This is a genomic window from Kitasatospora kazusensis (assembly GCF_039529945.1).
GTDB classification, from domain to species: Bacteria; Actinomycetota; Actinomycetes; order Streptomycetales; family Streptomycetaceae; genus Kitasatospora; species Kitasatospora kazusensis.
Map to the genome: position 1 here is coordinate 57672 of NZ_BAAANT010000007.1, position 56668 is coordinate 114339.

Annotated in this window: 50 protein-coding genes and 3 tRNA genes (2 of these 53 only partly in view); 20 read left to right on the forward strand and 33 right to left on the reverse strand. The window is 70.8% G+C overall.

Going from position 1 to position 56668, the window contains the following annotated elements; translation table 11 throughout:
* On the reverse strand, window positions 1-1225 hold the 5' portion of the coding sequence (locus tag ABD330_RS08250; protein ID WP_344462420.1) for a hypothetical protein. Its footprint begins 680 nt before the window's first position; the window shows 1225 of its 1905 coding nt (coding positions 1-1225); the start codon lies at window positions 1223-1225; its stop codon lies beyond the left edge, outside the window.
* 217 nt (window positions 1226-1442) lie between these two features.
* On the opposite strand from ABD330_RS08250, the gene ABD330_RS08255 reads away from it, so the two are divergent.
* Window positions 1443-1598 (forward strand): hypothetical protein, encoded by a 156-nt coding sequence (locus tag ABD330_RS08255; RefSeq protein WP_344462422.1) that lies wholly within the window; start codon window positions 1443-1445, stop codon window positions 1596-1598.
* A gap of 223 nt (window positions 1599-1821) precedes the next feature.
* Here the strand turns inward: ABD330_RS08255 and ABD330_RS08260 are convergent, their stop codons facing one another.
* The 3 genes from ABD330_RS08260 to ABD330_RS08270 form a co-directional block, all read right to left on the reverse strand.
* Complete coding sequence (locus tag ABD330_RS08260; protein WP_344462424.1) at window positions 1822-2145, reverse strand: hypothetical protein; 324 nt, start codon at window positions 2143-2145, stop codon at window positions 1822-1824.
* A 93-nt stretch (window positions 2146-2238) separates the two neighbouring features.
* Window positions 2239-3774, reverse strand: a complete 1536-nt coding sequence (locus ABD330_RS08265) for a terminase large subunit domain-containing protein (RefSeq protein WP_344462426.1) — start codon at window positions 3772-3774, stop codon at window positions 2239-2241.
* Window positions 3774-4310, reverse strand: coding sequence for a hypothetical protein (locus ABD330_RS08270; protein ID WP_344462428.1), 537 nt, complete (start codon window positions 4308-4310; stop codon window positions 3774-3776). Before ABD330_RS08270 ends, ABD330_RS08265 begins: the two co-directional genes overlap by 1 nt.
* 107 nt (window positions 4311-4417) lie before the next feature.
* Between ABD330_RS08270 and ABD330_RS08275 the strand changes: the two genes are divergently transcribed.
* Complete coding sequence (locus ABD330_RS08275; RefSeq protein WP_344462430.1) at window positions 4418-5083, forward strand: hypothetical protein; 666 nt, start codon at window positions 4418-4420, stop codon at window positions 5081-5083.
* Window positions 5084-5495: 412 nt separating this feature from the next.
* Here ABD330_RS08275 and ABD330_RS08280 read toward each other — a convergent pair whose 3' ends face one another.
* The 7 genes from ABD330_RS08280 to ABD330_RS08310 all read right to left on the reverse strand — a co-directional run bounded on the left by ABD330_RS08280 (window position 5496) and on the right by ABD330_RS08310 (window position 11630).
* Window positions 5496-6002, reverse strand: a complete 507-nt coding sequence (locus ABD330_RS08280) for a hypothetical protein (RefSeq protein ID WP_344462432.1) — start codon at window positions 6000-6002, stop codon at window positions 5496-5498.
* A gap of 14 nt (window positions 6003-6016) precedes the next feature.
* Entirely contained in the window at window positions 6017-7459 is a 1443-nt protein-coding gene (locus ABD330_RS08285; protein ID WP_344462434.1) for a ParB N-terminal domain-containing protein, read from the reverse strand.
* Entirely contained in the window at window positions 7456-8112 is a 657-nt protein-coding gene (locus ABD330_RS08290) for a ParB N-terminal domain-containing protein (RefSeq protein WP_344462436.1), read from the reverse strand. Before ABD330_RS08290 ends, ABD330_RS08285 begins: the two co-directional genes overlap by 4 nt.
* Before the next feature lie 158 nt (window positions 8113-8270).
* Window positions 8271-8459, reverse strand: a complete 189-nt coding sequence (locus ABD330_RS08295; RefSeq protein WP_344462438.1) for a hypothetical protein — start codon at window positions 8457-8459, stop codon at window positions 8271-8273.
* 337 nt (window positions 8460-8796) lie between these two features.
* Window positions 8797-9033, reverse strand: coding sequence for a hypothetical protein (locus ABD330_RS08300; protein ID WP_344462440.1), 237 nt, complete (start codon window positions 9031-9033; stop codon window positions 8797-8799).
* Window positions 9034-9280: 247 nt separating this feature from the next.
* Entirely contained in the window at window positions 9281-10231 is a 951-nt protein-coding gene (locus ABD330_RS08305; protein WP_344462442.1) for a methyltransferase, read from the reverse strand.
* A gap of 61 nt (window positions 10232-10292) precedes the next feature.
* Entirely contained in the window at window positions 10293-11630 is a 1338-nt protein-coding gene (locus ABD330_RS08310) for a ParB/RepB/Spo0J family partition protein (RefSeq protein WP_344462444.1), read from the reverse strand.
* A 542-nt stretch (window positions 11631-12172) separates the two neighbouring features.
* Between ABD330_RS08310 and ABD330_RS08315 the strand changes: the two genes are divergently transcribed.
* Window positions 12173-12709: a hypothetical protein gene (locus ABD330_RS08315; protein ID WP_344462446.1), complete on the forward strand. Its 537-nt coding sequence runs from the start codon at window positions 12173-12175 to the stop codon at window positions 12707-12709.
* A 230-nt stretch (window positions 12710-12939) separates the two neighbouring features.
* Complete coding sequence (locus tag ABD330_RS08320) at window positions 12940-13518, forward strand: hypothetical protein (protein WP_344462448.1); 579 nt, start codon at window positions 12940-12942, stop codon at window positions 13516-13518.
* 14 nt (window positions 13519-13532) lie between these two features.
* Here ABD330_RS08320 and uppS read toward each other — a convergent pair whose 3' ends face one another.
* The 3 genes from uppS to ABD330_RS08335 form a co-directional block, all read right to left on the reverse strand.
* Window positions 13533-14249 (reverse strand): polyprenyl diphosphate synthase, encoded by a 717-nt coding sequence (gene uppS, locus ABD330_RS08325; protein WP_344462450.1) that lies wholly within the window; start codon window positions 14247-14249, stop codon window positions 13533-13535.
* Between the two features lie 5 nt (window positions 14250-14254).
* Window positions 14255-15202: a recombinase family protein gene (locus ABD330_RS08330; protein ID WP_344462452.1), complete on the reverse strand. Its 948-nt coding sequence runs from the start codon at window positions 15200-15202 to the stop codon at window positions 14255-14257.
* Between the two features lie 97 nt (window positions 15203-15299).
* The gene (locus ABD330_RS08335; protein WP_344462454.1) at window positions 15300-15545 is read right to left on the reverse strand and encodes a helix-turn-helix domain-containing protein; all 246 of its coding nucleotides are present in this window, start codon (window positions 15543-15545) and stop codon (window positions 15300-15302) included.
* 219 nt (window positions 15546-15764) lie between these two features.
* On the opposite strand from ABD330_RS08335, the gene ABD330_RS08340 reads away from it, so the two are divergent.
* On the forward strand, window positions 15765-17468 hold the full coding sequence (locus tag ABD330_RS08340; protein WP_344462700.1) for a site-specific integrase: 1704 nt from the start codon (window positions 15765-15767) through the stop codon (window positions 17466-17468).
* Window positions 17469-17751: 283 nt separating this feature from the next.
* On the opposite strand, the gene ABD330_RS08345 is transcribed toward ABD330_RS08340, so the two are convergent.
* A tRNA-Ile gene (locus tag ABD330_RS08345) sits at window positions 17752-17825 on the reverse strand.
* Between the two features lie 228 nt (window positions 17826-18053).
* Between ABD330_RS08345 and ABD330_RS08350 the strand changes: the two genes are divergently transcribed.
* Together ABD330_RS08350 and ABD330_RS08355 are read left to right on the forward strand one after the other, a co-directional pair.
* Window positions 18054-18953: a trypsin-like serine peptidase gene (locus ABD330_RS08350; RefSeq protein WP_344462456.1), complete on the forward strand. Its 900-nt coding sequence runs from the start codon at window positions 18054-18056 to the stop codon at window positions 18951-18953.
* Window positions 18954-19082: 129 nt separating this feature from the next.
* Window positions 19083-19868: a trypsin-like serine peptidase gene (locus ABD330_RS08355; RefSeq protein ID WP_344462458.1), complete on the forward strand. Its 786-nt coding sequence runs from the start codon at window positions 19083-19085 to the stop codon at window positions 19866-19868.
* Window positions 19869-20011: 143 nt separating this feature from the next.
* On the opposite strand, the gene ABD330_RS08360 is transcribed toward ABD330_RS08355, so the two are convergent.
* Both ABD330_RS08360 and ABD330_RS08365 read right to left on the reverse strand, forming a co-directional pair.
* Window positions 20012-20084: transfer RNA gene (locus tag ABD330_RS08360), tRNA-Asn, on the reverse strand.
* Window positions 20085-20125: 41 nt separating this feature from the next.
* A tRNA-Asn gene (locus ABD330_RS08365) sits at window positions 20126-20198 on the reverse strand.
* Between the two features lie 305 nt (window positions 20199-20503).
* Between ABD330_RS08365 and ABD330_RS08370 the strand changes: the two genes are divergently transcribed.
* Together ABD330_RS08370 and ABD330_RS08375 are read left to right on the forward strand one after the other, a co-directional pair.
* Window positions 20504-20797 carry a hypothetical protein gene (locus tag ABD330_RS08370; protein WP_344462460.1) on the forward strand — a complete coding sequence of 98 codons (294 nt, stop codon included), beginning with the start codon at window positions 20504-20506 and terminating at the stop codon, window positions 20795-20797.
* 112 nt (window positions 20798-20909) lie between these two features.
* Entirely contained in the window at window positions 20910-22346 is a 1437-nt protein-coding gene (locus tag ABD330_RS08375) for an FGGY family carbohydrate kinase (RefSeq protein WP_344462462.1), read from the forward strand.
* A gap of 198 nt (window positions 22347-22544) precedes the next feature.
* Here ABD330_RS08375 and ABD330_RS08380 read toward each other — a convergent pair whose 3' ends face one another.
* From ABD330_RS08380 to ABD330_RS08390, 3 genes are all read right to left on the reverse strand, one after another.
* On the reverse strand, window positions 22545-23291 hold the full coding sequence (locus ABD330_RS08380; protein WP_344462464.1) for a polysaccharide deacetylase family protein: 747 nt from the start codon (window positions 23289-23291) through the stop codon (window positions 22545-22547).
* Window positions 23291-24460 (reverse strand): glycosyltransferase, encoded by a 1170-nt coding sequence (locus ABD330_RS08385; protein WP_344462466.1) that lies wholly within the window; start codon window positions 24458-24460, stop codon window positions 23291-23293. Before ABD330_RS08385 ends, ABD330_RS08380 begins: the two co-directional genes overlap by 1 nt.
* A 289-nt stretch (window positions 24461-24749) precedes the next feature.
* Entirely contained in the window at window positions 24750-25259 is a 510-nt protein-coding gene (locus ABD330_RS08390) for a hypothetical protein (RefSeq protein ID WP_344462468.1), read from the reverse strand.
* A gap of 135 nt (window positions 25260-25394) precedes the next feature.
* Here ABD330_RS08390 and ABD330_RS08395 point away from each other — a divergent pair, with 135 nt between their 5' ends.
* The 3 genes from ABD330_RS08395 to gad all read left to right on the forward strand — a co-directional run bounded on the left by ABD330_RS08395 (window position 25395) and on the right by gad (window position 29089).
* Window positions 25395-26072 (forward strand): response regulator transcription factor, encoded by a 678-nt coding sequence (locus tag ABD330_RS08395; protein ID WP_344462470.1) that lies wholly within the window; start codon window positions 25395-25397, stop codon window positions 26070-26072.
* Window positions 26065-27462: a sensor histidine kinase gene (locus tag ABD330_RS08400; protein WP_344462472.1), complete on the forward strand. Its 1398-nt coding sequence runs from the start codon at window positions 26065-26067 to the stop codon at window positions 27460-27462. The genes ABD330_RS08395 and ABD330_RS08400 overlap by 8 nt, the downstream gene beginning before the upstream one ends.
* Before the next feature lie 223 nt (window positions 27463-27685).
* Window positions 27686-29089, forward strand: a complete 1404-nt coding sequence (gene gad, locus ABD330_RS08405; RefSeq protein WP_344462474.1) for a glutamate decarboxylase — start codon at window positions 27686-27688, stop codon at window positions 29087-29089.
* A 94-nt stretch (window positions 29090-29183) separates the two neighbouring features.
* Here gad and ABD330_RS08410 read toward each other — a convergent pair whose 3' ends face one another.
* The 5 genes from ABD330_RS08410 to ABD330_RS08430 all read right to left on the reverse strand — a co-directional run bounded on the left by ABD330_RS08410 (window position 29184) and on the right by ABD330_RS08430 (window position 35889).
* Complete coding sequence (locus ABD330_RS08410; RefSeq protein WP_344462476.1) at window positions 29184-30320, reverse strand: RNA polymerase sigma factor; 1137 nt, start codon at window positions 30318-30320, stop codon at window positions 29184-29186.
* A 193-nt stretch (window positions 30321-30513) separates the two neighbouring features.
* Window positions 30514-32424, reverse strand: coding sequence for a DNA primase (gene dnaG / locus ABD330_RS08415; RefSeq protein ID WP_344462478.1), 1911 nt, complete (start codon window positions 32422-32424; stop codon window positions 30514-30516).
* Between the two features lie 41 nt (window positions 32425-32465).
* Entirely contained in the window at window positions 32466-33749 is a 1284-nt protein-coding gene (locus tag ABD330_RS08420) for a deoxyguanosinetriphosphate triphosphohydrolase (protein WP_344462480.1), read from the reverse strand.
* 153 nt (window positions 33750-33902) lie between these two features.
* Entirely contained in the window at window positions 33903-34910 is a 1008-nt protein-coding gene (locus tag ABD330_RS08425) for an SGNH/GDSL hydrolase family protein (RefSeq protein WP_344462482.1), read from the reverse strand.
* A gap of 34 nt (window positions 34911-34944) precedes the next feature.
* The gene (locus tag ABD330_RS08430; RefSeq protein ID WP_344462484.1) at window positions 34945-35889 is read right to left on the reverse strand and encodes a PAC2 family protein; all 945 of its coding nucleotides are present in this window, start codon (window positions 35887-35889) and stop codon (window positions 34945-34947) included.
* A gap of 872 nt (window positions 35890-36761) precedes the next feature.
* On the opposite strand from ABD330_RS08430, the gene ABD330_RS08435 reads away from it, so the two are divergent.
* Both ABD330_RS08435 and ABD330_RS08440 read left to right on the forward strand, forming a co-directional pair.
* A complete protein-coding gene (locus ABD330_RS08435; RefSeq protein ID WP_344462486.1) occupies window positions 36762-37481 on the forward strand; it encodes a GNAT family N-acetyltransferase in 720 nt (239 codons plus the stop codon).
* 261 nt (window positions 37482-37742) lie between these two features.
* Entirely contained in the window at window positions 37743-39035 is a 1293-nt protein-coding gene (locus tag ABD330_RS08440; protein WP_344462488.1) for a C2 family cysteine protease, read from the forward strand.
* 208 nt (window positions 39036-39243) lie between these two features.
* Here the strand turns inward: ABD330_RS08440 and ABD330_RS08445 are convergent, their stop codons facing one another.
* The 6 genes from ABD330_RS08445 to ABD330_RS08470 form a co-directional block, all read right to left on the reverse strand.
* Window positions 39244-39750, reverse strand: a complete 507-nt coding sequence (locus ABD330_RS08445; RefSeq protein ID WP_344462490.1) for a ribonuclease — start codon at window positions 39748-39750, stop codon at window positions 39244-39246.
* A gap of 303 nt (window positions 39751-40053) precedes the next feature.
* On the reverse strand, window positions 40054-42762 hold the full coding sequence (gene ppdK, locus ABD330_RS08450; RefSeq protein WP_344462492.1) for a pyruvate, phosphate dikinase: 2709 nt from the start codon (window positions 42760-42762) through the stop codon (window positions 40054-40056).
* Between the two features lie 563 nt (window positions 42763-43325).
* Window positions 43326-44432, reverse strand: coding sequence for a tRNA dihydrouridine synthase DusB (gene dusB, locus ABD330_RS08455; RefSeq protein WP_344462702.1), 1107 nt, complete (start codon window positions 44430-44432; stop codon window positions 43326-43328).
* 521 nt (window positions 44433-44953) lie between these two features.
* Window positions 44954-45598, reverse strand: a complete 645-nt coding sequence (locus ABD330_RS08460) for a response regulator (protein WP_344462494.1) — start codon at window positions 45596-45598, stop codon at window positions 44954-44956.
* Window positions 45586-46824, reverse strand: a complete 1239-nt coding sequence (locus ABD330_RS08465; RefSeq protein ID WP_344462496.1) for a sensor histidine kinase — start codon at window positions 46822-46824, stop codon at window positions 45586-45588. The genes ABD330_RS08460 and ABD330_RS08465 overlap by 13 nt, the downstream gene beginning before the upstream one ends.
* Before the next feature lie 808 nt (window positions 46825-47632).
* Entirely contained in the window at window positions 47633-48475 is an 843-nt protein-coding gene (locus ABD330_RS08470; RefSeq protein ID WP_344462498.1) for a helix-turn-helix transcriptional regulator, read from the reverse strand.
* A 102-nt stretch (window positions 48476-48577) separates the two neighbouring features.
* On the opposite strand from ABD330_RS08470, the gene ABD330_RS08475 reads away from it, so the two are divergent.
* Window positions 48578-50011 carry an MFS transporter gene (locus ABD330_RS08475; RefSeq protein ID WP_425555479.1) on the forward strand — a complete coding sequence of 478 codons (1434 nt, stop codon included), beginning with the start codon at window positions 48578-48580 and terminating at the stop codon, window positions 50009-50011.
* Between the two features lie 164 nt (window positions 50012-50175).
* Entirely contained in the window at window positions 50176-50751 is a 576-nt protein-coding gene (ybiA, locus tag ABD330_RS08480; RefSeq protein ID WP_344462500.1) for a riboflavin biosynthesis intermediates N-glycosidase, read from the forward strand.
* Window positions 50752-51002: 251 nt separating this feature from the next.
* On the opposite strand, the gene ABD330_RS08485 is transcribed toward ybiA, so the two are convergent.
* Window positions 51003-52385: a glycine--tRNA ligase gene (locus ABD330_RS08485; protein ID WP_344462502.1), complete on the reverse strand. Its 1383-nt coding sequence runs from the start codon at window positions 52383-52385 to the stop codon at window positions 51003-51005.
* A gap of 197 nt (window positions 52386-52582) precedes the next feature.
* Between ABD330_RS08485 and ABD330_RS08490 the strand changes: the two genes are divergently transcribed.
* The 4 genes from ABD330_RS08490 to ABD330_RS08505 are packed head-to-tail and all read left to right on the forward strand — an operon-like array spanning window position 52583 to window position 55928.
* A complete protein-coding gene (locus ABD330_RS08490; protein WP_344462504.1) occupies window positions 52583-53539 on the forward strand; it encodes a metal ABC transporter substrate-binding protein in 957 nt (318 codons plus the stop codon).
* Between the two features lie 15 nt (window positions 53540-53554).
* The gene (locus ABD330_RS08495; protein ID WP_344462506.1) at window positions 53555-54523 is read left to right on the forward strand and encodes a metal ABC transporter ATP-binding protein; all 969 of its coding nucleotides are present in this window, start codon (window positions 53555-53557) and stop codon (window positions 54521-54523) included.
* Window positions 54520-55482: a metal ABC transporter permease gene (locus tag ABD330_RS08500; protein WP_344462508.1), complete on the forward strand. Its 963-nt coding sequence runs from the start codon at window positions 54520-54522 to the stop codon at window positions 55480-55482. The genes ABD330_RS08495 and ABD330_RS08500 overlap by 4 nt, the downstream gene beginning before the upstream one ends.
* Before the next feature lie 35 nt (window positions 55483-55517).
* A complete protein-coding gene (locus ABD330_RS08505; RefSeq protein WP_280714496.1) occupies window positions 55518-55928 on the forward strand; it encodes a Fur family transcriptional regulator in 411 nt (136 codons plus the stop codon).
* A 122-nt stretch (window positions 55929-56050) separates the two neighbouring features.
* Here the strand turns inward: ABD330_RS08505 and ABD330_RS08510 are convergent, their stop codons facing one another.
* On the reverse strand, window positions 56051-56668 hold the 3' portion of the coding sequence (locus tag ABD330_RS08510) for an isoprenyl transferase (protein WP_344462512.1). 261 nt of this gene lie beyond the right edge of the window; the window shows 618 of its 879 coding nt (coding positions 262-879); its start codon lies beyond the right edge, outside the window; it ends in the stop codon at window positions 56051-56053.

Here is a 56668-nt window from a genome sequence, read left to right on the forward strand (position 1 = left end):
CACCTTCGGACAGCGACCAGACGGTGCCGGCGCGGACCTGGAGCGGCAGTGTGGCCCCGGTCGTGCGGTCTTTGGGCAGCCGGACTCCGGAGAGGCCGATGATCGGTGTGCCAGTGGTCGCCGACGCGGCGGCCGAATCGGAGTCGGTGGCGGCCAGTTCATCGAGGACCTGCATGACCTTGGCGATGGACGGCTGACCCCAGTGCTCGCCCGCATCGGGGATCGTGTTGGTGACGTGGACGACCGGCAGGAAGTCGATCATCAGGTCGAGTGCCTGGAGGACTTCCCCGTCCGAGCGCACCCGGTAGGCGGCCTTCTCCGGCGGCAGGTTGTAGACGTCCTCGCCCGCCTTCAGGTCCTCCAGGAGCCATTCCGCGTCGGTGAGGTAGCAGGTCACCCCGGACGGTCGGCCCGGCGCCCACCGGTAGGTGCGCGTGATCCGGCCGGTGTCCGCGTTGAGCTGGTCGCCGACGATCACCATGGCTTCCCCGGTGTCGCTGTACGCCCACTCCCGGACGGGCCTTCCGTCCTTGGATTGGCCGGGCTTCGTCGCGGGACCGATCGGCCCCAGCTCGTAGGTGATGCGGCGCAGCCGAGCCTTGAGGCCGCGCCGGTCGTCGGCTGGCAGCTCCCATGCGAAGTGCACCCGCGCCGGGTACTCGGCCGCGTCCACCTCGTCGTCTGTCCACTCCGGGAAATAGAAGCCCGCGTCGATCGTCCTCAGCGCCGGGCGTCCCTTGGCCGGTTCCCACGCGAGCGTGTACACCGCGTCTCCGCACCGTACGGCGGCCCGCTCGCACTGCTGGATGCGCAGCGGCAGGAGTTCCTTCTCTCCCCACTCGCGAAGCCGCCCCTGCACTGCGAGCGCCTGAGCCGCACCGGCGGGCTGCGCCTGGCTGCCCTGGTGCTCCGCGCCGGGCACCACGATGGTCTGCTCGCTGCCCAGCATGTAGCCGAGCGCGGTGTCGATCAGCTTCGACGCGTCGCCGAGCTCCCGCCGCTCAAGCCCGCTCTCGTCACCGGCGACTGCGGCGAGCTGCCCAGCCTGATTGTTGTCGTAAGCGGCGAGGAGCTTGTACGCCTGAAGGCGGCGAAGGTCCTCCGGCGGTACCCAACCGGCAGCAAGTTCCCCGAACGGGCCGGAGCCCCGGCGGATCGGGTTCGCCATGATCGGCTTGTAGTTCAGCCAGCTCCAGGCATCGATGACAAGATCGCGAAGACCCACAGCGCCCCTCCGAGCATCAAGGCCCCACGCCGATGGTTAGCCTATCCGGGCGCGCCACTCGAAATGGCCTGACATGACGTCATCCTCGGCCTGCAGGGCGGAGAGGTCCGACCGATCTGCCATCAACTGCTGTTCATACAGCCTATTCTGAGCCTGCAAGGTGACATGCGGTCATCCTGCTCCTCCTGAACTCGCTTAGCGAGGAGGGGAGGTGAACATGGGCGCACTCAGGTCGCTGATCCGTTGGATCAGGGATGCCAGCACGCCGCCGGGGCAGGAGTCCCGGGGCAACGGATGGTTGACCAACGGCACCCACCTGGCGCAGTTGTCCGCTGCCCTGGTGGCAATCGCCGTCAGCATCCACCGCTGGTAGACCCCGGGACCCCGTGGTTACCGGACGGGGCGGCCTCCCCTGGCAGGTCGGGGTCGCCCCACTCCGAAGCCCATTGCACGCGCAATGGGTTCATACACACGACTCTAACCGTGTGTCATCGCTTGCGGGGAAAAACCACCCGGCCGATCCACGCCCCGGCTACAAAACATGTCTCGCCGGAATGATCTTCGACTTTTGGGAATGATCTTCATCGAGCCGGGGACTAGACCTGGAACTCGCAGTCAGCGCCGAACACGTTCTCGTCCAGCTCGGCCTCCCGGTCTGGGCCGATCTTGCCCCGCTCGACGGCGCACAGCACCTGAGAACGCTCATGCCCGCGCCCGACGATCCTGGCCTGGGCGTACCGGCCTGCAACGAACGATCGCTTCTGCTTGGCCTCGTACTGCTTCGTCCACTCTGGGCTGCCGACCTTCGGTTCCGTCGGCTTCGGGGTCTCCTCTGACGCCTCGACCGCAGCGATCCCCCCTGCGACCACGGCAACGCACGCCAGCTCCACGGCAATCAGCCGCGCCTCCTTCAGCTTCATGATCGCGAACCTGCCAATGCCGGAAATGGCGGACTACGCGTATCGCCACAGCGGGCCCTGTTGGCGATAAGCCTATTGTGGCGATTGCGGCTGTTATCGGCGCCCGTCGAGCCGCCCGTCGTCCATGCCCTTCGGGAGCATGGCGAGCTGGTCGGGGTCGGCCAATTCGGTCAGGCCGTGCACCGCGGCGTCCATGCGGTCCGGGGAGTCCATGCCCGCGACCCAGGTGACCATCTGCCCCTCCAGCTGTGGGTAGTGGCCGACGTGGTGGACGCGGCCCTGCTCGTACAGCTGGGCGACCGGCTCGGCGCGCAGGCGCTTGCCGACCTTGGCGGTGACTTCGAGGATCATCGGCATCAGCAGGCCGCGCGTCTCTCCGTCGCGGGCGAGCTGGTCCCATGCCTGCGTGACGACCTGGCGGGCCATGTCGCCGCCATAGTTGGACTCGACCACGATGGCGTCTGCCTTGAGCTCCATCGCCAGTCGGCACGCGGTGATGCCCCAGTCGTTGGCACCCATGTTCGCGGAGCGGTCGTCCAGGACGTAGAGGTGGTCGTCGAAGCCGAGGGCCATGCCGATGACGCCGGTCTCGTCGCCGACGAGGCTCTCGCCGCCGGCGGGGTCGACGGCGACGACGACGCGGGCCATGTCGAGGCCGGCGAACGCGACGGCGGTTATTCGGTGCTGGTCGATCCAGGCGCGCTGCCAGACGCCGCCTTCCTGTGGGCGGGGCTTCTGCTGGTACAGCGACCACCAGACGCGCTCTCCGACGGCGCGACGGATCTTGGCGAGGGCCTTCTTGCCGTACCGGGCGGGCCACAGCGGTTCGCCGACCTTGCGGCCGAGCGCATCGTCTGGGGTGTCCGCGATGGCGGGCAGGTCGATGATGATCCAGTCCTCGGCGGTCTCGCTCGCCAAGATGCGGCCAGCGAGGTCGTCCTCGCTCCAGCGCGTCTGGATGACGATCACGCTTCCGCCCGGCTCGATGCGAGTGAGGAGGACGGACTGCCACCACTCCCACAGCCGTTTCCGCATGGTGGGCGACTGGGCCTCGGCGTCGTCCTTGATCGGGTCGTCGACCACGGCGAGGTGCGCGCCCTTGCCGGTCAGGCCGCCGCCGACGCCGGCGCAGACGAGCCCGCCCTCGTGGCCGAGGATGTCGAAGCGGTTCGCCGCCTTGCTGCCTGGGTGCAGCGCGATGCCGATCTGCTCGCCCCACGTGGTGATGGCGTCCCTGATCCACCGCCCGTGGTCGTCCGCGAGTTCAGCCGAGTACGAGGCGATCATCACGCGGTGGTCTGGCTGCTGGAGTAGGTACCAGAGCGGCGCCCACCGTGCCGCGCGCCGACTCTTGCCGTGTCGGGGCGGCATGGTGAGGAGCAGCCGGATTGACTCGCCCGCGGCGATGCGCTGGAACGCCTGGTCGATGAGCGCCAGGTGTTCGGCCTGCATCTCTCGTCCGGCGGTGAGGACGGAGGCGAGCGAGCCGGGCGAGCGGCGCATCGCCATGTCCTTCTCGACCTGGGCCAGCTCGGCACGCAGCTGCGGTGATGCCTTGGCCGCGATGGCGCGACGCCGGTCGGCGGGCAGCGTGCGGTACTGGACGAGGAGTTCGGTCGTGGCCGGCATCAGCTGGCCTCGCCCTCGGTGGCGGCGATGAGCTGGGCCAGTTCGCCGGCGGTGACGGTCTCCACTGTGATCGGGCCCTCGTCCGGGCCGGACAGCTCGGTGCGGGTGGGCTCGTCGATTCCGAGCAGGCGGGCGTCGCGCTCCAGGATGCGCACGGCGCGGTCGATGGCGGGCAGGTCACCGTCCTTGACGGCACGTCGGAACGCGACGAAGAACAGGCGCTCCAGCCGCATGTGGTGGAGGGCGCGAAGTTCGTCGACGGAGACTCCGAGCTCGGTGTGCCGCTCCTGGAGGGAGAGCTGAACGTCCTTGCAGGCGTAGCGGATCAGGGCGGCGTCGTCGGGCGACTCCTTGCCCTTGGCGTACAACTCGGCGCCATAGCCCTGGGGGTAGGCGATCCGATCGGAGTTGATCGTCGGGTCGGCGGCCAGCTTCCGGCCGATGGTCAGCCAGTCAACGCCGGCAAGCTGAAGCTCGACGGCGTCGGCGCGGCGTTGGGCGATCGCGGCGCGCTGCGCCCGAGTGGGGCGGGCCATTGGCGCGGTGGTCCTTCCGTGCGCCCCCGCGCCGCTTCTATGATCCCTCACTACTCGGGTCAGCGGAATCGGTGCCTCGATCATCAGCGTCGGCGTAAAGTTGGGGCATGCAGCCGATCGAGCTGGACGGCATCAAGTCCGGGGTAGTGCAGTCGGCCCGGGGGTCCGCGGATGTCGCGCACCGGGTGGGACAAAGGCGGGTACGCCTAGGTGACCTGGTCGCGGGCTCACTGTCCCCCGCGATCAGCAGCATGGAAGTCATCTGCGAAGGCCCAGCTGATATCGGCGCTCTCCCGCTTGCCCACCTGCTCGCGACAATTGAGCTCGCCGATGAATTCGTTCACTCGAATGGTGATCGGCTCAGCGGTCTCACTGCTGCTCACGACGCCGCCAAGGGCGGGTTGTGGCTCCACGCGACGGGCGGCGGGAAGACAGGGGCGTACCTCGGCCTGGTGGCCGCCGCCTCTTGGCGAGGCGAGCCCATAGCTCGGGCCGTTCAGCGGGCCGGACGACTCCACCGCCATGGCTTCGCTGGTGCATTGAGCCGGCTAGAGTCCGGCTTTCTTCTCGCTCACTCGCTCCAGTCAGCCCGCATCTGGGATACCGATTCGGATGCGGGCTTTCCGCAGCCAGTCGATCACGAGCCGCTAGCCATTGCCTGCGGAATCACGAGACTCAGTAGACCTCTGATTCCCAGGGCCCCCGGACCGATCTTCGCGGCCGGTCGCTTCGGGGTGGGCGACCACGGGCTGGTCTTCGGCCTGGCTGCCTGATCGATCACACCCTCCCGGTTCTTCAACTGAGAGGTGAGCTATGCGTCATGTCCTGGAGTCGCCGTGGTCTGTGGAGGCCATGGTGAAGGCCTTCGGGGTCGGCGTGGCGGCGGTCTTGGAGCTGCTGCTTCAGCTGCTGCGGCAGAAGGCGGGGCGGCCCTGTCCGCGTTTTGCGGGCGTGCGGCGGACTCCGGTGCGGAAGTCCGCACGGCGGGCTGGTGAGCTTCGGCGGGTGCACCGGCGGTGGGCTGGCCGGTCTGTGCCGGACAGCGGGCGGCGACCCATTGGCGCCCTGCCAGCCGGCCGGCCGCGGGTGCGCTCGTCGGCGGCTCGACGGCGTCCCGTGAACCGGCGCTCCTAGTGCGTGCACCTGGGGCCGGCACGTCAACACGTGCTGGCCCCAGGTGCGTTCTCACAGCAAGGTCATTTGCCCGTGGTCCTGCTGGGGTGGCTGCAGTGGCGGGGGCACGTCGGGGGCCGCGCGGTTCTGCCGGAGCCACCAGGCGAACTGCCAGTTGCGGCAGGTGCTGTAGCGGCGGAGGGTGCGGCGGGGCTCGGTGGCAGGGATGTTATGTGGGCCCCAGCCGGTGATCGGGCGAGCTCCGACGAGACGGACTTCGAGGCCCGAGACCAGGGCGGGGCCTTCCCAGTGGTAGCCGGAGACAGGCTCGAAGGCCAGGTGCGCATTGGCTCCCCAGTTCCACGGCTGTGGGAGGGCGCAGAGGTACCAGGCGAGTGGCGGGTTGGCGGTGGGCAGGTGGAGGGTCTGGAGTTTGGTGTGGGGGTGGACGATGGGGCGGTCGGGTCGGCCGAAGGACCGTAGGCAGTGCTGATCGAGCGCGATGTTGCGGATGCCGGCGAGCCACATGATGCCGTAGTCCTCGCGTGCTCGTATTTCTACTTTGATTCGGTCTTCCACAGCCGCCCCATTTCCTAATTGGCTGATTCGAGAGAATTTCTCTCCTTTGCCAATTTTATCAAGAATTCCACCAATTCAAGATGCTTGCCATGTCGAAAGTCGTTCGGATAGGGCATGTTGAATTCCTCCTCGAATGCCTTCCTGTAGTCGGCTTCCGAGAGGGCGCGGGGGCCCTTACAGACGGCCTTGAGGTTGGAGTCGGCCACGTCGCTGATCTTCACGTGCTCGAAGTAGGGCGTCAGCAGGGCTTCCAGGGTCTCCGGGGTGTGGAAGCGGAGCTTCTGCCACTTCCCCTGGACGAAGTTCATCTCCACGTTGTTGTCGTCGAGGAAGGACATGTTGACCGCGCCGCCGGTGGTCGCGCGGTTGGCGTTCTCCATCCGGGTTTCCTTGGCGAGGCTGCGGGTGCCGATGCACACGGTCCCCTCGGCCGAGCACAGGGCGTTGACCGTGGCGAGGACCCAGTGCTGGTAGTCGGTGGTCGTGGTGGCGTTGATGACGGAGTCGAGGACCACGACGTCGAAGAGTCCGCCCGAGCGGAGCTCTCGGTGAAGGGCGCGGATCATGGCAACGACCTCGCGGATGTCGACCGCGTACTTGCCGGGCGCGGTGCGGTACGGCTCGTAGTCGAGGACCGAGTAGCCCTTGCCCCTCAGCATCTTGGCGTAGTCGCCGTGGCCGGCCCCGAAGTCGATGACGCGCTGCTCGGGCTTGAGCCACGGCAGGACGAGCCTCTCCCAGGTCTCGGAGCCGTAGGTGAGGCCGGCCTTGGCCTTGGACGTACGGACCCTGAGCCTCTTCGGCTGGACGATGTGCTGGTTCCAGACCGGGGCTTGGCCTTCGATGGCGGTCCAGTCGTAGACGCCGTACTCGCCGGTGAGGTCGGCGTGGAGCTGGGCAGCCTCCGGCGAGGGGACGGTCCAGGCGAGCAGGTCGAAGCGGTGCGCGGCGGCGACGACGGCGTACTCGGCGTTGAGGATGATTCGGCCCTGGTCGTCCATCACGACGGAGCCCCAGGGGCCGTGGCCGGCGCACATCTGGCCGATGGCGTTGACGAAGGCGGCGTTCTTCTGGTCGTCGACCTGGATGGACTGCCAGGGCACCCATGACCAGCCGCCCATGTCGCCGGGCTCGGCGTGCACGATCGACGCCTCGGTCTCGACCTTGTTGTGGAGGAGGTTGAAGCGGATCTCGTCCTGGAGCCGGACGGTCGTGCCGAGCATGACGGCCGGGGTGTGGGTGATGCCGAGGGCGGTCATGCCCTTGGTTCGCTGGTGGCCTGCGACCAGCGTCCCGTTGGCGTTGAGGATGACGGGCTTGACGATGCCGTGGCGGCTGATGCTGGCCTTGAGCCGCTCGAATGCCTCGGGGCTGAGTCGGCGGGGGTTGTAGTCGGCGGGGCGCAGGTCTGCGAGTGGGTACGCCTTGTGGAACGTGGTGGTGGGGATCGCGCTCATCCGGCATCGGCCTGCTTGTGGGCGTGCTGGAGCAGGTGCCAGCCGAAGCCGAGGTCGCCGTTGGTGTCCTCGATGAACTTGTCGTGGAGCGCGGAGAGGGCCTGGACCTCCTCGGCGGTGATCCGCACGCGGGTGGAGGACCACTGGAGGTAGCCCCACTGGAGGTAGTCCACGGTGGCCTTCTCCCCGGTTCCGGCTCCGTCGCTGGTCAGGTCGAGCAGGCCAGGCAGCTCGACGTCATCGAGGAGCGAGTCCAGGTCGTCCTGGTCGTAGCCGGTGCCCTCCAGGTCGGGCAACTCGGCGAGGATGTCGGCGAGGAGCGCCGTGTCGTACCCGGCGAGGTCTGAGGTGCGGTTGTCGACGATGACGATGCGGGCGGCGGCCTCGTCGTCCACGTCGATCCAGGTGACGGCGATATGGTCCCAGCCGAGCTCAAGTGCCGCCTTGAAGGTGTGGTTGCCGGCGAGGATCTCGTTCGGGCGGCCGGTAAGGGTGCCGCGGTTGACGACGATGGCTCGGTACTGGCCGTTGACGGTGAGGGAGTCGCTGATGGCTGCGAGGTCACCGGTGCGCGGATTGCGGTGGTACGGCGAGAGGTCGCCGACGGGCACCGCGAGCGGGAGAAGCGGTTCGGGGATGCGGGGAGGAGTCATCGGGCAGGTCCTCTGGTAGGCCGTTTCCCCGCGCCCTACTGGGGGTCAACCCTAGACGATGACGGCCGGGCCCGTCGGCGATCGATGCCTTGGGAGCCGGCCAGCATGCGGCAGCGCCCCGCCGATGTGGCGGGGCGCTGTGCTGTAGTCAGGAGTGCCTACTTGCCGGCGTCCTCGGCGCGGGCCTGCTCCGGGGTGATCTCTCCGGCGCAAAGGCGCCGGATGATGTCCCTGCGTTCGGTGCGGGCACGGCGCCCGGTGTGGGCGAGTTCGGCGGCAAGGTCGAGTCGTTCGTAGAGATCGTCGAGCTGGATGTCCGTGATGTTGCTGGCGGTTGGGCGCTGCACGGGTGGCTCCTTCGCTGCTGGCTGGACGAGACGGTAGCCGGTCCTGCGGAGCTGCCCGGTCCTGGAGGACGCGGTGACGTGGAACTTACCGAGGAGGATTGGGCGGCGTCTGGCTGGCCCTCCGATGGTCTCGACTTCGGCGCGGTGTGGTCCGACGCTGACGACGCGGATTCGGCGGCCCTCGTCCAAGGGGTTCAAGGACTCGTAGACCTGACCTTCAGTCACCTGCTGTTGCATCGGCAGACCCCGTCAGGAAGGCACCAGGAGTCGCATGACGTGCACCAGATGGCGCCGGGGGTCGGCGGGGTGCGTTCGGGCTCGGTGCTGGTGATATCGGTCATGCTGCGGTCTCCGGGTGTGCCTGGGGACGGTCGTTGAGGGCTGCGAGGAGCTCGGCGCGGTGCTGGGCGGCGCGGGGATCCGGCGTGGCCGGCGGCAGGCGCCAGGTGGCCCGCGGGGGTGCCGGACGGTTGCGCTCGGCGAAGATGAGCCGTAGTGGGCCGTATCGCTCGGTCATGAGGTGGGCGTAGAAGTCCGGGTCGGCTGCACTGTCGCTGTTGTAGGTGACGGGCATGTGAGTCCTTCGGGTACGCGAGGACCCGCCCCAGGAGTGGTGTGGGGCGGGTCCGATTCGTGGGTGGTGCGGCGCCCTGCGGTGGCCCCGTCTGGGGGCCGGCGCCTGGCGGGTGGGGCGCGGGGGGTTGCCGCCCGCAGGCACGGTTGGTGAGGGCGCCGCTTCCACGGCGCTGTCGGTCAGGGGCTCCGGATGGGGCGGTGTCCCTGACCGACAACCTGACCGTATCACTTAGCTAAGTTGTTGCCTATCTTTTCTCAAGGCTGCGATGCATCGGCGCACCGAATCCGAAGCCGTCGAGCGGCTCGGTGCCGAGCTCGTCCGGGTTGCCGTCGAGGATCAACAGGCTGTCCTGCACGGGCTTCGCCGGGCGCCCAAAGTCGGCGCCCGTCATGCACGACCAGAGCCGTCGAGGCTCAGCACGCGGCGGCGGGGCCGCCGGCTGCCCGGTGACCGGGAGAACCACTACCACCGTGGACCACTTGGCGCCGACCTCACGGAAGGCGTTGGCGGGGAGCGGCGCGATCGACCCGCCGGACTCTTCGACATGGTTGCGGAACTGGACGGCTGCGCGGTCGCTCCAGTAGGTGATCCCTTCGGACATGATGGCGACCAGCTTCCCGCCCGGCCTGACGAAGCCTTCGGCGTGAAGCACGTGGTGAAGGTCCTGGCGCTTGGCGAAGGGCGGGTTCATGACCACCGCGTCGTAGTCGGGGCGGCGGGGCCACTTCAGGAAATCCCCGGCGATCACCGTTCGGGCATACCCGGCACTTCGGATGGCGTCGGCACTGTCAGCATCCAGCTCGATGCAGTCCACGGCCGCACCGGCGGCGGCCATCTCGCGAGCTATCGCGCCGTCGCCGGCGGACGGCTCCAGGGCCTGGTGACCAGAGGTCAGTCCTGCTAGATCTGTGAGGAGTTCGGCGATGTGCTGCGGCGTGGGGAAGAACTGACGCTCGATGATTCGCTCGCGCGCCGTCTTGGCCTGTCCGGCGGCCAGGAGCGCGGCAACGGCCCGGGCTGCGCCGCCGGGAAGCAGGTGGGCCTGGCGGCTGCGGTTCCACTTCCCGCCTACGGCGACGAGGAGCGCATCGGCGCGCCGGTAGAGCCCGGGGTCGAGGTCGGTCGGTAGGCGCAGCTCCTCCCCGCAGGCGACCGCTTGCTCCAGGACGGCGCGGGTCTGTTCGTCGATCTTCACGGCGTGCTCCTCGGGACTGGAAGGGGCGGCGCGACTGGGCCGCCCCTTCGGCGGGTGTTGGTCAGACGGTCTGGCCGTCGGCGGCCTCGGGCGTGTCGGCGGGGCCGGCCGCCTCCTGGGCGGCGGGCCGCTCCTCGGCCGGAGCTGGGGTGGTCGCATCCTCACCCTGTCCGCTGTCGGGGGTGGCCGGAGTGCCCGAGAGCTCGGTGGCCGGGGCGTCCTCGTCGGGCGTCTGGGCGCCACCCTCAGCCTCTTGGGTACCCGTCAGGTTCGGGGCGACTGCCTCGGGGTTGACGGCGATGATGTGGGCCTCGGAGGCGGCCTTGGCCTGGCGGAGCTGGAAGGTGGCCCTGGCGAGGGACTTGGCCACCCGGTCCATCTGCGCCAGGCGTGAGCCGAACTCGCCTTCGAGGGCGGTTGCAAGGTCGGGCAGCGCCATGGTGCCGATCTCGTCGAGCTTGGCGATCACCCGTTCGATCTGGTCGAGCTGAGTGCGGGTGGCCTTCTTGTGGGCGCTGCGCTCGGCGCGCTGCTCCTCCGTCAGGTCCTCCAGTGCCAGGATGAAGGGCTGGCCCTGCTGCTGCTTCACCTGGTAGGTGAAGTGGAGCAGTTCGTTCTCGCTCGCGAACTCCCCCCGTGCCCACTTCGCAAGCACGGAACGCTGGTTGGCGGGAGCGAGCTGGGAGATCTGCACTGCGGCCTGGGTGCCGATGACGCCCTTGTTGACCTGCTCGGCGGCCTCGGGGATGAGGTCCAGCAGCTTGAGACGGAGGTTGACGAACTGGGTGGTCTTCCCGAAGTCGGCCGCCACGCTCTCCTTGGTCGCGCCCTCCTCGTCGTCGAGGATCTTCTGGAACGCGCGGGCCTCCTCCAGCGGGGTCATGTCCTCGCGGTTCAGGTTCTCGGCAACCGCGTCCTTGAAGCTGCGCAGGGTGTACGGGCCGTCGATGACCACGGCGTCGATGGTTTCCGCCTCGTTCATGTGGGCGGCCCTCCAGCGGCGCTCTCCCATGACGATCTCGTAGCCGCCGAGTTCGGCGTCCTCACGGACGATGATCGGCTGGAGTTGGCCACGCTCCGCCATGGAGGCGGCCAGCTCCATCAGGGCTGCGGTGTCGAAGTATTCACGGGGCTGGCCCTCATTGCGGTGAACCTCGGCAACCTTGAGGGCGACGACTGCCTTGCCCTTGACGGCGACAGCCTCGTCGGCGGCAGGGACGGCCGGAGCCAGGACCGGAGCAAGAGTGTCGACGGCGACGGTCTCGGCCTCGACGGCGCCGGGTGCGGGGTGAGCCGGCACGGGGGGCGCGACGGCAGCCGGCTTGCGAACGGCGGCCTTACGGACGGTGCCGGTCTTGCGGGTGGCGCTGGCCTTGCGGGCTTCGGTCTTGACGGTCATTTCGGGCTCCACTCCAAGAGGTTTCCGGGGACTTCCCTCGTCCTTATGTCTTAATTTTATACGCATAAGGGGGATGGAGCAAGTCTGAATTTTGACTTTTTGCAGGTCAGGCGGCCTATTGGCTGGCCTGGGAGGCCGTCAGCGGGGAGAAGGCGAGGACGCCGCCGGACGGGATCCCATCTCGATGGCCCCAGGCTCAACAACAGCGATGTGGCACAGGACGCGCGCGGCTTCGTCCGCAGCAATCCCTTGGCGGCTTGCCGCTTCGGCCTCCCGAAGGCGTGCCAAAACCCGGGCGCGGTCGATCATCAGGACTTCCCCCTCGTGACACCGAGGGCCACGGATCGCCTACAGGGGATGCGCGCGCGACGAAACGGCCGGTCCAACAGCCTCGGCAAGGCACCCCCGAGCCGCCCATGATCGGCGACCTTCCGGTAGCTTGCATCGTGTCACGACACATTGTCAATGATCATTAACATTCGGAATGGGGGCATCGTGCAGAGCCAGATCATGGCAACATCCCCAGGGCGCGAGACGCACTGATGCCCGCGAACCATCCGCCTCCGGAGGCGCCAGGAATCCTGGCCGCCAAGCTCGACCTACTTCTTCGTCGGCTGGCCTCCCGCACGGGCCACGTGCCGTCCGTCCGCGAGCTGGCCGCCAGAACAGCCCCAGCAGGCACGGACAAGCCCGCCGTCTCCCATCCTGTCATCAATGACCTACTCAACGGTACGAAGTCGAATCCCCCCTGCACTACGATCCAAGCGGTCGCGCAAGCGTTCGAAGCACCGTCTGCGTACCTGCTGCCCGGATGGAACGACCTGACCTCTCTCACCGTCTACGAACAGGAACAGCGTGCTCGCGAGGCGCTGCGACTGGTCGCGGGTCTCGGTTCGGAGGCGTTGGACGAGCTGGTGGCCGCCGCGCACGAAATCCGTGAGCGGCACGCGCCCGGGGCTGGGCCGGTACCCGAAGTGCCGGACGTACCGCCGCTTGCCTCCGAGCCCACAAGGCCCGGCCGGCGACGGGGAGGACGGCGCAGCGACGCCGAGATGGCGGCTCGGGCCGCCGACAACTGAGGAGGTTAGACCACAGCATGTTGGACGCCCTGATTTTCGGGCTGTGCACACTTGTCGGAGTCGGAGGGACCGTAGCGAACCTACGAGTGGCCTGGCGGCGCCGACATGAAGAGGACTTCGGTATCTCGCGATGGGCACGGGCCGCAGCATTCGCGGTAGTGACGGTCGGAGTAGCTCTGGCGATACCCCCTCTTGCGAACGCCGTAGAGTCCCTGACCGGCATTCAGAACGTGGCCAAGCTCGGCGCGCATCTGTGCGCCGTCGCCTGGTGTTGCAGCCTTCAGATCATGCTCGTGGACTGGGCGTACGAGCAGTGGGCGGTGCCGACCCACGCGGGGTACAGGGTGTTCCTGGCCTTCGGAGTGACTGCCGCCCTCATCCCGCTGTTCATCGCCGCTTCAGACGACGCGGAGAACATCGAGTTCACGACCGAGTTCGCAGGCAACCATACGGTGCACTCGTACCTGCTGGTGTATCTGACGTACGTGGCCGTGACGTGCGCCGAGCTGGTCTTTCTGTGCCTGAAGGCGGGCGGGATCAACCGCCGCGCAGGCCGCGGCCGTCAAGCGGCCGGCCTGAGAGTCGCAGCGATCGCTGCCCTGTTCGGCCTGGCGTACGCCGCCAGCAAGGGCAGTTACCTGGTCACCTACGCCATGGGCCGGCCCTGGCCGCTGGAGCTGGAGGAGAAGGTGTCGCCGACGCTGTCCGGGGTCTCCATCGTCCTGCTGATCGTTGGCCTGTCGATCTCGGCGAGTGCACTGCGCCGGTCGTCCGAGCAGCAGGGCGAGTGCGTGAAGGCCTCGCAGTAGCGCGCCAGGGCCGCTCACACTCCCCGCGTGCGTGAGCGGCTCTGGTAGCAATCGAGTGCGGCTTGGAAGTCAGCCCAAGTCAGGTCCGGCCATAGGACTGGAGAGAAGTACAGCTCACTCTGGAAGCCCTGCCAGGGGAGAAAACCGCTTAGGCGCTGCTCTCCGGACGTTCGGATCACCAGGTCCGGGTCCGGCTGGCCGCTGGTGTACAGGTGCCGGGCTATGTCCCTCTCTTCGAGGGCATCCACAATCTCCTCGGCGCTGTACCCACGGGCTGCGAGTTCCGCGACGGTGCGACGGAAGGCGCCCACCAGTTCCTCACGTCCTCCGTACGCCACTGCGATATTGACCTGCACCGCGGCGGACTTGGGCGCTTCGATGGCCGCGATCAGCTCCATGATGTGGGCCGTGCGATCCGGGAGAAGACCGAAGTCACCAATCGGGCGGATGTCCCAGCGGTTGGCTGCGCGCAGGCTCAGGACCAGGTCCTCGATGATGCCGATCAACGGCGCGAGCTCGGCTGCTGGTCGTTGCAGGTTTGCCACCGACAGCAACCAGAAGGTGACGACCTGGACATCGCTCTCCTCGCACCAGGCCAGCACTTCCCGGACCTTGGCGGCTCCAGCCCTATGCCCTTCGGTGGTGGGCAACCCCTGCGCTTTCGCCCATCGCCGGCTGCCGTCAACGATGATCCCGAGGTGTCTCAGCTGCGTGCCGCTGGCCGACTGCACACGGCTCAGTGAGCTGCTGATGACGGCTTCCCCGGGCTGCGCCAGTCCAGAACCACACGGCCCGGCTCGATGGTCCTGATGCCCTTGGCCGAGGCCTGAAAGACCTCGATCTTGGTGAGGAACAACGACGCGATGCCGCGCTTGGACTTACCAGGGGCGTGCTCCCACCAAGAAATGGCCTTGTCCACGTCGTGGATCCTCGGCGCGGCGATGGCCTGTTCGAGAAACCGAAGCCGCGTCTGTAGCTTCTTCGTCTCGGCCTTGGTCTGCCGCTCGACCTCATGAAGGGTCGCCCTGCTGACCTTTGCATCAAGGTAGTCGCGAGCCAGTTGCCCGGCGGCTCCCTTCAGCTCCTTGATGCGGGCCTTGGCGGCGGCGGCTTCGGCTGCTATCTCCTGCCGGGCGCCCTCCAGAGCCTCCTGAGTGCCACGGAGCAGAAGCCTGGCGAGCAGGTACTCGGCAACATGCTCCTCCAGCAACTCCGCATCGATCCGGACTTTTCCGCACCCTGACGTGCAGCGGTACCCAGGAGCGTCGGAGTTGGAGCGAGACGCCGTCAGCGGCTGCTGGCACAGGCCGCAGACCGCCAACCCGCCAGTGAAGGCGTAGTCGTAGGCGTCCTGCGCGGGTGCCGGCGCCTCCCTCTCATCAAGCGCCCTGAGCTCAAGGAACTCCTCGGCCGTGATGATCCGGGGCTTGCCGGTCTCAGTCAGCTTGCCGCCGGCATCCTCGGCCAGCCCTGCGATCATCGGGCTGCGCAGCAAGCGGCCGACCGTCATGGAATTCCACTCTGCGCCGCGTGTACCCCGGTACCCCTGGGCGTTCATCCACTTGGCGATGTCCGCCTTGGTCGAACCGGCGGCACGGCGGGAGGCGGCTTCGCGAACTGGTGGTACCTCAGCCTCGCGCAGTCGCGTGCCGTCAATGTCGTCGAAGCCGTATTGCCTCGGCATGCCGTCCTACCTAGCTTCCTGTCGCAGTGCCCCGATCCCGCCATGGCGACAACTTCTTGTTAAGTTGCCGCCACTTCTGGACCGACCAGACGCTCCCCTACCGGAGCACCATTGGCAACCCCAAGGCTTCCCGGAGGGAGGCTGTGGGGACCTTCACCGTTCCGCCCAGCTTCAGCGTCACCACCGGGAAGTCACCCGCGCGGATCAGATCCATGGCCTTATTACGGCCGATTCCGAACGCCCGAGCAGCCGTCTCTACGTTGACGATCGCTGGCAGATCAAGCAGCTCACCCAGAGTCATCGCCTTCGACCCGACCGAGCTTGCCAGTTTTGCAGTTGTCATCAGCTGCCGCGTTTCTCCCCCGCGCACAACTGCTCCGCAGCATACGGTATCGACACCCAGCCAAGGCAAGATATGGCACGCCAGAGCCGGTCGACGCATGAGGCACCCCCCATTCAGTGACGCTCCGTAGTTGATCACTGTCAAGTACGTGCAGCTCAAGTGGCCATTTCTCGACATGCCCACAGCCATCCCGCCCCCATCACCGCACTGGTGTCCGAGATGCAGGGCAAGATGGATCATCCTGATGCACCACTTGCGCACAGGAACCACACCAAATGGTCGGCGCAACCGCCGACCCTCGCCCATGGGGGGCACATGTTCGAGGACAAGACCTACAAGCGTTGCGGCTGCGAGGGGCCGCTGTTCCATCGACGTGGGGCGTACAAGGGGCAGCCCATGCTCGACGAGGACGGCAACCAGAAGACCGGCCGCCTGGAGGCCGCCTGCTCTCAGCTCAGCCAGCGCGGCCACGGCACCTGGTACTACAGCATCGAGCTGCCGCTGAAGGTTGGGGGGAAGCGAAACCGAGCGGTCGAGGGCGGCTTCCGGACCCAAAAGCGAGCAGCAGCCGAGGCGAAGAAGGCGTACAATCTCGCGCTCGCCGGCGTAGATCCACGCTCCAAGCTCACCCTGAGGGCGTACATGACGGACTGGCTCGACGGAAAGGAGGACCTGGCCAAGTCCACCGCCGACAAGTACGGCCAGCACATACGCGACTTCATCGAGCCCTACATCGGCCACGTCGAGCTGGTCGACCTGCGCCCCGATCACATCCGAGAGATGTTCACCGCGATAGCTGACGAGAACTCCGCGCGGGACGCGCACCATGCCCGAGTCGAGGCACTGACCGAGGACTGCGAGGCCAAGCAGGCCCTGTGGAAGCAGATCCCGCGTGGAACGCGCGCCGGCCAGGCCAAGAGGGCAGAAGCCCGCAGGGCCTGGGACGAAGCAAAGATGGTCCTGCGCGACGAACGCAAGAAGCTCAAGCGGCTCACCGGCCCCGTCACCCAGCACCGCATCCTGGCGACCCTCTCCTCCGCCCTCGAAGACGCCGTCAGCAACGAGAAGGCCACACGCAACTGGGCAAGCCTCGTCAACCTGACGCCCGCCCCGAGGCCACGCGCCCTGGTGTGGACCCCGGGCCGAGTCGCCGAATGGAGGCGCACCGGCCAGAAGCCCTCCCCCGTCATGCTCTGGACTCCCGAGCAAACCGGCGAGTTCCTCGACGCCACCCACGACGACCGCCTACACGCCCTCTGGCACCTTCTCGGACTGCGTGGGTTGCGCCGCGGCGAAGCCTGCGCCCTGCCCTGGTCCGAGGTCGACCTCGACGCCCGAACCATCCACATCAGCCGACAGATCGTCACCGTCTCCTACGAGACGTTCCATGAAGACCCGAAGGCCGACAGTATTCGGACCATCTCCATCGACCGGGAGACCGTCGAACTCCTCCGCCTGCTCCGCGAACAACAACTCGCTGAGCAGGAAGCCTGGAACGCCGGCCACAAGGACCAGGCATGGCAGGACAGCGGGGCTGTCTTCACCAAGGAAGACGGGTCGATGTACCACCCCGACTACCTCACACACCGGTTCCTGCACCTGGTCGAAAAGATGGACCTGCCTCCGATCACCCTGCACGGCCTCCGTCACGGCGCGGCCGGCATCGCGAACGCGGCTGGGATGACGCTCAAGGACATCTCCGACCTGCTGGGCCACTCCGGCATCCAGATCACTGGAGACACCTACACAACCGTCTTCCCGCAGTTCAAGCAGGCTCAAGCCGAGGCCTCCCTCAGCGTCGTTCCGAGGGCCCGGCGGGTCACTGAGGCAGCCGAGCCCGTGACGCCACCAGTCGCGACGCCTTCCACCCACCGCGAGCGGGCGAAGGCACGGAGGAAGGTCCGGGTGCTGGCTGCTAGTTGAGCTTGACGCGATCGCGGGGATGGGGCCCGCGCGGTCATCGCATGGAATCTGACACACAGGGATCAGGCCTGTGTGGTCGCTGTCACGGTGTTCGGCCGCCTCGCGGACCGTCCGACCGCGCTTCGTCTTGCCGACCGCCGGAGGGTCGACGGTGGCCTGCCGGACGGCATCAGCGTCAACCTGTTTACCGAGCGTTTCCCATTGGGTGATTCTCGGCCTGTTGTACCCTCGCCCAGCGGCTCATCCCGTAGTGTTTTCCCAGGTAGGCCCTTGTTCTGCGGAGTGGGGCGGGTGGGACTCGAACCCACGACCCAGGGATTATGAGTCCCTTGCTCTAACCGGCTGAGCTACCGCCCCGTCCGCCGTGCAGCACGGTGCGAGGACCGGTGCAGCAGCAGACGGCCCCTCAGGGCCGTCCCCGGCAGCATAGCTGGTCGATCAGCCGTGGTGCGCGCCGGGGGAGCATCCGGGTGCGCGACGGTACACCCGGCCCGACCTGGGGCTGTCGATTGCGTCTAGCCGCCACCGGGGTGAAGCTGGAGGCCCGATCGACGGGTGCTCCGGCTCCGAGGATGGTGGCGGGTGATGGTCCGTAAACGTACCGACTGGCGGGTGTGGGCCGGTGCGGCCGCCGTGCTCGCGCTGACGGCCTCCGGGTGCGGCTCGTCCGGGCCGGGCGGCGGCGCGGCGGGCTCCGCGCGGAGCGCGGCCGCGAGTACGGGCGGCTCCGGCTCCCGTACCGCCACCGCCGGCGCCTCCGCCTCCGCCTCCGCGCACGGCTGGAGCAAGGACCGGATCCTCGGTGCGATCGCCCGGCACCCCGGCACCACCCGGACGGCCAAGGCCACCGGTCTCAGCGGGCTGGTCGGCGCGGTCTTCACCCACAACGCGGACGGCGACCACTTCTGCACCGCCAGCGTCGTCGACAGCGCCGGGCAGAACCTGATCATCACCGCCGCGCACTGCGTCTACGACCCCGTCGCGGGCCAGCGCAGCGATGTGGTCTTCATCCCCGGCTACCGCAACGGCGAGACCCCCAGCGGCGTCTGGCCGCTGGTCTCGGTCACCGTCGACCAGAGCTGGAAGGACAACGGCAACCCCGACCTGGACGTGGCGTTCGCGATCGTCCAGCCGCAGAACGGCCGACAGGTGCAGCAGGTGCTCGGCGCCAACACGCTCGGCATCAACCAGGGGTACCGGCTGCCGGTCCGGGTGACCGGCTACCCGAGCAGCGGCGACGTGCCGATCACCTGCGCGAACAACACCACCCAGCAGAGCCCGACCCAGCTGCGGATCGACTGCCCGGACTACACCGGCGGCACCAGTGGCAGCCCCTGGATCACCGCCCTGGACCCGCAGACCCACTCCGGCACGGTGGTCGGCGTGATCGGCGGCTACCAGCAGGGCGGGGACAGCCCCGACGTCTCGTACACCTGCTACTTCGGCGACCAGGTGCAGGCCCTCTACGACCGCGCCACCGGCTGACACCCGCCACCGGCACGTCGGCCGCGCCGAGAACCTGCCGCCACGGGGTGGCGCAGCGGGTCGGCCGCCTGGTAGATCTTGCTCCTGACCTGCCGCGAGGCGGCACGGCCCCGGGGAGAGGGATCACGAATGGCACGCGTCCGGCCCGGTGCAACCACGGCCGCCCGGCGGCTCACCGCCGCGCCCGCCGCCACCGCCGCCGTGGCCGCGCTGCTGATCGCCGCCGGCACCTCGTGCTCGCCGTCCGGGCAGCCGCAGGCCCACAGCACACCCTCCTCGCGCCCGGCCGAGCCCGGCGGGACGAGCAACCGGGTCGGCACGCTCTTCCAGGACGCCCTGAACGGCCCCCGGGGCTGCACCGCCAGCATCGTGCACAGCCCGCACCGCAATCTGCTGGTGACCGCCGCGCACTGCGTCTACACCGCCTCCCAAGGACAGCTGGACAATCTGGTGTTCGCCCCCGGGTACCGCAACGGCGAAGCTCCGTACGGCACTTGGAAGGCCATCGCGACAACCGTCGACCCGCACTGGACGGCCGGCGGGGATCCGGAGTACGACGTCGCCTTCCTCGCCCTGGACGCGCAGGACGGCCGGCAGATCGAGGACGTGCTCGGTGGCAACCCGCTGGGCACCGACGCGGGGTTCGGCCTGCCGGTCTCCGTCACCGGCTATCCGAACGACAGCCAGAACCCGATCACCTGCGCAGGCCGGACCAGCAAGTACAGCGCCACCCAGGAGCGGTTCGACTGCTACGGCTACACCGACGGGACGAGCGGCAGCCCCTGGCTGACCTCCGACGGCAAGGTGGTGGGCGTGATCGGCGGCTACCAGCAGGGCGGGGACACCGAGCAGACCTCGTACAGCATCACCTTCGACCACCGGGTCACCGACCTGTACCGGCAGGCCACCGCCTGAGCCGCGCGGTGGCCGCCGCCGCCGCGGACAGCGGCGCGGCGGCGGGCCGCGCCGCGCCGAGCCGAGCCGGGCCGGGAAACACGAAGGCCCTCCGGTGACCGGAGGGCCTTCGCTCTGCGCACTCACCTGGAAGACAGGTGAAGCTCCCGCAATTGGACTCGAACCAATAACCTGCCGATTAACAGTCGGCTGCTCTGCCAATTGAGCTATGCGGGACCGAACTTGCAGCGCCGGACGGCCTTGGCTGGCCTTCCGAGCTCCCGCAATTGGACTCGAACCAATAACCTGCCGATTAACAGTCGGCTGCTCTGCCAATTGAGCTATGCGGGATTGAGCTCCTGCTCCGGTGCCGGATCCTCCCCGGCGCCTCGGCGCTCGCTGCGGGACATACATTAGCGCACTCAGGGGGGTGGTCCGCCAATCGCTTTCGCCCGGCGGTCGGCAGCGGGCACCGCGGGGCGCGCCGGGGGGCACGCGCGCGACCCGCTCGGCGCGCCCCGCGCGCGGGCGCGGGCCCCGGCGGGGGATGCTGGGGGCACCGCGGGCACGGACCCGCCGGAGCCCGGGAGGTTCACCACCGGGCAGGACGGGTAGGGCAACGCGGCAGGGTCCGCAAGGAAGGGTGGAAGCCGAGCATGTGGAAGCTGACGTTGATCGTCGGAGTCGGGGTCGGATACGTCCTGGGCGCCCGGGCCGGGCGGCAGCGCTACGAGCAGATCGCCAGGACCGCGCGGCAGATCGCCCAGAACCCCCGGGTGCAGGACGCCGCCGACAAGGCCAGGCAGCAGGCGGGCACGGTGGCGGGGAAGGCGGCGGGAGCGGTGGCCGACCGGGTCGGCGACCGACTGCCGAACGCGGTCACCGACCGTGTCCCGTACTTCAACCGCCAGCACGCCGAGGACGACAGCTGGGGCACCGTACGCTCCTGAGTGTCACCCGGAGTCAGGTGCGGCCCACCGGGGTGTTACCCGCCCGTACCGAGTGGGCAACACTTGGCCCGCCGGGCAGCGGCCGGGCCGCCCGCTGAGGCATGATCTCGATATGGCCATCGTCGCGGGCATCGACAGCTCAACCAGCCGCACCAGGATCGTCGCGTGCGACGCCGACACCGGCGCCGTGCTGCGCGACGGCCGTGCCGCCCACCCGGTACAGGACAGCCCGGACGCCAGAGCCACCGAGACCGACCCGCAGAACTGGCTGCACTCGCTCGGCGAGGCGGCCACCGGGGGCCTGCTGGAGAGCGTCCGGGCGATCGGCGTGTCGGCGCAGCAGCACGGGCTGATCGGGCTGGACGCGGGCGGCGTGCTGGTCCGCCCGGCACTGCTCTGGAACGACCCGCGCTCGGCCGCCTCCGCCGCCGCGCTGATCGACGCGCTCGGCGGCCCCGAGCCGTGGGTCCAGGCGATCGGCTCCGTCCCCGCACCGACCTACACGATCGCCAAACTGCGCTGGCTGGCCGAGCACGAGCCGGTCTCCGCCAAGCGGATCGCCGAGGTCCTGCTGCCGCACGACTGGCTGGTCTGGCAGCTGCTCGGCCACCCCAAGCGCCGCACCACCGACCGGGGCGACGCCTCCGGGACGGGCTACTGGTCGCCGCTGACCGGCGAGTACCGGCAGGACCTGGTGCAGCTCGCGGTCGGCCACGAACTGCGGCTCCCGGACGTCCTGGGGCCCGCCGAGCCCGCCGGCCACACCCCCGAGGGCCTGCTGATCTCCGCCGGCACCGGCGACAACATGGCGGCCGCGCTCGGCCTCGGCCTGACGCCCGGCGACGCGGTGGTCTCGCTCGGCGGCAACGGCACCATCTTCGCGGTGCACGACCAGCCCGTGGTCGACCTCTCGGGCGCCGTCTCCTCGTTCGCCGACGCGACCGGCCACCACCTGCCGATGGTCGGCACCCTCAACGCCGCCCAGGTGCTCCGCTCGACGGCCGGGCTGCTCGGCTGCGACCTCGCCGGCCTGAGCGAGCTGGCCCTGCAGTCCACCCCGGGCTCGTACGGCCTGGTGCTGCTGCCGTACCTGGACGGCGAGCGGACACCCCAACTGCCCAGCGCGGCAGGGACCCTGACGGGCCTTCGGATTGAATCGATGACCCCTCAGCACCTGGCCAGGGCCGCCGTCGAGGGCATGCTGTGCAACGTCGCGGACGCGCTCGACGTACTGCGGGACCAAGGTGTCGCGGTACGCCGGGTGTTCCTGCTCGGCGCGGTCGGACGGCTGCCCGCCGTCCGGGAGATCGCGCCGCTGCTGTTCGGCCTGCCCGTGGTGATACCGCCGGCCGGCGACTACGCGGCCCGCGGTGCGGCACGGCAGGCCGCCTGGGCCCTGGCGGGCACGACCGAGCCACCGCGCTGGGACCTCCCCGAGGCCGTCACCGTCGCCCCCGATCAGTTCCACGACCCCGCGGTCGGCCGCTCCGTCCGCCAGCAGTACACCACCGTCCGCGAGCAGACCCACCCCGAGACCGCGAAAGGCTGACACCACCGCCCTCCGCCAGGTTCCCCCGCACCACCAAGGGGCGCGTGGGGGCACCTCTGGTCATGCAGGGGGAGAACTGCGCGAAACCGGAAGGCCCCAGGCCGCACCTTCCGCTTCGCGCAGTTCTCCCCCAGCCTTCGGCCGGGAGGTGCCCCCACGCGCCCCTTTGGTCATGCAGGGTGAACGACGCGCGAGGCCCTACACCGGCAGGTGGTCCCGCAGGGGCCCGACCGTGAGCCCCTGGTCGGCGCAGAGGTCCAGGATGCGGGGCAGGGCGCCCAGGGTGGAGTGCCAGGCGCCGGGGGCGGAGGTGACGTCCGAGTCGTGCAGCAGGAGCGTGCCGCCCGCGAGGGGGGCCCGGGTGATGGTCCGCAGGACGGAGTCGGGGGTGGCGGTCGCCGTCCAGTCGCGGCCCCAGTGCGACCAGAGCATCGGGGTCAGGCCGAGCTGGCGGGCCGCGGCCAGCGCCGAGCGGCTGAGCACCCCGTACGGCGGGCGGTAGAACCGCGGCTGCTCGCCCGTCACCTCGGCGATCAGGTCGCGGGCGCGGGCGATGTCGTCCCGGGTCGCCCGGGGGGAGCGGATCAGCATCGGGCGGTGCTGGAAGCCGTGGACGGCGACCTCGTGCCCGGCCTCGACCAGCTCACGGCCGAGCCAGGGCGCCTGCACCAGCATCCGGCCGAGCAGGAAGAAGGTCGCCCGGACGCCCGCGCGGTCCAGTTCCTTCAGGAAGAGCGGGGTGGAGCGCGGGTCGGGCCCGTCGTCGAAGGTGAGCGCGACGTGCCCCGGGTCGCCCCAGCCGCTGAGGCCGGGGGCGACGTACGGCCGCAGCGGGCCGAGGGAGCTGAGCGCGGGCAGGCTGTGGGCCACGGCCACCCCGCCCGCCGCGACGGCGGCGGACACGGCCAGGGTACGGGTGACGGTGACGGTGGTCCGGCTGCTCATCAGGCGACCTCAAGAGTCTGGGCGTCCTGCTCCGCGTACAGCGCCGTCGTGGCGACGGGCCGGGCCTGGGCAGGGATCGGAACGGCAACGGTAGCGGGTTCGGCGGTCGGTCCGGCCAGCTCCGCGATGACCCGGTCGGGCGAGGACGGTGCGGGGGCCGCGTCGACGGTCCAGGGCGCGGGGTCCGGCCGGCTGGCCAGGGCCGTGGCCAGGGCGGGGGCCAGCGACGGGAGGTCGCGGATCCAGACCGCGAGGCCCGCCTCGTCGAGGGCGGCGGCGTTGGTGACGCCGTGGCCCGGCAGGCAGCGGTAGCTGACCACGGGTACGCCGCTCGCCATGGCCTCCAGCGAGGTGAGGCCACCGGCGTTCTGCACGACCACGTCGGCGGTGCGCAGCAGGGCGGGCATGTCGTCGACCCAGCCGAGCGGCACGCCGACGGCCGACTTCAGCAGACGCCCGCGCAGCACGCTGTTGTGCCCGCACACGGTGACCGGGACGGCGAGCCCGGAGGCGGCGATCTCCCGGGCCGCCTCCTCGACCTCGCCGACACCCCAGGAGCCGGCCACCACCAGGGCGAGCGGACGGTCGGTGGGCAGGCCGAGCCGGACCCGCTCGCTGCGGCGCTCGTCCTCGGAGAGCGCCGGGCGGAACTGCGGCCCGACCAGCGGCCCGCAGGACAGCACCTCGCGGGCGCCGTGCCGGCCGGCCTGGTCCGAGGCCACCGGGTGCAGCGCGAGGTGCAGGTCGATGCCGTCGGCGACCCAGAGCGGGTGGACGGACATGTCGGTGAGGAACGTCACGGCCGGGACGGAGAGCCCGCCGCTGCGGCGGAGCTGCCCGAGCGCCTGGCTGGCCAGCGGGTAGGTGGAGACCACGGCGGCGGTGTCGGGGCCGATCACCGCGCGGGTGCGGCGGGCCGCCGCGCGACCGGCCAGCCGGCCGACCAGGCCGCCGAAGCCCCGGTGCTGCTCCAGGGCGCGCAGCATGCTGCCCCAGGCCCAGGGGGCGACCCGCAGCTCCAGGGCGTAGCTGCCGCGCAGCAGGCGGCCGCAGCCGGGCGGCAGCAGGTCGAGGAAGTCGTGGCGGTCGACCGCGTACCCGGCCTCCTGGAGGCGGCGGGCCAGCTCGCGGGCCGCGCCGTCGTGGCCGGCTCCGACGCTGGCCGACACCACGGTTATGCGTGTCCGTCGTGATGGCATCAGGCTCCTTTCGACCGGGCGGAGCAGGCATGGCCCCAGGTCCGGCCCCCGCACGCCGTGGCGCGGAAGTGGGTGGCGCGAAGATGGATGGCCGGCCCCGAGATCCCTTCGGGGCCGGCCGGTCTGTGCGGGCGCCCGGCGGGGCGCGTTCGAGGTCCGGTGGTCTCGTCCACCGGCCGGGCCGGTACTGCGGGTCACGCCGGTCCCCGCAGCGGCGGCGCCGTCGGGCGGCGTCGGCCGACGGCGGCGGAGAACGGGTCTAGCCGCCGACGACGGTGTTGCCGGTGACCGCGCCGTCGGCGCCGGCCAGCGTGATGGCGTGGCGGACGCCGTCCTTGCCCAGCACCACGGCCTGCCAGGCGCTGCCGCCACCCTGCTGCCCGACCACCTGGAGCGTCTCGACCCGGCCGCCGGGGACGGCGTCGGCCGCCTTCGCCGCCGCCTGGGTCGCGGGCAGCAGGGGCAGCGGGGCGGGGGCCGCGCCGCCCGGCCCGTCGGTGCCCTGGCCGCCGTCCCGGCCGTGCCAGCCGTGGTGGCCGCCCCGGCCGTGCGCGCCGTCGGCGGCGGAGCGGCCGCCCTCGTCCTCGTGCGAGTGGTGGTCCAGTGCGACGGCGGCCGCTCCCCCGCCCACGATCACCGCGACCGCGCCCAGTGCGGCCAGCCGGACGGCCCGGCGCCGGGGCAGCAGGCTCCCGAGGGCCGCCCGGGTGCCGGCCGGCCGCTCGGGCTTGCCGGGCTGCTCCGGGGTGGGGGGAAACGACTCAGACATCTCGCTGCTCCTCGTGACAACCGGACACCGCGCCCGACTTCGGCCGTAGCTTGCTGAAGCGATGCTGAAGCTGAGCTGAAGGCAGCTGAAGCCATCTTCAGCCGGCTTCCCGCGCGGCCTGCGACCCTTGTCCTCATGCGCGTACTGGTGGTCGAGGACGAGCGGCGGCTGGCCGCCGCCCTTCAGCGTGGGCTCCAGGCGGAGGGCTTCTCCGTCGACGTGGCCCACGACGGGCCTCAGGGGCTCTGGCTGGCCTGCGAGCACGACTACGACGCGATCGTGCTCGACATCATGCTGCCGGGCCTGAACGGCTACCGGGTCTGCGCCAGGCTGCGCGCGGCCGGCAACGAGGCCGGGATCCTGATGCTCACGGCGAAGGACGGCGAGTACGACGAGGCCGAGGCGCTGGACACCGGGGCCGACGACTTCCTCTCGAAGCCGTTCTCGTACGTGGTGCTGGTGGCCCGGCTGCGCGCGCTGGTCCGTCGCACCGGGCGGCGCGGACCGCAGACCATGGAGTTCGGCGACCTGGTGATCGACCCCGCCCGGCGGGTCTGCACCCGCGGCGGCGTACCGGCGAAACTCACCTCGCGGGAGTTCGCGGTGCTGGAGCACCTGGCCCGGCGGGCGGGCGAGGTGGTACCCAAACGGGAGATCCTGGAGAACGTCTGGGACTCGGCCTTCGAGGGCGACCTGAACATCGTCGAGGTGCACGTCAGCGCGCTCCGCCGCAAGATCGACGCGCCGTTCGGGCGGGCCGCGGTGGAGACCGTCCGCGGTGCCGGCTACCGCCTGGCGGTGGACGGTGGCTGACCCCGGCCGCCGGGAGCGGCTGGCCGGGCGGCTGCAACGGCTCCGGCCCGGGTCCGTCCGGGCCCGGGCGACGCTCGGCGCCTCCGTGGTCGTCGCGGCGGCGCTGGGGGTCGCCTCGTTCGCGCTGGTCACGCTGCTGGACCTGAACCTGCTCCAGAACGCCGAGACCGCGGCCGAGCAGCAGGCCGTGGCGGTGTCCGAGCTGGCCGCCGACGGGCGGCTCGACCCGCTCCCGCCGCCGGCCCACGGCGCGGACTTCATCCAGGTGGTCAACGCCGCCGGCAAGGTGATCGCCGCCAGCGCGAACCTGGCCGGGCGGCCCGCCGTCTCGACCGAACGCCCGAGCACCGTCGGCATCGTCCGCGGCACCTGGGACCTCAGCCCGCTGCACGACGAGCACCGCCAGCGGGTCGTCCAGGTCACCACCGAGACCTCCACCGGCCTGGTCACCGTCTACGCCGGCACCTCGCTGCGGGACGCGGACGCCGCCGACACCACCACCACGGCCACCCTGCTGGTGGGCGTGCCGCTGCTGCTGCTCACCGTGGTCCTGGTCACCTGGTGGGTGACCGGCCGGGCGCTGCGGCCGGTCGAGGCGATCCGCGCCGAGGTCGCCGAGATCAGCGACCGCGACCTGCACCGCCGGGTGCCCGTGCCGCGCAGCCGGGACGAGATCGCCCGGCTCGCCGCCACCATGAACACCACCCTCGACCGGCTGGAGGCGTCCGGCGTCCGGCAGCGCCAGTTCATCGCGGACGCCTCGCACGAGCTGCGCAGCCCGATCACCGTGCTGCGCACCCAGCTGGAGGTGGCGCTCGCGCACCCGGACCCGGCGCTCTGGCAGGAGCTGGTGCGCGGCGCTCTGGAGGACACCGCCCGGCTCCAGGACCTGGCCTCCGACCTGCTGCTGCTGGCCCGGCTGGACACCGCCGAGCCGACGGCCATGGCCTCCGTCGACCTGTCCGACCTGGTCGGCGAGACGGTCGACGGGCGGCGCACCGACCGGATCCCGGTCCGGGTCCGGACCGGCTCCGAGGTCACCGTGGTGGGCAACCGGCTCTGGCTGACCCGGCTGGTCACCAACCTGCTGGACAACGCCCAGCGCTACGCGGACTCCCGGGTCGACCTCGTCCTGCGGGTCGAGCCCGGCACCGGCACGGCGGTGCTGGAGATCTCCGACGACGGCCCCGGCATCCCGCCGGCCGACCGGGAGCGGGTCTTCGAGCGCTTCACCCGGCTCGACGACGCGCGCAGCCGCGACGAGGGCGGCGCCGGGCTGGGCCTGGCCATCGCCCAGGACATCGCCTCCCACCTCGGCGGCAGTCTCGCGGTGGCCGACTCCGAGCGCGGCGCCCGCCTGGTGGCCCGGCTGCCGCTGGAGCAGCCCTGAGCGTGAGCGGCCGGGCCTGAGCACCGGGGGCGGGCGTGAGCGCGTGCCGGAGGGCCTGAGCGCCGGCGGCCGGGCGTGAGCGCGCCCGGGCGGGCCGGCCACCGGCCCGCGCGCGGGCGACACCGTCGGCACGCGGGCGGAACCCACCGCGTCGCACGGGTGCCCACGCGCCTCAATGGTGCATGGTGAACGAAAGCCCGTTCGCGGAAGGGACCCCCGCTTCATGGCACTGCACCACGGAGACACCGACGACCGCCGACTGACCGTCAACCCGCTCATCGGCGATGCCGACCCGCTCGGTGCGATGCGGCTCTCGCCGCCCGTGCACCGGCTGGCGGACACCCCGATCCCGCCGGACACCGCGTACCAGCTGATCCACGACGAGCTGATGCTGGACGGCAACGCCAAGCTCAACCTGGCCACCTTCGTGACCACCTCCATGGAGGTCCAGGCCGAGAAGCTGATGGGGGAGTGCCTCGACAAGAACATGATCGACAAGGACGAGTACCCGCAGACCGCCGAGCTGGAACGGCGCTGCGTGGCGATCCTGGCCGACCTCTGGCACGCGCCCGACCCGGACAACGCGGTCGGCTGCTCGACCACCGGCTCCAGCGAGGCGTGCATGCTGGCCGGGCTGGCCCTGAAGCGCCGCTGGATGCGGCGCAACGCCGACCGGTACGCGGCCGGGGCCCGGCCCAACCTGGTGATGGGCGTCAACGTCCAGGTCTGCTGGGAGAAGTTCTGCACCTTCTGGGAGGTGGAGGCGCGTACCGCCCCGATGGAGGGCGAGCGCTTCCACCTGGACGCCGAGCACGCGGTGGCGCTCTGCGACGAGGACACCATCGGGGTGGTCGGCATCCTCGGCTCCACCTTCGACGGCAGCTACGAACCGGTGGCGGAGATCTGCGCGGCCCTGGACGCGTTCCAGGAGCGGACCGGGATCGACGTACCGGTGCACGTCGACGGCGCCTCCGGCGGGATGGTCGCGCCCTTCCTCGACCCGGAGCTGCTCTGGGACTTCCGGCTGCCCAGGGTCTCCTCGATCAACACCAGCGGCCACAAGTACGGGCTGGTCTACCCGGGCGTCGGCTGGGCGCTCTGGCGGGACAAGGAGTCGCTGCCGGAGGAGCTGGTCTTCCGGGTGAACTACCTGGGCGGTGAAATGCCCACGTTCGCACTGAACTTCTCCCGCCCGGGGGCCGAAGTCGTCGCCCAGTACTACACGTTCCTGCGGCTGGGCCGGGACGGCTTCCGCGCCGTGCAGCAGGCCTCCCGGGACGTCGCGGAGTACCTGGCCCAGGAGATCGAGAAGTTGGGCAGCTTCCGGCTGATCACCCGGGGCGACGAACTGCCGGTCTTCGCCTTCACCACGGCGCCCGGGATGTCGTTCGACGTCTTCGACGTGTCGCGGCGGCTGCGTGAACGCGGCTGGCAGGTACCGGCGTACACCTTCCCGGAGGGCCGGACCGACCTCTCCGTACTGCGGGTCGTCTGCCGCAACGGCTTCTCCCGCGACCTGGCCGACCTGCTGCTCGCCGACCTGACCCGGCTGCTCCCCGAACTCAACCGCCAGCCGGTCCCGTTGAAGGATCTGGGCGTGCCCGTCCGGACCGGCTTCCACCACTGAGCAGCGGCACGCTGCGGGTTGCTCACGGGGGTGCGCGAACCACCACGCACCCCCGTGGCACCCCGGCCATGCGGCTTCTCGAAGGCACCGGGCGTCAGTCGAGGTACCCGCGCAGCTGGTCCGCGAAGGCGTGGTCCCGCAGCTTGGACAGCGTCTTGGCCTCTATCTGCCGGATGCGCTCACGCGTGACGCCGAAGAGGTGGCCGATCTCCTCCAGCGTGCGCGGCCGGCCGTCGTCCAGGCCGTACCGGAGCTGGACGACCTGGCGCTCGCGCTCGCCCAGCGTGGAGAGCACCGCCTCCAGGTGCCGGCGCAGGAGCAGGAAGGCGGCGGACTCGACCGGCGAGGCGGCGTCGGCGTCCTCGATCAGGTCCCCGAGGGCGACGTCGTCCTCCTCGCCGACCGGGGTGTGCAGCGAGACCGGCTCCTGCGCGAACCGCAGCACCTCGCGGACCCGGCTCTCGGAGATCTCCAGTGCGGCACCGACCTGCGCCACGCTCGGCTCGCTGCCGTGCTCCTGGAGCATCGCCCGCTGGACCCGCATCACCCGGTTGATCAGCTCCACCACGTGCACCGGGACCCGGATCGTCCGGGCCTGGTCGGCCAGGGCGCGGCTCATCGACTGCCGGATCCACCAAGTGGCGTACGTCGAGAACTTGTAGCCGCGCTCGTAGTCGAACTTCTCCACCGCGCGGATCAGCCCGAGGTTGCCCTCCTGGACGAGGTCGAGCAGCGTCAGCCCCCGGCCGACGTACCGCTTGGCGACCGAGACCACCAGCCGCAGGTTGGCCTCGATCAGGCGGCGCTTGGCCACCCGGCCGAGCAGCACCAGGTGGTCCAGTTCGTCGGTGAGGCGCTCGTCCGGGCGCGGGCTGGAGTCCAGGGCCTGTTCGGCGAAGAGCCCGGCCTCGACCTGCCGGGCCAGCTCGACCTCCTCGACCGCGCTGAGCAGCCTGATCCGGCCGATCTCGCGCAGGTACTGGCGGAGCAGGTCGGCGGCCGGGCCGGTGGAGTCGTCGAGCGCGGGCAGCGGGCCGTCCTCCTCGTCCTCCTCCACCTGAGGGTGCCCGCCCTGGACGGGCACCCGGGCCTCCTCCGGCGGCGCGCCGTCGTCCCGCCCGTGGTCGAACGCGCTCGTACCGGCTCTCTCGTCCCCGGCGGCGGCATCATCGACGAGGCTCTCGTCCACGACGGCCTGCGGCGGCTGCACTGCGGCAAAGTCCACGGGCATCCCTCTCTGGGCCGCGCGCGGTTCGTGGGGGGATCCGCGCCACACGGACTGGGATACCCATCAGTGTGGGGTACGCCACGCTCCCGGGCCGAGAGCCCTGCGAGGACTTTCTCGGGTGCCGCGCCGTCGGACCGGCCCACCGCCCCGTCCGGAAAAGGCCGGGGAGGGGCTGAACAAGGGCCCGCCGAACGGCTCAGAGGCCCTCGAAGCCCCGGCTGCGCAGCCCCTGCCCGTACTGCTGGAGGGCCCACAGCTCGCTCTGCACGGCGTTCATCTCCTCCGCACTGGAGCGGTTGCCGAGCCGTTGCAGCTGCGCGCGGACCTCGGCGATCCGGCGGTCGACGGCCTGCAGGCGCAGCTTGACCAGGAACTCGCCCGCGTAGATGGCGTCGGCGGCACGCCGGGTACGGATCGGCTCGACGGTCAACTCGGTGACGAGCCTGCGCACTTGGTCGTCGGGGCAGACCTCGCGGACGACCGCCGTGAAGTCGGGCAGGGTCGCGCCGTAGGCGGCGCCGCCGGCCTGGCGGACGGCGGCCCGGACGGCCGCGTACGGCGGGGTGGGGAACTCCTCGTCGCCGTAGTTGTCGAAGGCCGGGCTGACCAGGTCCGGGTGCTGGAGGGCGAGCTTCAGCAGCTCGCGCTCGACGAACTGGGCCGGGTCCTTGGGGTTCAACCGGTAGACGGGAACGGCCGGTTGGGCGGCGGCCTGGACCTCGATCCGGCGGGCGGAGAGCTGCGCGCCGCGCGCCTGCTGCGGATTGTCGCGCTGCCAGCGGGCCAGCTGGCCGATCCGGCGGACCACGAACTGCTCGTCCAGGATACCGAGCAGGCCCGCGAGTTGGACGGCGTACTCGTGCTGGATCGAGCGGTCCTTGATCTTCACGATGATCTGGGCCGCCTCTTCGAGGGCGGCGGCGCGGCCCTCGGGCGTGTCCACCCGGTGCCGGGCGACGGCCGAGCGGAGCGCGAACTCGAAGAGCGGGACGGGGTTCTCGATCAGCTCGCGGACGGCTTCGTCGCCCTTGGCGAGGCGCAGCTCGCAGGGGTCCATCCCGCCCGGGGTGATGGCGATCGAGGTGCGGGCGGCGAACTTCTGGTCGTCCTCGAAGGCGCGCAGGGCCGCCTTCTGGCCGGCCGCGTCGCCGTCGAAGGTGAAGACGGTCTCACCCCGGTACTGCGAGGTGTCCATCAGCAGCCGACGAATGATCTTGATGTGGTCCTCGGCGAACGCGGTACCGCAGGTCGCCACCGCCGTTGTCACACCCGCGAGGTGACAGGCCATCACATCCGTGTAGCCCTCGACCACCACGGCCCGGCCGGACTTGGCGATCTCCTTCTTCGCCAGGTCGATGCCGTAGAGCACGTTCGACTTCTTGTAGATCGGCGTCTCGGGGGTGTTCAGGTACTTCGGACCGTTGTCGTCCTCGCGCAGGCGGCGGGCACCGAAGCCGATCACCTCGCCGGTGGTGTCCCGGATCGGCCAGACCAGCCGGCCCCGGAAGCGGTCGATCAGCCCGCCGCGCTGGCCCTGCGAGGCCAGGCCGCCGAGCAGGATCTCCTTGTCACTGAAGCCCTTGCCGCGCAGGTAGCGGACCAGGTGCTCCCAGCCGGCCGGCGCGTAGCCGACCCCGAAGTGCTTGGCGGCATCGGCGTCGAAGCCGCGCTCGGCCAGGAAGTTCCGGCCGATCTCCGCCTCGGGGGTCTCCAACTGCTCCTGGAACCAGGCGGCGGCCACCTTGTGCGCCTCGACCAGCCTGGTCCGCTCGCCCTGCTGGTGGCGCGGCGAGTAGCCGCCCTCCTCGTACCGGAGGGTGATGTTGGCCTGGCCGGCCATCCGCTCGACGGCCTCGGCGAAGGAGAAGTGCTCGATCTTCATCAGGAAGGAGATCGTGTCGCCGCTCTCGCCGCAGCCGAAGCAGTGGAAGACGCCCTTGCCCGGGTGGACGTAGAAGGAGGCCGACTTCTCGTCGTGGAAGGGGCAGACCCCCTTGAGCTGGCTGCCGCCGCCGTTGGCCAGCTGGACGTAGTCGCCGACGACCGCGTCGATGGGCAGCGCGTTGCGCACCGCCTGTACATCCTCGTCCCTGATCCGCCCGGCCACTGGTGAAGTGTACGGGAGGACGACCCGCGTCCGGATCGGCCTCAGAGCAGCCGGGCGTGCAGGGCCAGCGCCGAGGCGTCCGTCAGGGTGGCGATCTGGTCGATCACCGCCCGCAGGGCCGCCCGGTCGTCCTCCGCCTCCTCGTACAGCGCGGCGAACACCGGGTCGAGGCCGTACGGCGCGGAGCGGGTCAGCGCGTCGGCCAGCTCGGCGATGACGATCCGCTGGCGGGAGCGCAGCTTGGCCTGCTCCTCGCGCTGCATCACGTACCGGACGGCGACGGCCTTGAGGACGGCGCACTCGACCCGGACGGCGGGCGGCACGACCAGCTCCGCCGCGTACCTGGTCAGCGGCCCGGGGCCGTAGCGGGCCCGGGTGGCCTGCTCGGCCGCCAGGCAGAACCGCCCGATCAGCTGGCTGGTGAGGTCCTTCAGACCGGCCCGGGCGCGGGCCGAGCCGTCGTACGTGCGGGGCCACCACTCCTCGGAGCCCAGCCGGTCCAGTGCCTCGCCGAACTCCTCGGCCTCGGCCTCCGGCGCGTACCGTTCGGCGATCTTGAACAGTTCGCCCCGCTCCTCGGCGGAGCGCAGCACGGCCGGGTCGATGTGGCCCGCCTGCAGGCCGTCCTCCACATCGTGGGTGGAGTAGGCGACGTCGTCGGACCAGTCCATGACGGTGGCCTCGAAGCACTTGCGGTCGGCGGGCGAGCCCTTGCGCAGCCACCGGAAGACCGGCAGGTCGTCCGCGTAGACCCCGTACTTGGTGGAGGCCGGGTCGACGGGGTGCGAGCCGCGCGGCCAGGGGTACTTGGTGGCGGCGTCCAGCGCGGCCCGGCTGAGGTTGAGGCCGACGCTGTGCCCGGGCCACGGCGCCAGCCGGGCGGGGGCCTCGTCGAGCGGCGCGAAACGCTTGGGTTCGAGCCTGGTGAGGATCCGCAGCGACTGGGCATTGCCCTCGAACCCGCCGCAGGCCTCGGCGGCCTGGTCGAGCGCCTCCTCGCCGGTGTGGCCGAACGGCGGGTGCCCGATGTCGTGGGCCAGGCACCCCGTCTCGACCAGGTCCGGATCGCAGCCGAGCGCCGCCCCGAGCTCCCGCCCGACCTGCGCGCACTCCAGCGAGTGCGTCAGCCTGGTCCGCGGAAAGTCGCTGAGCATCGGCGCGACCACCTGCGTGATCCCCGCCAGCCGCCGCAGCGCGGCGGAGTGCAGCACCCGCGCGCGGTCACGCTGGAACGCCGTCCGCCCCGGACGCTTGTCCGGTTCGGGCACCCAGCGGGCCTCGGCGGAGGGATCGTACGGAGCGGCGCGGTGCGGAGTGTCGTTCATATGGTGGTCACGGTACGCCGCGCCACCGACATTCCACCGGCGCACCACGCAATCGGCGGCGCACCCGACCGGCGGGCGGACCACACGGACGGACCACCTGGACCGAGCAGGCAGAAGGAGCACGGGGCGGCCGGGGGCGGCCCGGCCCGGCGGTCAGCCCCTGACGGCGCCGAGCACCGCGGCCGCCAGGCCCTGCTGCCCGAGGGCGTTGGGGTGGACGGGCGCCGCACCGGCGGCGGGGACCGGCGGCTCGATCCACCGGGTGTCCTGGCCCGCGCACATGTCGTGACCGGCCGACGGGCCGAAGGTGTCCACGTACCGCGCGCCCGCCGCCTCCGCCCGCTGCTCCAGCATCGCGTCGAGCCCGCGCTCCTCGTCCAGCAGGAAGCCGAGGTCCCCGGCGGCCACGGTGCGCCCCAGAGTCCGGGCGCAGCCGGCCGGATCGGCGGGCAGCAGCGCCGGGTACCCGACCACGTACACCCTGGCCTCGGGCGCCCGGCGCGCGATCTCCCGCAGCAGACCGGTGAGCTTCTCCCCCGCCGTGTCGATCCGGGCGCGCAGCTGGTCCTGGCCGGGGGCGGCCGTGTAGTGCGTACGGCAGGGCGCCTGGTCGCCGGACGTACCGGTGAGACCGCCGAACAGCGAGTGCGCCAGGTTCTCCTTCGCGCACTCCGTCAGCACCTCCACGAACCCGACGTCGTTGCCGCCGATGCCCAGCGTCACCAGCCGGGTGGCCGGCGTGAGCGCGTCCAGCTGGGGTGCGTTGGTGCCGTCCGAGGTCTGCTGCGCGCCCGTCAGATCGGCCGTCGTGGCGCCGCTGCAACTCACGTCGGTGAACCCGGGCCCGGCCGCCAGGCCGAGGGCCTTCGCCACCAGGGAGGGGTAGTTGGCGCCGGACCGGCCGCAGCCGGATGGTGTGCCGACCTGCGGGTCGATCGCCGGGCCGGCGGTGTAGGAGTCGCCGAGCGCCACGTACGGGCCGGTGGGCGCCTTCGGGGCCGGGGCGGCGCCCGCCCCCGCACCGGCCCGGGCCGCCGGGGCGGACCCCTGCGGCGCCGGGCCGCCGGAGCCCGCGCCGCAGGCCGCCGTCAGCAGCAGACCGGCCAGCCCGAGCAGTACGCCGCCGGCCCGCCGGCCGTCCATCGCACTCCCCCCGCCCATCGCACACCCCCCGTCGGACCGTCGGTCCGGTCGATCACTCCGCGTCGCGCTCGTGCTCCGCCAGGAACTCCTCGAAGCGCCGGCCCAGCTCGTCCGCCGACGGCAGGTCGGCCGGCTCGGCCAGCAGGCTCTCGCGGCCCTCCGAGCCCGCCACCGCGTCGTACTGGCTCTCCATTCCCCGGATGGCGGAGCGCAGCTCGTCGTCGCCCTGCGCCAACTGCTCCTCGATGTCGGCGTAGACCTCGCCGATCCGGTCGCGCAGCTCGGTGCCGGGCAGCACCAGGCCGCTGGCCGACTGGACGGCCTCCAGGATCAGCACGGCCGCCGCCGGGTAGGCCGAGCGGGCCACGTAGTGCGGGACGTGCACCGCGAACCCGAGCACATCGTGGCCCGCGTCGCTGAGGCGGTACTCGAGCAACGCCTGCGCGCTGCCGGGCACCTGGGCCTGGTCGAACCACTTCGGGTAGTCGCTCGCCAGGTCGAGGCGCGTCCCGTGCGGGGTGAGCCCGACCGGGCGGGTGTGCGGCACGCCCATCGGGATGCCGTGGAAGTCGAGCGAGAGCCGGACCTCGAAGCGGTCGACCAACTCCCGCACGGCGGCCGCGAACAGCTCCCACTCGGTGTCGGGCTCCGGACCGGTGAGCAGCAGGAAGGGTGTACCGACAGAGTCGTGCACCAACTGGAGCAGGATCTCGGGCGGCTCGTAGGACGTCCACCTGTCCCGGTTGAAGGTCATCGCGGGCCGGCGGGCGCGGTAGTCGACCAGGCGGTCGTGGTCGAAGCGGGCGACGACCTGCGGGGAGCCCTGCTCCAGCAGATGCGTCACCACCTGGCCGGCCGCCTCACCGGCGTCCATGAAGCCCTCGAAGTGGTAGAGCAGCACCAGACCAGCGGCGTCGGGGCCGGCGGCCGCGTCCGCGGCGACCAGCGCGGCCACGCCCTGCTGCTCCAGCTGGTACAGCTCCTTGGGATCCCGCACCGCGCACCCAACCCCGTTCCGTCTTGTCATTCGTGTCGTAGGCCCACCGGTTGGCTCGACCTCGTGGTCGTCCGCGGTCGTAACCGGCCGTCCGATCAGTCCAGCGTGCCGGACACCGCCGGAATTCCCGAATCCCCGGGCGGCGACATTCCCAAGTAACGGAGAGCGCCTCGTCCGGGTTCCGGTTCCCACCGGTCGGCCCCACGAAGACCGGTTCCCCCCGACCACGGCCCGACCATCATCGCACCCCGCCGTGAATCCGCTGGTGGGAGCCCTGCCGACGGTCCGCGGCCGCCCCCCTCGCCCGGCCCGCCCAGGGCCGGTCCGTTGCCCGTTCGGAGCCGATTCGGAGCCGGTGACGAGGTGCTCCGGGGCCGGTCCGGGGCCCTCCCGGCGGCGCGGGCGGCGTGCCCGGCGCAAGCTCGCGCCCCCGATGGCGCGCCGCGAGGTGACGCACCGCCTTCTGACAGGTATCGTCCTCTCGCTGACCCGCATCGCCGCGTCGCTGTCCCGTCGTCCGTGACGCCGTGGACCCGGCCCGGCCCGGTGCGGTCAGACACTCGCACCGCACCTTGCCTTCACCTGGCCGCCTGCTTCCCTTCGCGCTCTCATTCCCCTCTCGGCCATCTCGCGGACGCACACTGTCCCCTCGCTCATCTCGCCGGACCGGTCCGCTGACCCGAGTCCGTTCCGGCACCGCGCTGCCCGCCTCCGGGCCGCCTCCCCGCCGCACGGCCGGATCTCCGGCGTGCGCGGACCCGCTCCCCACGGCGGGTGGCGGCACATCCGGGGGCCGGGGCGAAAGACCAGCACCCTTGTGCCCGTACCCCGGCACGAGGGTCCCCTCCGATCGCCGAAGGACCGAAGGATCCGTGCCCGTACCTGTCACCCTCATCGGCCGCACCGCGCGGCTGGAGCCCCTCGCCATGCACCACGCCGAGGCTCTCGCCATGGCCGGCGCCGAGGACCGTACGACCTACGCCTTCACGCCCGTCCCGCACGGTCTGGAGGCCGCGCAGGACTACATCGCGCGCGCCCTCGCCGACCAGGCGGCCGGCCGTTCGCTGCCCTTCGCCACGGTGGCCGTCGCCGACAACCGGGTGGTGGGCGCCACCCGCTTCCAGGAACTGGACTACTGGCAGGGCCCGGTGGTCTGGCCGCCGACCCCCGGCGTGCCGTTCGGTGATCCGCGCGAGGCCGTCCCGGACGCCGCCGAGATCGGCGCGACCTGGCTCTCCTCGCGGGCCCAGGGCACCGGCATCAACACCGAGGCGAAGCTGCTGATGCTCCGGCACGCGTTCGAGACCTGGGGCGTGCAGCGGATCTCGCTGCGGGCCGACGCCCGCAACCTGCGCTCGCGCACCGCGATCGAACGCCTCGGCGCCACCTGCGAGGGCGTCCGGCGGGCGCACTCGCGCGGCCTGGACGGCGTCGTGCGCAGCACCGCGTTCTACTCGATCCTGGAGGACGAGTGGCCGGCCGTCCGGGACATCATCGAGATCCGGATCGCCGCCGCCACCTCGCCGAGCGCGCCGGATCCGGCCCTCGCCCAGGAGTGCCTTAGACACGGCGTCCCGCTGATCCACGCCTGACGGGCGCCGACCCGTCACGCACCGTGGCGCCGACCTCCCCGAGGTCGGCGCCACCGGCGTGTTCCGGGCCCGGGCGGCGCTCTCGGAGCCCGGTCCGCAGGCGGTCACCACGCTTGCCGGGGGCCAGTCCCCGGGCGGCCGCAGCGGGCCCGATACGCTCTCGGACCGGGGCGGAGGAGAGCGGCCGGCCAGGGCCTCGACGGCGCCGGTCCGGGCGGGGACGGCCACCGGGCCGGGCCGGGACGACAGGGGGAACACACTGTGAGCTACCACCGGAACAACTGGCGGCAGGCGGTCCACAAGGCCGCGCCGTTCATCCCCGGCGGCCAGGCGATCGCGTTCGCCGTCGACGTCGCGCAGGAGCTGACCGACGACGTCGGACGCAGCCGGCTCGACTACACCAGGGACGGCCACCCGGTGGTCGAACTCCCCTGGCAGCCGCCGGGGCCCGCGCCCTTCCAGCAACGCGCGGAGGCGGTCGGACGGCAGGCCTGGGACCTGCTGTTCGCCGACGAGCAGCGGTTCGGCGCGCGGTCGCTGCTCGACCAGGTGGGCAATCTGCTGATGCCGCTGCCACCGGCCGAACTTGACATGGTGATCCGCCGTTTCGGCCCGCAGGGGCTGGAGCGCTGGGACGCGCTCACCCATGTCGAGGACCGGCCGGGCGAGCAGGCCTACGACTGGCGCCGCCAGCAGGAGCTGTTCAGCTGGCTGCTGCGCTCGGTGAGTCCGTACGCGGGCATGCTGGTCGGCAGCGCGATGCCGTGCAGCCAGCCGGAGTTCGAGCACGACCACTGCGAGAACCACGGCTGGGTGCTGCCCAAGGGACCGTTCGCGCAGGTGGACGGCGCGTACTTCACCGAGAGCTGGCAGCGGGTCTCCGGTTCGACCGAGGCGATGTCCTGGCAGGACATGGCGCAGGGACGGTTCGGCACCTGCTGGCTGCTGACCAGCATTCAGGCCGTCGTCCAGGCCAACCCGCAGCACGCCCCGCGCCACCTTCGGCTGGAGGCCAACGGCACCGTCACCTGCACGCTGTACGCGGACGGACAGCCGATCGACGTCACGGTGCTGCCCGATCTCCCGTACGCCCACGACGCGCTGGCCGGCGCCAAGGGCCACAGCAGGGACGCGCGCTTCGCCGAGACCTGGCCCGGCTACTACGAGAAGGCCGCCGCCCAGCTGCGCGGGGGCTACGAGGCGATCGCCCACGGCGGACCGGTGAAGGACGCGCTCACCATGCTCACCGGCCGCCCCGTCCAGCAGCTCGACCTCAACTCGCCCTGGCTTCCGCACGAGATCGCCGACCGCAGGGCACGGGGCCAGGCCCTCGCGGCGAGCACCCTCGGGGAGACCGACCGGGACCGGCTGTTCGGCGGACGGCTGGCGGCCAACCACGCCTACTTCATCAAGGACGTGGACCTGACGGCCGGCCGGATCTGCCTGGGCAACCCCTGGGGGGACAGTGCCGACCGCAAGATGTGGGAGTGCTGGCTCACCCTCCCGGAGGTCCGGCAGCACGTGGTCCGGCTGGACGCCGTCGACACCTGGTGACGCGCGGTGCCATGGGGTGCCCTGGGGTGACGTCCGCCGGCGCCCGGGGCGCCTGGCCGGCCGCTGACCTGACGACGTCCGAGGGAGTCCGGTGGCCTCGGACCGCCTCCCGCGACGCCGGGCGCCGGGCGCCGGACACCGGGCGCCGGACACCTGACGGCACTCGGCGGCAGGTGTCGGCAGATGTCGGCAGACGGGTGCGGTCCGGTCAGCAGCGGCTGTCGATCTCCTGGAAGCTGCTGTAGTGGTCGTCCGTCCAGTACTCCTCCCCTGCCGTGCCCGTGACGACCCGTCGGGTGCCACGGTCCCCCGAGCCCGGGGTGACCACGGTGAACTCGTGGTAGTACCCGGTGGCCTGCTTCGGGAGCCGGCTCTCGCGGTTCTCGAAGACGATGCCGTCGGAGCGGTAGGGGTAGGGGCCGCCCTTGTCGATCAGGGCGAGCGTGTCACGGGCCTGGGTCGGCAGCTTGGTGCGGCAGACGTCGGCGAGGCCCGGGTTGTTCGGGACCCAACCCCCGGCGGGCTTGGCCGGGGTGGACTGCTTGGCCGGCGCGGACGGCTTGGGCACGCCACCGGACTTGCCCGCGCTCGCGGTGGCCGACCTGGCGGCGCTCGGGGACGACTTCGCGCTGCCGAGCAGGGCATAGGCCGCCACGGCGACGATGGCGCAGAGGACGACGGCCACCACAACGGTCAGACGATTTCGGCTGGTCATGGGCTACAGCTTGCCGGGTGCCCGGACCGGACCGGTCAACGGGGTACGGCAGTCACCCGTGCAGCGCAGCGGGCCGGGCAGTGGCCGGCGCAGGCCGGGCAGTGGTCCGCTCGGGCCAGGCCCGGTCGGCGGACGCGACCGGCTGCCCGGACGAAGTGGAGCCGGGGCGGGAACGGACGCCATTGTCCGTTCCCGCCCCGGCTGCCTACGTACGGCGGCTCTCCTGCGCCGAGCTCCGCCGTACGCCCCTCCCGTGGAGGGGGTGCGGTCAGCGACGGGACCGCGCTACGAGGTTGTCACCTCTCAGCGCGAGTCGCTGCCCGCCGTCTCAAGGGCGGCGCGGCCTGCTTCCAGACGCGCCACCGGGATCCGGAAGGGGGAGCAGGAGACGTAGTCCAGCCCCACCTCGTGGAAGAAGTGCACCGAGTCCGGGTCGCCGCCGTGCTCGCCGCAGACACCGAGCTTGAGGTCCGGGCGGGTGGCCCGGCCGGCCTCGGCGGCCAGCTTCACGAGCGCGCCGACACCGTCGCGGTCGATGGTCTCGAACGGCGAGACCCCGAAGATGCCCTTCTCCAGGTAGGCGGTGAAGAACGAAGCCTCCACGTCGTCCCGGGAGAAGCCCCAGACGGTCTGCGTCAGGTCGTTGGTGCCGAAGGAGAAGAACTCCGCGGCCTCCGCGATCTGACCGGCCGTGATGGCGGCGCGAGGCAACTCGATCATGGTGCCGAGCTTGATGTCCAGCGTGACACCGGTGGAGGCGGCCACCTCGGCGAGTACGCGCTCGCACTCGTCGCGGACGATCTCCAGCTCCTGGACGGTGCCCACCAGCGGGATCATCACCTCCGGACGCGGGTCGCCGCCGCCGAGCTTGCGCTCGGCCGCCGCCTCCGCGATGGCCCTGACCTGCATCCCGAACAGGCCCGGGATGACCAGGCCGAGGCGCACGCCGCGCAGGCCCAGCATCGGGTTCTGCTCGTGCAGCTTGTGCACGGCCTGGAGCAGGCGCAGGTCGTTCTCGTTCGGGTCCTTGCGGGCCTCGGCGAGGGCGACGCGCACCGAGAGCTCGGTGATGTCGGGCAGGAACTCGTGCAGCGGCGGGTCGAGCAGGCGGACCGTGACGGGGAGGCCGTCCATCGCCTGGAAGAGCTCCAGGAAGTCGCCCTTCTGGAGCGGCAGGAGGGTGGAGAGCGCCTGCTCGCGGTCCTTGTCGTTGTCCGCCAGGATCAGGTGCTCGACCTCCTTGCGGCGCTCCTCGCCGAGGAACATGTGCTCGGTGCGGCAGAGGCCGATGCCCTGGGCGCCGTAGCGGCGGGCGCGGTTCGCGTCCTCGGCGTTGTCGGCGTTGGCCCGCACGGCCAGCCGGCGGCGCACGTCGGCGTGCGACACGATCCGGTGCACGGCCTGGACCAGACCGCCCTGGACGTCGGCGCCGGCGTGCAGCGTGCCCTCGAAGTACTCCACCACCGGGGAGGGGAGCACCGGTACCTCACCGAGGTAGACCCGGCCGTTCGCACCGTCGATGGAGACGGTGTCGCCCTCCTCCACGACCTGCCCGTCGGAGGTGGTGAAGCGGCGGCGCTTGGTGTCGACCTCAAGCTCTTCGGCGCCGCAGACACAGGTCTTGCCCATGCCACGGGCGACGACGGCCGCGTGCGAGGTCTTGCCGCCGCGCGAGGTGAGGATGCCCTCGGCGGCGATCATGCCCTCCAGGTCGTCCGGGTTGGTCTCCCGGCGGACCAGGATGACCTTCTCGCCCGAACGGGACCACTTGACGGCGGTGTAGGAGTCGAAGACCACCTTGCCGACGGCGGCACCCGGCGAGGCCGCGATGCCCCGGGCGACCTGCTTGGAGTTCGCGTCGGGGGCGAAGCGCGGGAACATCAGCTGCGCGAGCTGCCCACCGGTGACGCGGTGCAGCGCCTCGTCCAGGTCGATCAGGCCCTGGTCGACCAGCTGGACGGCGATCCGGAAGGCGGCGGCGGCGGTGCGCTTGCCGATCCGGGTCTGGAGCATCCAGAGCTTGCCGCGCTCGATGGTGAACTCGATGTCGCAGAGGTCGCGGTAGTGCAGTTCGAGCGTGTTCATGATCGTCATGAGCTCGTCGTACGACTTCTTGTCGAGCTGCTCCAGCTCGGCCAGCTGCAGGGTGTTGCGGATGCCGGCGACGACGTCCTCGCCCTGGGCGTTGGAGAGGTAGTCGCCGTACACACCGACGGCGCCGGTGGAGGGGTCGCGGGTGAACGCGACACCGGTGCCGGAGTCCTCGCCGAGGTTGCCGAACACCATCGAGCAGATGTTGACGGCGGTGCCCAGGTCGTTCGGGATCCGCTCCTGGCGGCGGTACAGGCGGGCCCGGTCACCGTTCCAGGAGTGGAAGACGGCGTGGACGGCCAGGTCCATCTGCTCGCGGGGGTCCTGCGGGAACGCCCGCCCGGTCTCGCGGAGCACGATCGCCTTGAAGGTCTCGACCAGTACCTGGAGGTCGGAAGCGTCCAGGTCCAGGTCGTTGACGGTGCCCTTGGCCTGCTTGGCCTCGTCCAGCGCCTCCTCGAACAGCTCACCGTCGATACCCAGCACGGTCTTGCCGAACATCTGCACCAGACGGCGGTACGAGTCCCAGGCGAAGCGCTCGTTGCCGGACTGGGCGACCAGTCCGAGCACCGAGGTGTCGGAGAGCCCGATGTTGAGGACGGTGTCCATCATCCCCGGCATGGAGAACTTGGCGCCGGAGCGGACGGAGACCAGCAGCGGGTTGTCCGCCTGGCCGAGCTCCTTGCCCATCTCCTGCTCAAGGGACTTGAGGTGGCTACTGATCTCCTCGTGGAGGGAGGACGGCTCGCTGCCGGTCTCCAGGAAGACCTTGCAGGCCTCGGTGGTGATGGTGAACCCCGGAGGGACGGGGAGACCAAGATTGGTCATCTCGGCGAGGTTCGCACCCTTGCCGCCAAGAAGGTCCTTGAGGTCCTTGTTTCCTTCTGTGAAGGAGTAAACAAACTTCTGCTCGGACGGCACGGGTCGGTCTCCTCGTACGCGGTGGCCCTGACGCCGGAGAACATACCCATTTCGAAGGCGGTTTTGCGCTGCCAATAGGCCGTACGAATCTCACAGTGGGCGGCTACCCAACAGATCGAATGCCCATTGTGGCGTTCACCTCTGTTGGCGAAATCGTCCGGATGACGCTAGCACTCGTTCAAGTAGTGAACACATGGAAACGCCAAGATCATACGAACCGGACAGAGAGTAGCGGCATGGGATCCGCCATGTTTCCCCGGCTTGATTTCCTGCAGCCAGCCGAGCCGATCCGCCCCGGAGCCCTTCGGGAAGCGATTTAGGACTTGGCGTCCAACGAACCCACCTGACCGGCCGTCAATCGCAACGATATGTGGCAAGCGTCACGGGCGCATCTCAGCCGTCGGGCCCAGGGAAACTCAGCACCCCGTCACCTTGCGTCGACGGTTGAGACCTCCGAGTAAGCAAAAAGTGCCATAAAGGAGCCCTCTTGGCCATATTGTCCAAGAGGGCCCATCCGGAGCGGCAGGGCGGACCAGCGGCCCGTTTTCACCACTTCGGCCCAATCAACCGCCAGAGGTATCCGTTTCGGCGTCAATGCTCGGCAGAGCGCAGTCGTACGGATCGTCCAACCAGCCCTCCGGCAGGACCACCCGGTTGTTGCCACTCGTCCGGCCGCGCGGTCCGTCCGCCCCGGCGGGCCACACCTGCTGCTGCTCGACCTGCGCCAGAGTCTCCCCGAGCTCGGCGAGCGAGCTGGACATCGCGAGCCGCACCCGCAGCTCGGAGCCGACCGAGAAACCCTTGGTGTACCAGGCGACGTGCTTGCGGAAGTCCACCACGCCACGGCCCTCGTCGCCCATCCACTCACCGAGCAGCTGGGCGTGCCGGACCATGGCGCGCGCCACATCGGCGAAGGTCGGCCGGGCGTAGTCGACGTCGCCCTCGAAGATCGAGACCAGGTCCTTGAAGAGCCAGGGCCGGCCCAGGCAGCCACGGCCGACCACCACACCGTCGCAACCCGTCTCGCGCATCATCCGCACCGCGTCGTCCGCCGACCAGATGTCACCGTTGCCCAGAACGGGGACCTCGGCCGGCACGGACTCGCGCAGCCGGGCGATGGCGGACCAGTCCGCCGTGCCGCCGTAGTGCTGGGCCGCGGTGCGGCCGTGCAGCGCGATGGCCGACACCCCCTCCTCTGCGCCGATCCGGCCGGCGTCGAGGTAGGTCAGGTGGTCGTCGTTGATGCCCTTGCGCATCTTCATGGTGACCGGGAGGCTCCCCGCGTTGGCCACCGCCTCACGGAGAATCTCGCGCAGCAGGTTGCGCTTGTACGGAAGCGCGGAGCCGCCGCCCTTACGGGTGACCTTGGGGACCGGGCAGCCGAAGTTGAGGTCGATGTGGTCGGCCAGGCCCTCGTCCGCGATCATCCGGGCGGCCTTGCCCACCGTGACCGGGTCGACTCCGTAGAGCTGGATGGAGCGGGGCTTCTCGCTCGGGTCAAAGTGGATCAGCTGCATGGTCTTGGCGTTCCGCTCGACCAGCGCCCGGGTGGTGATCATCTCGGAGACGTACAGGCCCTTGCCGCCGCTCTGCTCCCGGCACAGCGTCCGGAACGGGGCGTTGGTGATGCCCGCCATCGGCGCCAGCACGACGGGCGGCCACACTCGCATCGGGCCGATCTGCAGCGGCGCGAACTCGGCTCCGGACGCCGGGGCGGTGGCGGTGGCGGTGGCGGTGGCGACGGTGACGGCGGCGCTGCCGGTGGCAGTCGCGACGGCAGCAGTGGCGGTAGCAGTGGTGGCGGCCTCGGGGGCGGCGAGGGCAGTGCCGGCCGGGGTCGCGGCGGTCTCCGTGGGGGTGGTGCCGTGGGTGCTGCTGTGGGCGGCGTCGGGCGTGGTGGTCATGCGCGGTGAGTCCTCAAAAGGATCGGCTGGGCTGCGGTCCGAGACTCTTCATTGTCCCCCACCTGGCGCAGTGGACCGGCGTGACCGTCGCAACGCCCCGGCTGCCCTGTGCCGAGCCTCCGGCCGGGCGGCCGGTCGGGCGGCCGGGGCCTCTGAGTGCCGGTGGCCGGTCGGCCGACGGGGTGGCCGACGGGTCGGCTGGTCGGCTGGTCGGCTGGTCGGCTGGTCGGTCAGGGTGCCGCCGGTAGCAGCCCTCCCGGTAGTTGCCGAGCACCGTGCCTTCTCGGCTACCCCACCTCCAGGAAGCGGAGTACCGCGAGCACCCGGCGATGCGTGGCGTCGGCCGGTGACAAGTCCAGCTTGGTGAAGATGCTGTTGATGTGCTTGGCCACCGCGCTGTCACTGATCACGAGCGACTCCGCGACAGCGGTGTTGGAACGGCCCTCGGCCATCAGGGCAAGCACGTCCCGCTCCCGAGGGGTCAGGCGTTCGAGCGGGTCACGGTGGCGGCGCAGCAACAGTTGGGCGACCACCTCGGGGTCCAGCGCGGTGCCACCCTCGGCGACGCGCTGCAACGCGTCGACGAAGTCGTCCACATTGGCCACCCGCTCCTTCAGGAGATAGCCGACCCCGCTGGTGTTCCCGGAGAGCAGGTCTGCGGCATAGCGCTCCTCCACGTACTGGGAGAGGAGCAGCACCGCCGTCTGCGGCCACTGGCGGCGGATCATCAGCGCTGCGCGCACCCCTTCGTCGGTGAAGCCCGGCGGCATCCGAACGTCCGTCACCACGACCTGCGGAGCGTGCTGCTCGACAGCCGTCAGCAGTGCCTCGGCGTCACCGACAGCGGCGGCAACCTCGAAGCCGACCGCCTCCAGGACCTTGACCAGGCCCACTCGGAGGAGGACCGAGTCCTCGGCAATCACAGCTCGCACGGCAACTCCACGGTGACGGTGGTCGGACCCCCGAGGGGACTGGCGACGGCGAAGGTGCCGTCCACGGAGGCGGCACGTTTTCGGAGGCCGGTGAGCCCGGTCCCGGTCGCCGGGTCGGCACCGCCGACTCCGTCGTCGGTGATGACGATGCGCAGGCGGTCGGCCTGCTGCTCTACCGACAAGTCGACTCTTGAGGCGCGAGCGTGCTTCGCCACGTTGGCGAGCGCCTCGGAGACAATGAAGTAGGCGACGGCCTCGATGGTGGCTGATGGCCGGGTGGACAGATCGACCTGGAGCCGAACGGGCACTGGGGCCCGGGCGGCGATGCCGGAGAGTGCGGCGTCCAGGCCGCGGTCCTCCAGGATCACCGGATGGAGACCGCGCACCAGATCGCGGAGCTCGACGATGGCCGCCTGAGCCTCCACGTGTGCCTCCACGATCACCTGCATCGCGTCGGGCTGCACGCCGCTCAGGGTGCGCCGGGCCAGGCCGAGGTTCATGGCGAGGGACACCAGACGCTGCTGGGCGCCGTCGTGGAGGTCGCGCTCGATACGGCGGCGCTCGGCGTCGGCGGCATCGACCGCCCCTGCCCGGCTCTCCGCCAGATCCTCCACCCGCCGCTCCAACAGCTCGGTGCGATTCGGGCCGAGCAGAGCACGGGCCGCCCGCTCGTCCACCCCCGCCAGCCAGGCGGAGAGCCAGGGGATCGCGAACAACACGGTGAGACCGCCGGCAGTGGTCAGCCCGTCGGTGCTCGTCCAGCCCGCTCCGGAGCGGAGAGCACTGCCGTGCGGCATCAGGAAGGCCCAGCCGTAGACCGTCGCCATCGCCAGGCCGGCGCCCCCGGCGAGTACGACGGCCAGCCCGGCGACGGCGAAGAGCGGTGCGGCGAGCAGGTGGTACACCGCCTGGCGCCAGGTCAGCCCGGCGCGGAGCCTGGCCACCCAGCCGGCGTCGACCGGGAGCCGACCGGGCACGTCCAGACCACGCAGCCTCCGGATCCGGGTGCGCTGCGCTGTCGTCAGCAGGTCCAGACAGACCAGGGTGAGAACCAGGGCGACCAACGGCCCGAACGTCGCAGTCGGGGCGAAGGCCATCACCGATAGGGCCGGGAGGCCGAGTGGCACCCCGGCGGCGAGGAACAGAGTGTCCTGCCGAGCTGCCGCAGACCACGGGGCATGCTCGGCTCCCCGGGTGAGCATGCGGCGGAGGGCAGAGGTAGACATGCCGGACAGCCTAGGGTTCTCGTCCGGGCACAACCATGAAGCAGGCTGCCGTCTTTGGGGTGTACCTGGCTACACCCCAAAGAGTGGAGCGTGTGCTACCGACTGGGTGTCGGATCTTGGCGAACCTTGAGGACATGACGAGGACCGAGAACGCAACGCAGCACGAGACGGTGGCGGCTACGGCTGCAAAGGCACCGGCACCGGCACCGGCACTAGCAGCCGCCACTGCAACAACCACGACCGCAGCCACGACGGCTGCTACGGCTACGCCTCCCTGGGGGCCGTGGTCCGTCCGCAGCACGCCGCACCGCAACGGCCGAGCCACCCTGGAGGTCTACGAGCACGGCGAGTTGTTGGATGTGATGGTCACCTCCGCGCTCAGCTCAGGTTTACTGCGGGGTGCCCGGCGGGGTGCTCGGAACTGCGCCGGGCACCGCGCAGGGCGCTGCACCGGGCGCTGTGCCAGGCACTCCGCCGGGCACCCCGCCCGAGGCGGGCAGCCGGTCGGTTTCGCCTGGGGGCGGTTGCCGCGCAACCGGGTGCTCCCCACGGTGGCGTTCACCGGCGGCCGACTGAGCCGACGCCGTCAGCCGGCCCGCCTGTTCACGCTGTCGGGCGAGTTCTGGCTGGCCTGGGCGGAGGAGCTGTGCGGCGGCGTGCTGGTGGGGTGCGGAGACGAGTCGCCTCTTCGACTCCGGACGGGGCGGGCATGCTGAGCGCGACGAGCAGCGGCCAGGAGCCGCGCACACGCGGAGTGCCGGCGGCGGCCCTGGCACTCCGTCGGCTGGGGGCCGACCCGCCCGGCCGCTCAGGGCGAGGCGTTCAGCTGCTCCCACCGCTGCCGGGTCTCGTCGTCGTACGGCGTGTACGTCACCAGCCTGGTGTTCGGTCGCGGGCCCAGCCACAGATTGGTGTAGTCGAAGCGGAGGATGCCGGTACCAGGAAACAGGAAGCGCTTGAGCCCGTTACCCGGCCCCTCGACCTCGTGCCGTGCCCAGACGGCCTCGAAGTCGGGGGAGGCGTTCCGCAGCCGGTCCAGCAGCGCAGTCCAGACCCGCTCGGCACTGTGGTCCGCCATCGCCGCACGGAAGCGCGCGACGATCGCCTCACGCGCGCGCTCCCGGTCGACCAGCAGACTGGAGAAGTACGAGTCGGTGAAGGCCAGCCACATGACGTTCCGGTCCTCGAACGGCATCGCGTCGAGGTCACCGGCGATCCGGGTGTAGGCCCGGTTGTAGGCCAGGATGTCGTAACGGCTGTTCAGTACCGCCGTCGGCATCGGCTCAAGCTGGTTCAGCAGCACCCGGATCGCCGGGGTGATGGTCAGGCAGTCGACAACCGGGGCAGGGTCCTCCGAGCCGGCGAGCGCGAAGAGGTGCGCCCGCTCGTTCCGGTCGAGCAGCAGCGTCCGGGCGACAGAGTCCAGTACCTGGCTGGAGACCTGGATGTTCCTGGCCTGCTCAAGCCACGTGTACCAGGTGACTCCGACGGCGGCCAGCTGTGCCACCTCCTCACGGCGCAGCCCGGGCGTGCGCCGCCGCCCGGTCTGCGGGAGCCCGACCTGCTCCGGTGAGATCCGCTCCCGTCGGCTCCGCAGAAAGGCCGCCAACTCGTGTCGGCGGCTGTCGGCAGGCGCGATGCTGGTTGTCATGCGGCCAAGCATGCGCCACTTCCAAGCCTATTGCCAGGTAGTACTGATACCTGGATAAACACTCTCTGGTACCAGGGTGAGCGAGGCCCCATCGTAGTAGTCGTGACCCAGCAACTAGCGCTCCCACAGACCACTCCTCTGGTACGGCCCGCCACCTCCACCCTCGGTCTGGCCGGCCTCGTCACCGTCCTGCTCGGTGCATTCCTGCCGATGCTGGACTTCTTCATCGTCAACGTCGCCCTGCCCACCATCGACCACGACCTGGCCGCCGGGCCCGCCGTCCTGGAGCTGGTCGCCGCCGGCTACGGCATCGCGTTCGCCGTACTGCTGGTTCTCGGCGGACGCCTCGGCGACACCTTCGGCCGTCGGCGGCTCTTCATAGCGGGCGCAGCGCTCTTCGCCCTCACCTCACTCCTCTGCGGCCTCGCCCCCTCGGCCTGGACCTTGGTCGCGGCCCGCGTCGCACAAGGCGCCTCGGCCGCACTGCTGCTCCCCCAGGTCCTGGCGACCATCACCGCTGTCAGCAGCGGCCCGCAGCGCGCACGTGCGCTCAGCATCTACGGCGCGGTCGGAGGTGTCTCCGTGGTGATCGGTCAGGTACTCGGCGGGATGCTCGTCTCAGCCGACCTGTTCGGCACCAGCTGGCGCGCCGTCTTCCTCCTGAACGTCCCGTTCGCGCTCCTGACCGCGGCCCTGGCCGTCGTCTACGTGCCCGAGAGCCGTTCCCCGCAGGCCGTGAAGGTCGACCTTCCCGGCACGGTGCTGCTGACCGCGGCTCTCCTCGCCCTCTTCGTGCCGCTGATGGAAGGGCGGGCCGTGGGCTGGCCGCTCTGGAGCTGGCTGATGCTCGGCGCCTTCCCGTTCCTGGCCGCCGCGTTCCTGTTCGTCGAGCGGCGGGCGGAGCTGTCCGGCCGGGTCCCGCTGGTTCCGCTCTCGCTGCTCCGCATTCCCGAGATGCGGCACGGGCTGGGCATCGCCGTGCCGTACTTCACCGGCTTCGGCGGCTTCATGTTCGTGATCGCGGTGATGCTGCAGCAGGGTCTGCGGCTCGGCCCGGTCGCGGCCGGCTGGGCGCTGGTGCCGATGGCCGTCGGGTACTTCTTCGCCTCGCTCTCCGGCCCCCGGCTGATCAGCCGGTTCGGCAGCCGGGTGATCACTGCGGGAGCCGTCGTCCAGGGCCTCGGCCTGGCCACTCTGATTGCCACGGTGCTGACCGACTGGGCGCACTTCTCACCGCTCCGGATGCTCCCCGGGGTGGCGCTCGCGGGCATCGGCCAGGGCCTGATCGGGACGCCGCTGTTCCGGGTCGTCCTGTCGAAGGTGCCGCTCGACCGGGCAGGTGTCGGCAGTGGCGTCCTGGCCACCACTCAGCAGTCCAGCCTGGCACTCGGGGTGGCGACGCTGGGGACGCTCTTCCTCACCCTGTCCCCCTCGCTGGGCATCTCGCACGCACTGGCTCTGGCGCTGGCACTCCAACTGGCCGGTTCGGTCGTCATCTTCGGCCTGAGCACCCGGCTCCCCCGCTCCGTCGGCTGACCACCCACAGCGGGCCGGCCCAACCGGGCCCACCCCACCGGGCCGACCGCACACACACCTCGCCACCCGCCAGCCGCACCCCACACCCCGCACCCCGCACCTCGCACCTCGCACCCCGCCGAAAACCGCAGGATCATGTCAGTACCGGATGCCAGGATGGCGGCATGACAGCGACCCAGCCCAGCACCCCGGCCGAGACCCGTACCCGCGAGGAGCTCACAGCCCTGGTCAGGGCCGGTGTCCAGCCGAAGTACCTGCTCTTCTGGGGCCACCGACCCGAGAGCAGCGGCCGGGTCGGCCCGGGCTCGCTCAGCCAGTGGTGGCCGGCGGAGTTCACCGTCGACGGGGTCACGTACCCGACCGCCGAGCACTGGATGATGGCGGGCAAGGCCCGGCTCTTCGGTGACGAGCGGGTACTCCCCCGAATCCTCCAGGCCCGCACCCCGGCCGAGGCCAAGAATCTGGGCCGACTGGTCGAGGGCTTCGAGGAGAACCGCTGGGCCGCCGCGCGGTTCGAGCTGGTGGTCGAGGGCAATGTGGCGAAGTTCGGTCAGCACCCGGACCTGCGCGAGTACCTGCTCGGCACCGCGCAGCGGGTCCTGGTGGAGGCCAGCCCGATGGACCGCCTCTGGGGCATCGGGCTCGCGGCGGACAACGAGCGCGCGACGGTTCCGGCGGAGTGGCGGGGGCTGAACCTGCTGGGCTTCGCCCTGATGGAGGCCCGATCCCGGCTGGCCTGACAGAGAGCCAGCAGTCAGCGAGCACCCGCGGAAGCGCCCCAACCAGTCCCACCGAAACCCACCAGGCCCGCCGAACCAGCGACCCGCAGAACCGCCGACCCGGCGCCCCGGCGAACCCGCCGAGCCCACCGAGCCCACCGAGTCCGACCGGCGGCCCGCCGAACCCGGCTGGGCCCCGTACCCGGCCGAGTTCCGTCAGGCCCAGGGGCGGCCGACGGTACTGCCTACTACGACCGACGTCCCGACCTGGGTCAGCAGCCGATCAGACGGGCACCGAGGTAGGACTTCACCTGGTCGAGGGAGACCCGCTCCTGCGCCATGGTGTCGCGCTCGCGGATGGTGACCGCGTTGTCCTCAAGGGTGTCGAAGTCGACCGTGACGCAGAACGGCGTACCGATCTCGTCCTGGCGGCGGTAGCGCTTGCCGATGGCACCGGCGTCGTCGAACTCGACGTTCCAGGCCGTCCGCAGGTCGGCGGCGAGGCCGCGGGCCTTCGGGGAGAGGTCGGCGTTGCGCGACAGCGGCAGCACCGCGACCTTGACCGGGGCGAGCCGCGGGTCGAGCCGCATGCCGACGCGCTTCTCCATGACGCCCTTGGCGTTGGGCGCCTCGTCCTCGAAGTAGGCGTCGATCAGGAAGGCCAGCATCGCGCGGTTGAGACCGGCGGCCGGCTCGATGACGTACGGGAAGTACCGCTCGCCGGACTCCTGGTCGAAGTACTTGAGGTCCTGGCCGGAGGCCTCGCTGTGGGTGGCGAGGTCGTAGTCGGTCCGGTTGGCGACACCCTCCAGCTCGGAGAACTCGGTGCCGCCGAAGTTGAAGCGGTACTCGATGTCCACCGTGCGCTTGGCGTAGTGGGAGAGCTTCTCCTTCGGGTGCTCGAAGAAGCGCATGTTCTCGGTCCGCAGGCCGAGGCCCACGTACCAGTCCCAGCGCTGCTGCAGCCAGTACTCGTGCCAGGTCTCGTCCTCGCCGGGCTTGACGAAGAACTCCATCTCCATCTGCTCGAACTCACGCGTGCGGAAGATGAAGTTGCCGGGCGTGATCTCGTTGCGGAAGCTCTTGCCGACCTGGGCGATGCCGAACGGCGGCTTCTTGCGCGAGGTGGTCTGCACGGCCTTGAAGTTGGTGAAGATGCCCTGCGCCGTCTCGGGACGCAGGTAGGCCAGGCCGCCCGCGTCCTCGGTGACGCCGAGGTGCGTCTTCAGCATGCCCGAGAACTCCTTGGGCTCCGTGAAGGCGCCCTTGTTGCCGCAGTTCGGGCAGTTGATGTCGGCGAGGCCGTTGGCGGGCAGCTTGCCGTGCTTGGCCTCGTACGCCTCCTCCAGGTGGTCCGCGCGGTAGCGCTTGTGACAGGAGGTGCACTCGGTGAGCGGGTCGTTGAAGGTGGCGACGTGGCCGGATGCCTCCCAGACCTCACGGGCCAGGATCACCGACGAGTCGAGCCCGACGACGTCCTCCCGAGCGGTGACCATCGAACGCCACCACTGGCGCCGGATGTTCTCCTTGAGCTCGACGCCCAGTGGCCCGTAGTCCCAGGCGGCGCGCGTACCGCCGTAGATCTCGCTGCAGGGGTAGACGAAGCCACGGCGCTTGCTCAGGCTGACGATCGTGTCGATCTTGTCGGCGGCCACAGTGCTCTCTTCAGTACGACGTCGGTTCGACGGCACGGTCAAGGCGCGGCTGGTTGCACGCACCCGAATACCTCAGGTTACCGGGCACCCGGGTGGGGGGTTCAAATCGGTATTCCCGAAAACCGGTGTCCAGGCGCCTCCGATCGCCCGAACGAGTGAGTTGACAATCATTTCCACATAAGATGAGAATGGTTGTCATGATGCTCCGACTCCAGCGACCGCGCCGCCTCTCTACCTCGATAGCCCTGACCGCCACCGCCCTCGTCGGCACCCTCGTGCTCACCGCCTGCGGTGGTACGAGCAGTGCCAAGAGCAGTGACGGCAAGCTGAACGTGGTGGCGTCGTTCTACCCGATGGAGTTCCTCGTCGAGCAGATCGGCGGTGACAACGTGCACGTCACCGACCTCACCGCAGCCGGTGTCGAGCCGCACGACCTCGAACTCACCGCCAAGCAGGTCGCCTCCGTCCAGCAGGCCGGAATGGTCGTCTACCTCAAGGGCCTGCAGCCCACCGTCGACCAGGCCGTCGCCCAGTCCGAGGCCAAGCACGTGGTGGACGCCACCGTGGCCTCGCCGCTGGTCGACCACCACCTCGACGAGGGCACGAGCGGTACCGGGCAGGCCGCCCACGCCACCGGCGACCCGCACATCTGGCTCGACCCGACCCGCTACGCGGCGGTCGCCAGGAGTGTCGGCGCCGAACTCGCCAAGGCGGATCCGGCGCACGCCCCCGACTACCAGAAGAACACCGACGCCCTGGTCGGCAAGCTCGCCACCCTGGACCAGGAGTTCCAGTCGGGGCTGAAGGGCGTCAAGTCCAAGACCTTCGTCACCAGCCACGCCGCGTTCGGCTACCTCTCCGACCACTACGGTCTGACCCAGATCGCGATCAACGGCGTCGACCCGGAGGCCGAGCCCACGCCGGCCCGGCTCGCCGAGATCCAGAAGGCCGCCAAGGACAACGGCGTGACCACGATCTTCTTCGAGACCCTGGTCAGCCCGAAGCTGGCCGAGACGGTCGCCCAGGACCTGAAGCTCAAGACGGCGGTGCTCGACCCGATCGAGGGCGTCAAGTCCCCGGCCAAGGACGACTACTTCTCGATCATGCGTCAGAACCTCGCCAACCTGCGGACCGCGCTCGGCGCCACCAGCTGAGGGGACAGCACACCCATGAGCTCCGTCATATCCCGGGCGACCGCAGAGGCCACCGCCCAAGCCACCGCCCAGCCCGCCCCCCAGCCCGCGGAACAGCCCGCGGAACAGGCCACCGGCGAGGCCGCCGACAGCGCCGCTGACGCCGACCCCAGCACCCACACCGGTACCAACACCGGTACCAACACCGGCGTCGGCGTCAGCACCGGCACCGGCACCGGCACCCACCCGGTGCCCGTCCGGCTGCGCGGCGCCGTGGCCTCGCTCGGGGGCCGTCCGGTACTGCGCGGCGTGGACCTCACCGTCCGACCCGGCGAGGTGGTCGCGCTGCTCGGCGCCAACGGCTCCGGCAAGTCCACCACCGTCAAGACCGTGGTCGGCTCCGTCCCGTTGGAGCGCGGCAGCCTGGAGCTGTTCGGCACGCCGTCCGGCAGGTTCCGGGACTGGCGCCGGGTCGGCTACGTCCCGCAGCGCACCACCGCCGCGGCCGGGGTCCCGGCCACCGTCCGCGAGGTGGTCTCCACCGGGCGGCTGCCGCAGCACCGGATGCTGCCGTTCCGCCGCAAGGACCGGGCCGCCGTGGACCGCGCGCTGGACGCCGTCGGCATGCTCGACCGCGCGGAGGACGGTGTGGCCGACCTCTCCGGCGGCCAGCACCAGCGGGTGCTGATCGCCCGCGCGCTGGTGGGCTCCCCCGACCTCCTGATCATGGACGAGCCGATGGCCGGTGTGGACGTGGCGAGCCAGCAGGTGCTGGCCGACACCCTGCGCCGCGAGGTCGAACGCGGCGCCGCCGTCCTGCTGGTACTGCACGAACTGGGCCCGCTGGAGCCGCTGATCGACCGGGCCGTGGTGCTGCGCGACGGCTGCGTCGCGCACGACGGCCCGCCGCCGCCCAACACCGGCCAGCACGCGCTTCCCGGCCACGACCACGTCCACCCGCACGCGGACGACCACCACCCCACCACCCCTGGACCGCTGGCATGACCGAAATGCTCAGTTACGACTTCATGCAGCGGGCGCTGATCGCCGCCGTGCTGGTCGGCATCACCGCACCCGCCGTCGGGATCTACCTGGTGCAGCGGCGGCAGGCACTGATGGGCGACGGCATCGGGCACGTCGCGCTGACCGGCGTCGGCCTCGGGTTCGTGTTCCAGACCAGCCCGGTCTGGATGGCCGTGCTGGTCTGCGTACTCGGCGCCGTGGTCATGGAACTGGTCCGCTCGCGCGGCAACAACCGCGGCGACATCGCACTGGCGATGCTCTTCTACGGCGGGATGGCCTGCGGGAAGCTCCTGGTCAGCATGAGCGCCCAGGCCGGCAGCGGCAGCCTGGAGAGCTACCTGTGGGGCTCCATCCTCACCGTCTCCCCCACGGATCTGGCCACCATCGGCGTGCTCGGCGCGGTGGTGATCGCCGTCACCGTCGGTCTGCGCCGCCAGTTCTTCGCGATCTGCCAGGACGAGGAGTTCGCCCGGGTCACCGGCATCCCGGTCCGCTTCCTCAACCTGCTGCTCGCCGTGATGGCCGCCGTCACCGTCACGGTCGCCATGCGGGTGGTCGGGCTGCTGCTGGTCAGCGCGCTGATGGTGGTCCCGGTGGCCGCCGCCCAGCAGCTCACCCGTTCCTTCGCGGCGACCCAGGCGGCGGCCATCGCCCTGGGCATCACCGTCGCGGTGGCCGGAGTCGCCGGGTCGTACCAGGCCGATGTGCCGTCAGGTCCGGCCATCGTGCTGCTCGCCATCGCCGTCTTCGCGGTGTTCAGCGCGATCGCGGCCCCGCTGGCCAGGCGTCGGCACCGGGCCGCGAGCTCCGCCGGCGGACCGGCCGGGCCGGAGGTCTGCGACGTCCTCCTCCCCGCGCAGGCCGGATCGGTGCCGGACGGCGCCCGGCACGACAGGTCCGACCGCAGCGACCCGGCGGGAAGTCCGGGGCTGGCACAATGATGTGCGAGATGCCCCCACTTCCAGGAGGACCCACGGTGACCACCGCAGGCCCGTCGCCGCGCGCCCGATCAACTCGGCAGCGAGCCGCCGTCTCGGCGGCCCTGGACGAGATCGAGGACTTCCGCAGCGCGCAGGAGCTGCACGACATGCTCAAACACCGAGGCGACTCGGTCGGTCTGACCACCGTCTACCGCACGCTCCAGTCGCTGGCCGACGCGGGCGAGGTGGACGTGCTGCGCACCTCCGACGGCGAAGCCGTCTACCGCCGTTGCAGCAGCGGGCACCACCACCACCTGGTCTGCCGTCACTGCGGCGCCACCGTGGAGGTCGAGGGCCCGGCGGTCGAGCGCTGGGCCAACACCGTCGCCGCCGAACACGGCTACAGCGACATCGCCCACACCCTGGAGATCTTCGGCACCTGCGCGGAGTGCGCGGCCAAGCAGTAGCCCGGCCCAGCAGTAGATCGGCCCAGCAGTAGATCGGCCCAGCAGGACGGGAGGGGCCCCAGCCGAAGGCTGGGGCCCCTCCCGTCGCTCGGGTCAACCAGATCCTGGCCGGCGGAGCCGGGTCAGCGCTGCGCCGGCACCTCGGTGGCGAGGCCGCCGACGGCCGGCCCACCCGGGGTGGGCGCGCCGGGCGCGGTCACCTCGTTGGGCAGGGCGCCCCCGAAGCGGCGGTCGCGCCGTGCGAACTGCTCGCAGGCCCGCCAGAGGTCGCGGCGGTCGAAGTCCGGCCAGAGCACGTCCTGGAACACGAACTCGGCGTACGCGCTCTGCCAGAGCAGGAAGTTGGAGGTGCGCTGCTCGCCGCTGGGGCGGAGGAAGAGGTCCACGTCCGGCATGTCGGGGTGGTACATGTACTTGGCGACGGTCTTCTCGGTGACCTTCGCCGGGTCGAGCTTGCCGGCCGCCACGTCGCGGGCGATCGCCGCCGCCGCGTCCGCGACCTCGGCCCGGCCGCCGTAGTTGACGCACATGTAGAGGGTGACGGCGTCGTTGTCCTTGGTCTGCTCCTCGGCGACCTGGAGCTCCTGGACGACGCTCTTCCACAGCTTCGGCATCCGGCCGGCCCAGCGGATCCGGACGCCCATCTCGTCCATCTCGTCGCGGCGGCGGCGGATGACGTCGCGGTTGAAGTTCATCAGGAACTTCACCTCGTCCGGCGAGCGCTTCCAGTTCTCGGTGGA

What these genes read in the sequence shown, in the direction of transcription:
- ABD330_RS08255 (WP_344462422.1), top strand. Translation starts at nt 1,443, where the DNA reads ATGGGCGCACTCAGGTCGCTGATCCGTTGGATCAGGGATGCCAGCACG.
- ABD330_RS08260 (WP_344462424.1), bottom strand. Translation starts at nt 2,145, where the DNA reads ATGAAGCTGAAGGAGGCGCGGCTGATTGCCGTGGAGCTGGCGTGCGTT.
- ABD330_RS08265 (WP_344462426.1), bottom strand. Translation starts at nt 3,774, where the DNA reads ATGCCGGCCACGACCGAACTCCTCGTCCAGTACCGCACGCTGCCCGCC.
- ABD330_RS08270 (WP_344462428.1), bottom strand. Translation starts at nt 4,310, where the DNA reads ATGGCCCGCCCCACTCGGGCGCAGCGCGCCGCGATCGCCCAACGCCGC.
- ABD330_RS08275 (WP_344462430.1), top strand. Translation starts at nt 4,418, where the DNA reads ATGCAGCCGATCGAGCTGGACGGCATCAAGTCCGGGGTAGTGCAGTCG.
- ABD330_RS08285 (WP_344462434.1), bottom strand. Translation starts at nt 7,459, where the DNA reads ATGAGCGCGATCCCCACCACCACGTTCCACAAGGCGTACCCACTCGCA.
- ABD330_RS08290 (WP_344462436.1), bottom strand. Translation starts at nt 8,112, where the DNA reads ATGACTCCTCCCCGCATCCCCGAACCGCTTCTCCCGCTCGCGGTGCCC.
- ABD330_RS08300 (WP_344462440.1), bottom strand. Translation starts at nt 9,033, where the DNA reads ATGCCCGTCACCTACAACAGCGACAGTGCAGCCGACCCGGACTTCTAC.
- ABD330_RS08310 (WP_344462444.1), bottom strand. Translation starts at nt 11,630, where the DNA reads ATGACCGTCAAGACCGAAGCCCGCAAGGCCAGCGCCACCCGCAAGACC.
- ABD330_RS08315 (WP_344462446.1), top strand. Translation starts at nt 12,173, where the DNA reads ATGCCCGCGAACCATCCGCCTCCGGAGGCGCCAGGAATCCTGGCCGCC.
- ABD330_RS08330 (WP_344462452.1), bottom strand. Translation starts at nt 15,202, where the DNA reads ATGCCGAGGCAATACGGCTTCGACGACATTGACGGCACGCGACTGCGC.
- ABD330_RS08335 (WP_344462454.1), bottom strand. Translation starts at nt 15,545, where the DNA reads ATGACAACTGCAAAACTGGCAAGCTCGGTCGGGTCGAAGGCGATGACT.
- ABD330_RS08340 (WP_344462700.1), top strand. Translation starts at nt 15,765, where the DNA reads ATGCAGGGCAAGATGGATCATCCTGATGCACCACTTGCGCACAGGAAC.
- ABD330_RS08350 (WP_344462456.1), top strand. Translation starts at nt 18,054, where the DNA reads ATGGTCCGTAAACGTACCGACTGGCGGGTGTGGGCCGGTGCGGCCGCC.
- ABD330_RS08355 (WP_344462458.1), top strand. Translation starts at nt 19,083, where the DNA reads ATGGCACGCGTCCGGCCCGGTGCAACCACGGCCGCCCGGCGGCTCACC.
- ABD330_RS08370 (WP_344462460.1), top strand. Translation starts at nt 20,504, where the DNA reads ATGTGGAAGCTGACGTTGATCGTCGGAGTCGGGGTCGGATACGTCCTG.
- ABD330_RS08375 (WP_344462462.1), top strand. Translation starts at nt 20,910, where the DNA reads ATGGCCATCGTCGCGGGCATCGACAGCTCAACCAGCCGCACCAGGATC.
- ABD330_RS08380 (WP_344462464.1), bottom strand. Translation starts at nt 23,291, where the DNA reads ATGAGCAGCCGGACCACCGTCACCGTCACCCGTACCCTGGCCGTGTCC.
- ABD330_RS08390 (WP_344462468.1), bottom strand. Translation starts at nt 25,259, where the DNA reads ATGTCTGAGTCGTTTCCCCCCACCCCGGAGCAGCCCGGCAAGCCCGAG.
- ABD330_RS08395 (WP_344462470.1), top strand. Translation starts at nt 25,395, where the DNA reads ATGCGCGTACTGGTGGTCGAGGACGAGCGGCGGCTGGCCGCCGCCCTT.
- gad (WP_344462474.1), top strand. Translation starts at nt 27,686, where the DNA reads ATGGCACTGCACCACGGAGACACCGACGACCGCCGACTGACCGTCAAC.
- ABD330_RS08410 (WP_344462476.1), bottom strand. Translation starts at nt 30,320, where the DNA reads ATGCCCGTGGACTTTGCCGCAGTGCAGCCGCCGCAGGCCGTCGTGGAC.
- ABD330_RS08420 (WP_344462480.1), bottom strand. Translation starts at nt 33,749, where the DNA reads ATGAACGACACTCCGCACCGCGCCGCTCCGTACGATCCCTCCGCCGAG.
- ABD330_RS08425 (WP_344462482.1), bottom strand. Translation starts at nt 34,910, where the DNA reads ATGGGCGGGGGGAGTGCGATGGACGGCCGGCGGGCCGGCGGCGTACTG.
- ABD330_RS08445 (WP_344462490.1), bottom strand. Translation starts at nt 39,750, where the DNA reads ATGACCAGCCGAAATCGTCTGACCGTTGTGGTGGCCGTCGTCCTCTGC.
- dusB (WP_344462702.1), bottom strand. Translation starts at nt 44,432, where the DNA reads ATGCGAGTGTGGCCGCCCGTCGTGCTGGCGCCGATGGCGGGCATCACC.
- ABD330_RS08465 (WP_344462496.1), bottom strand. Translation starts at nt 46,824, where the DNA reads ATGTCTACCTCTGCCCTCCGCCGCATGCTCACCCGGGGAGCCGAGCAT.
- ABD330_RS08470 (WP_344462498.1), bottom strand. Translation starts at nt 48,475, where the DNA reads ATGACAACCAGCATCGCGCCTGCCGACAGCCGCCGACACGAGTTGGCG.
- ybiA (WP_344462500.1), top strand. Translation starts at nt 50,176, where the DNA reads ATGACAGCGACCCAGCCCAGCACCCCGGCCGAGACCCGTACCCGCGAG.
- ABD330_RS08490 (WP_344462504.1), top strand. Translation starts at nt 52,583, where the DNA reads ATGATGCTCCGACTCCAGCGACCGCGCCGCCTCTCTACCTCGATAGCC.
- ABD330_RS08495 (WP_344462506.1), top strand. Translation starts at nt 53,555, where the DNA reads ATGAGCTCCGTCATATCCCGGGCGACCGCAGAGGCCACCGCCCAAGCC.
- ABD330_RS08500 (WP_344462508.1), top strand. Translation starts at nt 54,520, where the DNA reads ATGACCGAAATGCTCAGTTACGACTTCATGCAGCGGGCGCTGATCGCC.